At 35.9% G+C, this 57,671-nt stretch carries 53 protein-coding genes (2 of these 53 cut by a window edge); 33 read left to right on the top strand and 20 right to left on the bottom strand.

Annotated features, from left to right (window positions below):
* The 7 genes from IC610_RS15280 to IC610_RS15250 all read right to left on the bottom strand — a co-directional run.
* Positions 1–45 carry the start of a hypothetical protein gene (locus IC610_RS15280; RefSeq protein WP_056074950.1) on the bottom strand. The gene continues 156 nt to the left of window position 1, outside the view, so only the first 45 of its 201 coding nucleotides appear in the window; it begins with the start codon at positions 43–45; its stop codon lies off the left edge, out of view.
* Positions 46–150: 105 nt separating this feature from the next.
* Complete coding sequence (locus tag IC610_RS15275; protein WP_191737629.1) at positions 151–987, bottom strand: energy transducer TonB; 837 nt, start codon at positions 985–987, stop codon at positions 151–153.
* A 26-nt stretch (positions 988–1,013) separates the two neighbouring features.
* Positions 1,014–1,562 carry a biopolymer transporter ExbD gene (locus IC610_RS15270; RefSeq protein ID WP_191737628.1) on the bottom strand — a complete coding sequence of 183 codons (549 nt, stop codon included), beginning with the start codon at positions 1,560–1,562 and terminating at the stop codon, positions 1,014–1,016.
* A 20-nt stretch (positions 1,563–1,582) separates the two neighbouring features.
* A complete protein-coding gene (locus tag IC610_RS15265; protein ID WP_056074958.1) occupies positions 1,583–2,173 on the bottom strand; it encodes an ExbD/TolR family protein in 591 nt (196 codons plus the stop codon).
* Positions 2,174–2,235: 62 nt separating this feature from the next.
* The gene (locus IC610_RS15260; RefSeq protein ID WP_191737627.1) at positions 2,236–3,108 is read right to left on the bottom strand and encodes a MotA/TolQ/ExbB proton channel family protein; all 873 of its coding nucleotides are present in this window, start codon (positions 3,106–3,108) and stop codon (positions 2,236–2,238) included.
* 240 nt (positions 3,109–3,348) lie between these two features.
* Positions 3,349–6,162, bottom strand: a complete 2,814-nt coding sequence (leuS, locus tag IC610_RS15255; RefSeq protein ID WP_191737626.1) for a leucine--tRNA ligase — start codon at positions 6,160–6,162, stop codon at positions 3,349–3,351.
* 172 nt (positions 6,163–6,334) lie between these two features.
* The gene (locus IC610_RS15250) at positions 6,335–6,811 is read right to left on the bottom strand and encodes a lipocalin family protein (RefSeq protein WP_191737625.1); all 477 of its coding nucleotides are present in this window, start codon (positions 6,809–6,811) and stop codon (positions 6,335–6,337) included.
* A gap of 146 nt (positions 6,812–6,957) precedes the next feature.
* On the opposite strand from IC610_RS15250, the gene IC610_RS15245 reads away from it, so the two are divergent.
* Both IC610_RS15245 and IC610_RS15240 read left to right on the top strand, forming a co-directional pair.
* Complete coding sequence (locus IC610_RS15245; protein ID WP_191737624.1) at positions 6,958–7,710, top strand: glycosyltransferase family 2 protein; 753 nt, start codon at positions 6,958–6,960, stop codon at positions 7,708–7,710.
* Positions 7,710–8,336 carry a deoxyuridine 5'-triphosphate nucleotidohydrolase gene (locus IC610_RS15240; RefSeq protein WP_191737623.1) on the top strand — a complete coding sequence of 209 codons (627 nt, stop codon included), beginning with the start codon at positions 7,710–7,712 and terminating at the stop codon, positions 8,334–8,336. The genes IC610_RS15245 and IC610_RS15240 overlap by 1 nt, the downstream gene beginning before the upstream one ends.
* Here IC610_RS15240 and IC610_RS15235 read toward each other — a convergent pair.
* The 5 genes from IC610_RS15235 to IC610_RS15215 all read right to left on the bottom strand — a co-directional run bounded on the left by IC610_RS15235 (position 8,328) and on the right by IC610_RS15215 (position 12,604).
* Positions 8,328–9,590: a 3-deoxy-D-manno-octulosonic acid transferase gene (locus IC610_RS15235; protein WP_191737622.1), complete on the bottom strand. Its 1,263-nt coding sequence runs from the start codon at positions 9,588–9,590 to the stop codon at positions 8,328–8,330. The genes IC610_RS15240 and IC610_RS15235 overlap by 9 nt on opposite strands.
* Positions 9,587–10,063 carry a DUF1648 domain-containing protein gene (locus IC610_RS15230; protein WP_191737621.1) on the bottom strand — a complete coding sequence of 159 codons (477 nt, stop codon included), beginning with the start codon at positions 10,061–10,063 and terminating at the stop codon, positions 9,587–9,589. The genes IC610_RS15235 and IC610_RS15230 overlap by 4 nt, the downstream gene beginning before the upstream one ends.
* A 5-nt stretch (positions 10,064–10,068) precedes the next feature.
* Positions 10,069–10,785, bottom strand: a complete 717-nt coding sequence (locus IC610_RS15225) for a C40 family peptidase (protein ID WP_191737703.1) — start codon at positions 10,783–10,785, stop codon at positions 10,069–10,071.
* A gap of 43 nt (positions 10,786–10,828) precedes the next feature.
* The gene (locus IC610_RS15220) at positions 10,829–11,476 is read right to left on the bottom strand and encodes an O-methyltransferase (RefSeq protein WP_191737620.1); all 648 of its coding nucleotides are present in this window, start codon (positions 11,474–11,476) and stop codon (positions 10,829–10,831) included.
* A gap of 294 nt (positions 11,477–11,770) precedes the next feature.
* The gene (locus tag IC610_RS15215; RefSeq protein ID WP_056074986.1) at positions 11,771–12,604 is read right to left on the bottom strand and encodes an OmpA family protein; all 834 of its coding nucleotides are present in this window, start codon (positions 12,602–12,604) and stop codon (positions 11,771–11,773) included.
* Positions 12,605–12,699: 95 nt separating this feature from the next.
* Between IC610_RS15215 and tilS the strand changes: the two genes are divergently transcribed.
* The 7 genes from tilS to IC610_RS15180 all read left to right on the top strand — a co-directional run bounded on the left by tilS (position 12,700) and on the right by IC610_RS15180 (position 21,272).
* Positions 12,700–14,016, top strand: coding sequence for a tRNA lysidine(34) synthetase TilS (gene tilS / locus IC610_RS15210; protein WP_191737619.1), 1,317 nt, complete (start codon positions 12,700–12,702; stop codon positions 14,014–14,016).
* Between the two features lie 173 nt (positions 14,017–14,189).
* Positions 14,190–16,259, top strand: coding sequence for a protein-disulfide reductase DsbD family protein (locus tag IC610_RS15205; RefSeq protein ID WP_191737618.1), 2,070 nt, complete (start codon positions 14,190–14,192; stop codon positions 16,257–16,259).
* 131 nt (positions 16,260–16,390) lie between these two features.
* Entirely contained in the window at positions 16,391–17,938 is a 1,548-nt protein-coding gene (locus tag IC610_RS15200) for a T9SS type A sorting domain-containing protein (protein ID WP_191737617.1), read from the top strand.
* A 188-nt stretch (positions 17,939–18,126) separates the two neighbouring features.
* Positions 18,127–18,645, top strand: coding sequence for an ExbD/TolR family protein (locus IC610_RS15195; protein ID WP_191737616.1), 519 nt, complete (start codon positions 18,127–18,129; stop codon positions 18,643–18,645).
* Between the two features lie 180 nt (positions 18,646–18,825).
* Positions 18,826–19,608 carry an alpha/beta fold hydrolase gene (locus IC610_RS15190; RefSeq protein ID WP_191737615.1) on the top strand — a complete coding sequence of 261 codons (783 nt, stop codon included), beginning with the start codon at positions 18,826–18,828 and terminating at the stop codon, positions 19,606–19,608.
* Positions 19,605–20,447, top strand: coding sequence for a hypothetical protein (locus IC610_RS15185; RefSeq protein WP_191737614.1), 843 nt, complete (start codon positions 19,605–19,607; stop codon positions 20,445–20,447). The genes IC610_RS15190 and IC610_RS15185 overlap by 4 nt, the downstream gene beginning before the upstream one ends.
* A 33-nt stretch (positions 20,448–20,480) precedes the next feature.
* A complete protein-coding gene (locus IC610_RS15180; RefSeq protein WP_191737613.1) occupies positions 20,481–21,272 on the top strand; it encodes a patatin-like phospholipase family protein in 792 nt (263 codons plus the stop codon).
* A 169-nt stretch (positions 21,273–21,441) separates the two neighbouring features.
* Here IC610_RS15180 and IC610_RS15175 read toward each other — a convergent pair whose 3' ends face one another.
* Together IC610_RS15175 and IC610_RS15170 are read right to left on the bottom strand one after the other, a co-directional pair.
* Positions 21,442–22,443, bottom strand: a complete 1,002-nt coding sequence (locus IC610_RS15175) for a DHH family phosphoesterase (protein ID WP_191737612.1) — start codon at positions 22,441–22,443, stop codon at positions 21,442–21,444.
* Positions 22,444–22,485: 42 nt separating this feature from the next.
* Positions 22,486–23,337 carry an HAEPLYID family protein gene (locus IC610_RS15170; RefSeq protein ID WP_228462943.1) on the bottom strand — a complete coding sequence of 284 codons (852 nt, stop codon included), beginning with the start codon at positions 23,335–23,337 and terminating at the stop codon, positions 22,486–22,488.
* Positions 23,338–23,535: 198 nt separating this feature from the next.
* Here IC610_RS15170 and rpmH point away from each other — a divergent pair, with 198 nt between their 5' ends.
* Entirely contained in the window at positions 23,536–23,694 is a 159-nt protein-coding gene (rpmH, locus tag IC610_RS15165; protein ID WP_040997588.1) for a 50S ribosomal protein L34, read from the top strand.
* Positions 23,695–23,821: 127 nt separating this feature from the next.
* A complete protein-coding gene (locus tag IC610_RS15160) occupies positions 23,822–24,532 on the top strand; it encodes a cell division ATP-binding protein FtsE (protein WP_056075017.1) in 711 nt (236 codons plus the stop codon).
* Between the two features lie 4 nt (positions 24,533–24,536).
* Here the strand turns inward: IC610_RS15160 and IC610_RS15155 are convergent, their stop codons facing one another.
* The 3 genes from IC610_RS15155 to IC610_RS15145 are packed head-to-tail and all read right to left on the bottom strand — an operon-like array spanning position 24,537 to position 27,272.
* Complete coding sequence (locus tag IC610_RS15155; RefSeq protein WP_191737611.1) at positions 24,537–25,235, bottom strand: tRNA1(Val) (adenine(37)-N6)-methyltransferase; 699 nt, start codon at positions 25,233–25,235, stop codon at positions 24,537–24,539.
* Positions 25,235–26,689, bottom strand: coding sequence for a sensor histidine kinase (locus IC610_RS15150; RefSeq protein ID WP_191737610.1), 1,455 nt, complete (start codon positions 26,687–26,689; stop codon positions 25,235–25,237). The genes IC610_RS15155 and IC610_RS15150 overlap by 1 nt, the downstream gene beginning before the upstream one ends.
* The gene (locus IC610_RS15145; protein ID WP_191737609.1) at positions 26,676–27,272 is read right to left on the bottom strand and encodes a riboflavin synthase; all 597 of its coding nucleotides are present in this window, start codon (positions 27,270–27,272) and stop codon (positions 26,676–26,678) included. The genes IC610_RS15150 and IC610_RS15145 overlap by 14 nt, the downstream gene beginning before the upstream one ends.
* 49 nt (positions 27,273–27,321) lie before the next feature.
* Between IC610_RS15145 and pdxA the strand changes: the two genes are divergently transcribed.
* The 11 genes from pdxA to IC610_RS15090 all read left to right on the top strand — a co-directional run bounded on the left by pdxA (position 27,322) and on the right by IC610_RS15090 (position 36,203).
* Complete coding sequence (gene pdxA, locus IC610_RS15140) at positions 27,322–28,413, top strand: 4-hydroxythreonine-4-phosphate dehydrogenase PdxA (protein WP_191737608.1); 1,092 nt, start codon at positions 27,322–27,324, stop codon at positions 28,411–28,413.
* A gap of 83 nt (positions 28,414–28,496) precedes the next feature.
* Positions 28,497–29,021 (top strand): YceD family protein, encoded by a 525-nt coding sequence (locus IC610_RS15135; protein WP_191737607.1) that lies wholly within the window; start codon positions 28,497–28,499, stop codon positions 29,019–29,021.
* Positions 29,022–29,080: 59 nt separating this feature from the next.
* A complete protein-coding gene (gene rpmF, locus IC610_RS15130; protein WP_191737606.1) occupies positions 29,081–29,284 on the top strand; it encodes a 50S ribosomal protein L32 in 204 nt (67 codons plus the stop codon).
* 126 nt (positions 29,285–29,410) lie between these two features.
* Positions 29,411–29,893: an acetyl-CoA carboxylase biotin carboxyl carrier protein gene (gene accB, locus IC610_RS15125; RefSeq protein WP_056075033.1), complete on the top strand. Its 483-nt coding sequence runs from the start codon at positions 29,411–29,413 to the stop codon at positions 29,891–29,893.
* A 108-nt stretch (positions 29,894–30,001) separates the two neighbouring features.
* The gene (gene accC / locus IC610_RS15120) at positions 30,002–31,357 is read left to right on the top strand and encodes an acetyl-CoA carboxylase biotin carboxylase subunit (RefSeq protein WP_056075035.1); all 1,356 of its coding nucleotides are present in this window, start codon (positions 30,002–30,004) and stop codon (positions 31,355–31,357) included.
* 147 nt (positions 31,358–31,504) lie between these two features.
* The gene (locus IC610_RS15115) at positions 31,505–31,981 is read left to right on the top strand and encodes a hypothetical protein (protein WP_191737605.1); all 477 of its coding nucleotides are present in this window, start codon (positions 31,505–31,507) and stop codon (positions 31,979–31,981) included.
* Between the two features lie 225 nt (positions 31,982–32,206).
* On the top strand, positions 32,207–32,422 hold the full coding sequence (locus IC610_RS15110) for a hypothetical protein (RefSeq protein ID WP_191737604.1): 216 nt from the start codon (positions 32,207–32,209) through the stop codon (positions 32,420–32,422).
* A 214-nt stretch (positions 32,423–32,636) separates the two neighbouring features.
* Positions 32,637–32,918 carry a hypothetical protein gene (locus tag IC610_RS15105; RefSeq protein WP_191737603.1) on the top strand — a complete coding sequence of 94 codons (282 nt, stop codon included), beginning with the start codon at positions 32,637–32,639 and terminating at the stop codon, positions 32,916–32,918.
* A 406-nt stretch (positions 32,919–33,324) separates the two neighbouring features.
* Positions 33,325–34,569, top strand: coding sequence for an ornithine--oxo-acid transaminase (rocD, locus tag IC610_RS15100; protein ID WP_191737602.1), 1,245 nt, complete (start codon positions 33,325–33,327; stop codon positions 34,567–34,569).
* 132 nt (positions 34,570–34,701) lie between these two features.
* Entirely contained in the window at positions 34,702–35,460 is a 759-nt protein-coding gene (locus IC610_RS15095; protein WP_191737601.1) for a glycosyltransferase family 2 protein, read from the top strand.
* Complete coding sequence (locus IC610_RS15090; RefSeq protein WP_191737600.1) at positions 35,460–36,203, top strand: polysaccharide deacetylase family protein; 744 nt, start codon at positions 35,460–35,462, stop codon at positions 36,201–36,203. The genes IC610_RS15095 and IC610_RS15090 overlap by 1 nt, the downstream gene beginning before the upstream one ends.
* Here IC610_RS15090 and IC610_RS15085 read toward each other — a convergent pair.
* On the bottom strand, positions 36,200–37,276 hold the full coding sequence (locus IC610_RS15085; protein ID WP_191737599.1) for a glycosyltransferase family 4 protein: 1,077 nt from the start codon (positions 37,274–37,276) through the stop codon (positions 36,200–36,202). The genes IC610_RS15090 and IC610_RS15085 overlap by 4 nt on opposite strands.
* 145 nt (positions 37,277–37,421) lie before the next feature.
* On the opposite strand from IC610_RS15085, the gene IC610_RS15080 reads away from it, so the two are divergent.
* From IC610_RS15080 to IC610_RS15055, 6 genes are read left to right on the top strand one after another with little or no spacing between them, the layout of a single operon-like run.
* Positions 37,422–38,396, top strand: coding sequence for a glycosyltransferase family protein (locus tag IC610_RS15080; protein ID WP_191737598.1), 975 nt, complete (start codon positions 37,422–37,424; stop codon positions 38,394–38,396).
* Entirely contained in the window at positions 38,397–39,368 is a 972-nt protein-coding gene (locus tag IC610_RS15075; protein ID WP_191737597.1) for a glycosyltransferase family 2 protein, read from the top strand.
* On the top strand, positions 39,365–40,402 hold the full coding sequence (locus tag IC610_RS15070) for a hypothetical protein (RefSeq protein WP_191737596.1): 1,038 nt from the start codon (positions 39,365–39,367) through the stop codon (positions 40,400–40,402). Before IC610_RS15075 ends, IC610_RS15070 begins: the two co-directional genes overlap by 4 nt.
* 4 nt (positions 40,403–40,406) lie before the next feature.
* Positions 40,407–41,372 (top strand): glycosyltransferase family 2 protein, encoded by a 966-nt coding sequence (locus IC610_RS15065; protein ID WP_191737595.1) that lies wholly within the window; start codon positions 40,407–40,409, stop codon positions 41,370–41,372.
* Positions 41,373–41,389: 17 nt separating this feature from the next.
* Positions 41,390–43,435: a glycosyltransferase gene (locus IC610_RS15060; protein WP_191737594.1), complete on the top strand. Its 2,046-nt coding sequence runs from the start codon at positions 41,390–41,392 to the stop codon at positions 43,433–43,435.
* Between the two features lie 39 nt (positions 43,436–43,474).
* A complete protein-coding gene (locus IC610_RS15055) occupies positions 43,475–44,359 on the top strand; it encodes a hypothetical protein (protein ID WP_191737593.1) in 885 nt (294 codons plus the stop codon).
* Positions 44,360–44,421: 62 nt separating this feature from the next.
* On the opposite strand, the gene IC610_RS15050 is transcribed toward IC610_RS15055, so the two are convergent.
* Entirely contained in the window at positions 44,422–45,177 is a 756-nt protein-coding gene (locus tag IC610_RS15050; RefSeq protein ID WP_191737592.1) for a class I SAM-dependent methyltransferase, read from the bottom strand.
* 332 nt (positions 45,178–45,509) lie between these two features.
* Here IC610_RS15050 and gltX point away from each other — a divergent pair, with 332 nt between their 5' ends.
* Together gltX and IC610_RS15040 are read left to right on the top strand one after the other, a co-directional pair.
* On the top strand, positions 45,510–47,237 hold the full coding sequence (gene gltX / locus IC610_RS15045; RefSeq protein WP_191737591.1) for a glutamate--tRNA ligase: 1,728 nt from the start codon (positions 45,510–45,512) through the stop codon (positions 47,235–47,237).
* A 47-nt stretch (positions 47,238–47,284) separates the two neighbouring features.
* Positions 47,285–48,241, top strand: a complete 957-nt coding sequence (locus IC610_RS15040) for an acetyl-CoA carboxylase carboxyltransferase subunit alpha (RefSeq protein WP_191737590.1) — start codon at positions 47,285–47,287, stop codon at positions 48,239–48,241.
* 74 nt (positions 48,242–48,315) lie between these two features.
* Here the strand turns inward: IC610_RS15040 and IC610_RS15035 are convergent, their stop codons facing one another.
* Positions 48,316–48,999 carry a DUF6759 domain-containing protein gene (locus tag IC610_RS15035; RefSeq protein WP_191737589.1) on the bottom strand — a complete coding sequence of 228 codons (684 nt, stop codon included), beginning with the start codon at positions 48,997–48,999 and terminating at the stop codon, positions 48,316–48,318.
* Positions 49,000–49,142: 143 nt separating this feature from the next.
* Here IC610_RS15035 and tsf point away from each other — a divergent pair, with 143 nt between their 5' ends.
* The 3 genes from tsf to IC610_RS15020 all read left to right on the top strand — a co-directional run.
* Positions 49,143–49,967 carry a translation elongation factor Ts gene (gene tsf / locus IC610_RS15030; RefSeq protein ID WP_191737588.1) on the top strand — a complete coding sequence of 275 codons (825 nt, stop codon included), beginning with the start codon at positions 49,143–49,145 and terminating at the stop codon, positions 49,965–49,967.
* Between the two features lie 192 nt (positions 49,968–50,159).
* A complete protein-coding gene (locus tag IC610_RS15025; protein WP_191737587.1) occupies positions 50,160–54,056 on the top strand; it encodes a T9SS type B sorting domain-containing protein in 3,897 nt (1,298 codons plus the stop codon).
* A 166-nt stretch (positions 54,057–54,222) separates the two neighbouring features.
* Positions 54,223–57,671, top strand: partial view of a T9SS type B sorting domain-containing protein gene (locus IC610_RS15020; protein ID WP_191737586.1) — the 5' portion only. The gene runs 694 nt beyond the window's last position; 3,449 of the gene's 4,143 nt are visible here — the first part of the coding sequence; its start codon is at positions 54,223–54,225; its stop codon lies off the right edge, out of view.

Genomic DNA, 57,671 nt, shown 5'->3' with positions numbered 1-57,671 from the left:
AATGTAGCATAAGCCTACCAGGATTGATAAATATCTAAAGACCATATAGCAAAAATACTAAAATAATATCAGTCTCAAAGTTAAAAAAAGTTAATAAAAAAGAGCAACAAAATAAATTGCTGCTCTTTTGGTATTTAATTAAAAATCAGATTATTCAAATGCCATTTTTAATGGAAGTCTGAATCTTGATCTTACTGATTCTCCCTGCATTTTACCTGGAGACCATTTTCCTCTGATTCCTCTGATCGTTCTTTCTGCTTCTTTGTTGAATGCTGAATTCGGACCTGTAGCTTTTACGTCTGAAATGGTACCATCTCTTTCAACTACGAAACTGATGCTTGTACTTACTGTTTCACCAAGACCTTCAAAATCAGACTGATCGAAGTTTTCACCTACTAATCTTCTGAATTTCTCAATACCTCCGATGAAATCAGCCTGCTGCTCAAGACCTCCTTCAACGATCTTGTTAGGATCTACTTTAGGAGTTTCCATCGTTTTACCCTGACCTGTTTCTTTCGGCATTTCAGGAGCTTTCCATACAACCTTTTTTTCACCTTCCTGATCTTTAGTACCGATGTTTGTATCTTTGGTTTCCTCCATTTTTTTAGGTGGTTCCTCGATTTTCGGGTTTGGTTTTGGCTCAGGAATCATATCCTTCACAATTTCCACTTTAGGCGGTTCAACTGGCGGTGGTGGCGGTGGTGGAGGCGGTGCTTTTTCTTCAATAGGAGGCGGAGGTAAATCTTTGATTTCATCTAAATTTACTTCCACAATTTTCTCTTCTTTTGCCTCTTCCTGGGTCATTTTTAAATATAAAAACGGACCTACAACTATAAGAACGAAAATAAGAGTTCCTAAAAGAAATGCCTTTGTTAACAATGGTCTGTATGCCTGTCTCAGATCATACGCACCATATTCTTTATTTCTGCGTTCAAATACCACCTCATCAAGAGTAGGACTTGTAGCATTATAATTATCTGTTGACATACTTTTTTAATTTATTTATTAATCAACTATTTATTCCCAACTTTTTGGTCATAAACAGCTTTTTCCCAAGGCTTTACTTCACCAATACCGTAGTGGTCTGTTTTCGTAATTGCCATTTCATCCAGAATATCTACAAAATTCTCATAATTTGAGTCATCAGTAGGTTTAATGATTACTGTAAAGATATCCGGTCTTTTTGCTCTCGCTTTCGCAGTAGCAATCACTTTAGCAATATCTTCTGAATCAAGTGTAGATTCTGTAAGTTTACCTGGATCTGTAAGACCATTCTGATCTAACTGATGGTAATACATTTTATCATCCTTACCTAAAAGAAATGTTACTGCATTTGATAGGTCAATTTCTGGTATATCCGTAATTGGCTGATCCTTTGGAGGTTTAGCCGGCAACTTCATATCCATAATATTGGGTTTACTGAAAGTTGTGGTAAACATAAAGAATGTGATCAAAAGGAAACCTAAATCCACCATCGGAGTCATGTCTACTCTGGCGTTATGTTTTTTCGAGCGGACCTTTCCGCCTTTCCCGCCTTTTTCCTGTACTTGTACTTCTGCCATTGTTCTCTTTTTTAATCCGATTACTCAGACGATGTAATCAGTACAAATTTATAAAACTCAATCTCTTTCAATCCATCAAACAATGCCTTGAACTGCGGATACTGTGCTTTAGCATCACCCTTAATAGCCAATCTGGCTTCAGGATTTGCCTGCAGAGAATATTTTACCCAGCTGGTCAATTCTTTATTCACAGAATCCATAGGAATTGAAACTCCTTTGATCTGTTGTCTCACATCTTCCGGCTTATCAAGATAAGATGGAAGCTGCTTCATTGGAACTCCGATGGCACTTGCATTTCTGAATGCTTTTTTCTGAGCCTCTGTAAACCCGATTCTGTACTCACCAGCCATATTATCAAGAATTTCATCTCTCTCGGTTGGTGTAACAGTAGGTGTAAAGAAGAATCTTCCGTCCGGAGTTACACTTATCGTCATCAAGTTGGTATCATCCAACTTTTGTGTTGAAACTGAAGATGGCGTAGTAATCTGCTCTGCATCCGGCTTTTTAAACTGCGTTGTAAGGATGAAGAACGTAAGGAGCAGGAAAGCAACGTCGCACATTGCCGTCATATCCGTAACTACCCCGTGTCTTTTTGGTTTGACTCTCGCCATATTAAATATTTATAAAATTTAACAAAATAAGATTATGTCTGTTTGCAGACCCTATTCAACTCTTAGTTGAATTCTGCAAAAGATTGCTGAATGCTTAATCCGATTTCGTCTATTTTATAAGTTAATCCATCAATCTTAGATGTAAAATAGTTGTAAAGGATAATTGCAATCGCAGAAGTACCAATACCTAATGCCGTGTTGATCAAGGCTTCAGAGATACCAGTTGATAGAGCAGCAGCATCCGGAGATCCTCCACCTGCACCTAAAGCAGCAAATGCTTTAATCATACCAAGTACTGTCCCTAAAAGCGCGATCAATGTTGCTACAGTACCTAAAGTAGAAAGAATCATCATGTTTTTCTCAAGCATTGGCATTTCTAAAGTAGTAGCTTCTTCTAAAGACTTACTTAGTGCAACCAATTTCTGCTCTTTGTTTAAAGTAGCATCTTTCTCAAGAATTTTGTAAGTAGTAAGACCTTCTTTTACAACGTTCCCTACAGAACCTTGCTGTCTGTCACACTCTTCCAAAGCTTCGTTGATTTGGTTTTTGTTCAGATGCGTTCTGATTGTAGTAACGAAGTTATCCAAATTGTTCTTTCCGCTTGCTCTACCTAATACCAAAGCTCTCTCGATTGAGAACACCAATACCGTGATCATAAATGTAAGCAAGATTGGAACTACAGGACCTCCTTTGTAAACGATACCCATCATTGATCCTTCAGCTGGTTCAATTTTTTTACCTTCAACATCAGATAAAGCAACAGAGGCAGCACCTTTGAACTGATCTGGATGTTGGAAGTTTGAAGGGTTACCCAATACAAACATATAAATAGCAACTCCAATTACGAATAAAATAGGAATTACAATTGCAGGGTTAAGACCACCCTTTTTTTTAGCAACTACTTGCTCATCATTTTTTGAAACATTCATTTCCATATTTAACTAAATTATATTGTTTAAAATTTTTGAGATTGTAAAATAAAGATAAAATAATTTAACTTGCAAGAGACATAAATAAACATTTTGTATTTTTAGGATAACAAATAATTAATCTGTTTTTATTTTGCTAAAAATACGATATTATTTTATCAATCTTTTATTAAAGAACTAAAAAACATTGAATATTCAAAAAAATTGAAGTCTAAATTTTCTAAATCTTCCAATGTTAAGTTTTTTTTAAATTACAATGTTGACAATTCTTTTGGGAACAACAATGATTTTTTTCGGAGTTTTACCCTCCAAAATCTGTTCCATTTTGTCATTTTGAAGCACTAAATCTTCCACTTCTTTTGCAGAAAGCTGTGCCGATAGTGAAATTTTAAATTTTGTCCTCCCATTTACACTGATCGGATACTCAATTTCGTCTTCTTCAAGGTACTTTTCTTCAAGTAACGGGAAGTTTACATATTCAATTGAATCCTGATTTCCCATCAAGCTCCAAAGTTCTTCACAGATGTGAGGCGCATAAGGAGAAATGACAACTGCAAGAGGTTCTAAAATATTTCGCTTATTACATTTTAATTTCTGTAATTCATTGACAGCAATCATAAATGAAGATACTGAAGTATTGAATGAAAAATTTTCGATGTCATAAACCACCTTCTTTATTAAGGTATGCAATACTTTATATTCCGCTTTTGTTGGTTCTTCATCTGATACTTCCAAAACTTCTCCGTTGAAATACAGATTCCAGAATTTCTTCAAGAAACCATAAACTCCACTCAAACCTTGTGTATTCCATGGCTTGGATTGTTCCAATGGACCTAAAAACATTTCATAAAGTCTCAAACCGTCTGCTCCATATTCTTCGCAGATATCATCGGGATTTACAACATTGTATTTTGACTTGGACATTTTTTCGACTTCACGACCTGTGATGTATTTTCCATCTTCCAAAATAAATTCTGCGTCTGCATAATCTGGTCTCCAGGATTTGAAAGCTTCGGTGTCTAATTCATCGGTAGTTCCTTTTAATAAAGATACATCGACATGAATTGCCTGAGTCTGATAATCTTTTGCCAAATTTTTAGAAACATATTGATTCGTTCCTTCAACTCTGTAAACAAATGCACTCATCCCCAAAATCATCCCCTGATTAATCAGCTTTTGGAAAGGCTCATCATTATTAATAAATCCTCTGTCCTTTAAGAACATATTCCAGAAACGGGAATACAGTAAGTGACCGGTGGCATGCTCGCTTCCACCAATGTATAAATCTACCTGTCCCCAATAGTCTGACAAATCTTTTTCAGCAAAAACCTCATCGTTCTTAGGATCCATGTATCTCAGGAAATACCATGAGCTGCCTGCCCAGCCAGGCATTGTAGATAATTCCAGAGGAAATACGGTTTTATCATCAATTAAATCTGTTGCGACTACTTTCTCAGTTGCTTCATCCCAGGCAAATGTTTTTGAATTTCCTAAAGGCGGATCTCCATCTTCAGTCGGCAAATATTTTTCAACTTCAGGAAGTTCCAGAGGCAAAGCAGATTTTGGCAAAGTATAAGGCATTCCATCTTTATAATATACAGGAACGGGCTCTCCCCAGTATCTCTGTCTTGAAAAAATAGCATCACGCTGCCTGTAATTTGTAGTGCCGTGACCAATTCCTCTGTTTTCTATTTCTGCAATTATTTTTGATTTCGCATCTTTATAATTTAAACCGTTTAAGAAATCAGAATTTACACAGACAGAATCTTTGGAATCAAAAGATTTTTCCTGAATATCCTCTTCAGTTTCTACAACTTTTATAATTTCTAAATTAAATTTCTTTGCAAAACGGTGATCACGCTCGTCATGTGCAGGAACAGCCATTACCGCTCCGGTTCCGTAACCCATCAGTACATAATCTGAAATATAAACCGGCATCTTTTTTCCGCTGAACGGATTGACGGCATAACTTCCCGTGAAGGCACCACTCACGTTTTTCACGTCTGCCATTCTATCACGTTCGGTTTTCTTGGAAGTTTCTTCTATATAAGAATCAACCTCAGCTTTCTGTTCCGGCGTCGTGATATTTTCCACCAAAGGATTTTCGGGAGCCAAAACCATGAAGGTTGCCCCGAAAATGGTGTCGGGTCTTGTTGTGAAAACCTCAATAATCTCGTCGTGATTTTCTATCTCAAATTTAACCTGCGCTCCCTGCGATTTCCCTATCCAGTATTCCTGGGAATCTTTCAAAGGTTGTGGCCAGTCTAAAGTTTTTAAACCCTGCAACAATCTTTCTGAGTAAGCTGAAATTCTCATGCTCCACTGCATCATTTTCTTTTGGAAAACAGGGTAACCGCCTCTTTCGGATTTACCGTCTTTAATCTCGTCGTTGGCCAAAACTGTTCCTAAAGCAGGACACCAGTTTACTGTAGTTTCAGCTCTGTAGGCCAAACGGTAATTTAATAAAATATCTTCTTTATCAATTTCAGAAGCAATTTTCCATTCTTCTGCAGTGAAATTTAATTCTTCGTTTTGATTGGCATTTAAATCTTCTGTTCCCTTTTCTTCAAAATGTTGAATCAAAGTTTCAATAGATTCTGCCTTGTCTGTATTTTTATTGTACCACGAATGAAACAGTTCGATGAAAATCCACTGCGTCCATTTATAATAAGAGGCGTCGGAAGTTCTCACTTCCCTGCTCCAGTCAAATGAGAAACCTATTTTTCTTAACTGCTCTTCGTATCTCGTGATGTTCTGTTCGGTGGTAACAGCAGGATGCTGACCAGTCTGAATAGCATACTGCTCAGCCGGAAGTCCGAAAGAATCGTAACCAACAGGATGCAGCACATTGAAACCCTGATGTCTTTTATATCTCGCATAGATATCTGACGCAATGTATCCCAGCGGATGACCTACATGCAGCCCCGCTCCCGATGGATACGGAAACATATCGAGTACATAAAATTTCGGTTTATCTGTTTTATCGGAAGTCTTGTAAGTCTGATTGTCTTCCCAGTATTTCTGCCACTTTTTTTCTATCTGCTGATGATCGTAAAACACGTTTCGTAATTGTTATATGTTAAAAGATGGATGTAAAATAAATGTAATTTTCAATCCTGATTCACAAAAATAATGATTTTAAAAGAAATATTAATTAAAATAAGTTAAGCTAAAAACAAAAAATCTCATCCGAAGATGAGATTTAATATGCTAATTCAATATATTCAAAAAATTATTGCGGAATTCTTTTGAAAGAATAAGTCACAGTTTTAAAAACTGTAGGATCTGTTTTGTCTTCAATCATCAGATTCATTGCATCTGCATCCAGTCTTGTAATTTTTCCTTTATCTGAAACAACTGTTCCCTGATATTTAAGCTCTATAGTTTTAGCACCTTTATCATAAGCGTATGAGAAAGTACGGTTTGATGTCTGAGCACAAACTACAGGTGACACCCCTGATTCCTCAAAAGTAGTACGGGTTCCTGAACTGTTTTCTTTGAAAACCCATCTGGCCTGACGTTGACAAGTACTGTATGTAACAAGATCGCTCACACCGTCACCGTTTGTATCAACCTCAGTTCTTACTTCGGTTAACGGTTGCCAGGTTCCTACCAAAGGTACTTCAGGAGCTGTCTCTTCGTCGTCGTTACAAGCTGTCGTCGTAGCAAACAAAGCCAATCCCGCAAATAATAATGCTAATTTCTTCATAGATCATTTTTTCAAGGCCTAAAATTATGATTTTTTTTAAATACTTTGCTATTTTTTTTCATATTTAGAATCATATTTTACATTTTCTTATCATTTTGCTTTATTTAAACACATTTTAAAAAGTTTATATTTGCAAAAAGTCGCAAATGCCCGAAATTTCCATCATCACTCCGTGCTATAATTCTTCAAAATTTTTGAGAGAAACGATAGACTCGGTACTCAACCAGACGTTTACAGATTGGGAATGGCTGATTACGGATGACTGTTCCAAAGACGGTTCGGTGGAAATTATAAGAAACAATCCTGACCCGAGAATTAAACTCACTGTCGCTGAAAAAAACGGTGGCGCCGGGCATGCGAGAAATATTTCCCTTCAAAAGGCTTCTGGGAGATTCATCACTTTTCTTGATGCTGATGACTTTTGGAATCCTGAATTTTTAGAAGAAATGGTTAACTTTATGAAAAAGGAAAATGCCGAGCTCGCCTACTCCAACTATGCAAGATGTGACGAAAGCCTGAACCCGCAAATTGAAGATTTCAAAGCTGATAAAACTGTTACTTTTCAAAATTTGCTTAAAACATGCAGACTGTCGCTCCTTTCTTCTATGTACGATTCTAAAAGGGTTGGAAAAGAATTTTTTCCTGAAGGAAGCAAAAGAGAAGACCATGTGATGTGGCTTAATTTGTTAAAGAAAATCCCCGAGGGAAAAGCTTTGCCGAAAACGATGGCAAAATACAGGATGCACGCTACGAGCATCTCGAGAAAAAAACAGAATATCATAAAGGATCAATATCTGGTGTACAAAGATTTTATGAAATTTTCAACTGTAAAATCAATGTACTATACTCTAAACTGGGCTTTCAATGGTTTTAAAAAATATTCAAAACTCTTTAACTGATGGAATATTCTAAAGAATTTAAAGCAGCGCTGAGCGAACTGAAACCTATAGAAAAGGACCGCCTTATTTTCAGATTACTGAAAAAGGATAAAATTTTATCCAAAAAACTGTATTTTGAACTGATTGACACTGAAACTGCCGATCAGAAGCGAGATGCGATGGAAGAACACATCAAAGAAAAGGTAGAATTTGCTTCAAGATACATCAGCAATCAAAAATATTTTGTCGTTCTCATTAGAAAAATCAGTGCTGAAATTACTGAGCATGTGAAGGTGACTTCGGATAAATTTGGTGATGTTTCTCTGAATCTTTTTCTAATTAATCAGATTTTAGAATCCAATGATAAACTGAGCCGACAAAGGTTTAATGATATTTATAAACTGTACCTTTATCTTATTAATAAAGTAGTAAAATCTCTCTTACTCATCAAAAAACTGGACGAAGATTACTGGATGGAACTGGACGATCTTCTTTCGGAACTGCATGATAAAATAACTTCAAATGTTTATCTCGAAAAACTTTTCATCAACAACGGAATAGATTTTAACTGGCTGACGATTGAAAAAATTCCTGATCATTTTGATCTGATTATCAAAGATATTAAGAATCACGGATTTTTAAAGTGATAAGATCTTCTGAATAATCAATTCTGACGAATTCGGTTTTTCGCTCACAAATTGTGATGCATTATGAGACATTTCTATCAGTGAATTTTCGTTTTTAATTAACTTTAAAATAAAATCTGCAGCTTCTTTTTCAGTTTCAAAAGATTTTCCGCCATTGGCTTTTATTAAATCATCTGCTTCAGGATTTTTCCGGTATTGATTTCCGAACATTACGGGCACGCCAAAAGTTGCAGCTTCCAAAATATTGTGAAGTCCGGCATCGTGAAAACCACCACCAACAACGGCGACGTCGGCATACGAATATATTTTTGAGAGTAATCCTATACTGTCAATAATTAAAATTTGAAGGTTGGAGGGTTCGAGAGTTGGAGAATTGTTAGGTGTAGGAGTGTTATGGTTTTTCAGACTGCTGTATAGGATTGCAGTTGGGAAAATCTCTTTTAAATTTTCAACTCTTTTTAAATCGTGGGGAGCGATAATCAGTTTTAAATTCTGACTTTTTTCAGAGATTATTCGGGCAATTTTCTCTTCTGCCTGCCATGAACTTCCAAAGACGACTGTTTTATTTCCCGAAATAAATTCACTTATAAAACGGACGTGATTATCCCTGTTTTTTATCTGTTTCACCCGGTCAAATCTTGTATCTCCGGTTACCGACGATTTTTCCAGACCAATACTTTTTGCCAGAGCATAGGAATGTCTGGTCTGATGAAAAAACCAGCCAACATTGTCTCTGAGCTGTTTTACAAACCATTTTCCGTAAGACTTGAAGAAACTCTGTCTTTCGTAAAACAATGCCGAAACTACAAATATTTTCGCATCCTTTTCTTTTAACTGTCTCAATAAATTATACCAGAAATCATATTTTACCGTAAAAAAAAGTTTAGGTTTAAAAGCCTTTAAAAATTCTTTTATATCTGAATTTCTGTCAAACGGAAGATAGCAGACTGCATCAGCGACTGTTTTCTTTTTAATCACATTTTCGTAACCTGAAGGCGAAAAGAAAGTGACCAAAATTTTATATTCAGGAAACTTTTCTCTGAGCTTTTCAAGTACCGGAAGTCCCTGTTCGTACTCACCCAAACTTGCGGCATGCATCCACAAAACCTCATCAGTAGGCGAAAATTTAGATTTTATCAGTTCGAGAGATTGCTTTCTTCCGTCAACGCCTTTTTTAGTTTTAGCATTAAACAAAGCGAAGACCTTCATTCCGAAAATCATCAGACTGACAAAAATATTATACAGAGATTTCAATTATTCAGATTTAAAGTTTCTCTCCTTCCTTCCCTGATCATTCTGTAAATGTGAATTCCAATTGTAAAAAGTAACAATGGCAAAAGAAAGAATACGGCATTTGACATTTCATTTAATTTTCCCTGGGCAATAAGAATGCTTTCTACCACAGTGTCGGCAAGCAGAATAAGCATCACACACAGAATACTGTAAGAAAAAACCTTCAGCTTTTCTTTGTTTCTGAAACTTTTTGGAACATTCAGCATCGGAGAATCCGGATTTCTGGGAATTCCTGTTAGCAGCAGGAAAATAAATGATGCAATTGCCGGCAGAAACCAGATTGTTTTTTTGTGATCTTCACCATTTACCGTTCCGTTTACCGCAAAATGAGTTGGAACAATTTCCGGAAGATCTGAATAGGAATATATGGTAAAACCCCAGATAAAACCTAACAGAAGGATATTTGCAACAAAAAAAACAGTGGACAGTTTCATTTTTTTTAAATCAGTTTTTTAATCACACGGAGTTTATGCGTATGCTGATTCAGTTCTTTATTAAAAATCCCTGAGGAATCGAGCGTATCAATCCTCACTTTCCCTGAGGCATGAATGATTTTCTGATTATCGAGCATGATTCCAACGTGAATAATTTTGCCATCCGCATTTTCGAAAAAAGCAAGATCTCCCATTTCACTTTCTTCCACGAAAGTAAGCGACTCGCCCACTTCCACCTGCTGTGACGCATCACGGGGAAGTTTAATGTCGTGAATTTTATAAACCAGCTGCGTAAAGCCTGAACAGTCGACCGCAAAGAAGCTTTTGCCACCCCACAGATACGGAACATTGATGAATTCTTTTGCCGTCAGTGCAATGCTTTCCCTCAAATTATGGCTGCGCCTGGACGCCACAGCGGGAAATTCAACTTCAGATCCCATTGAAAGCAGAGTTTTGCCGTCTTTCATCAGCACAGAAGAAAAATCTTCGGTCACCACAGTCACTTTTCTGTTCGCTAAATATTCATCAGACACAGTTTTGATCTGTTTGGTATCCATCCAGCCTTCATAGCCATCGTAGTGCATTTTTATTTTGGTCCAGTTTTTATTCACCTCCAAAATATCGGCACTTTCACCGAATAAGATTTCGGTAACGATTTCTGCTTTATCCGAATTTTCTGCCCGCACAGGAGCTACAGTAACTGTACAAATTCCTTTATTCATCATTCAAAGGTTAAAATTTAAGGTCTGGATTTCTTTTTTTCTGTTATTTTCTTCTCAGAAAATTCACTCCGTCACGCAAAGGTAAAATAAGATTATCAAAATCTTCGTCCTGAGCCACCAAATCATTCAGTTCTTTGATGATTTGGGTAGATTTCTGCTTCGGATTTTCGTCTAAAACTTTCCCGTACCACAACACATTATCAAATAGGACCACAGAGCCGGATTTCGTTTTAGGTTTAATCAATCTGAAATATTCTGCATAATTTTCTTTATCGGCATCAATAAAAACAAGATCAAAAATTTCGTCAGTATTTTTCAGAAATTCTTTTGCATCCTGAATTTTAAAATCAATTTGAGAAGAAAATTTACTTTCGGCAAAATATTTTTTCGGTAAATAGGCCAGATCTTCATTGACGTCTAAAGTTGTGATTTTTCCATCATCTGAAAGTCCGTCTGCAAGGCACAAGGTGGCATAACCTGTAAAAGTTCCTATTTCCAAAATATTTTTTGGGCTGAGCATTTTTGAGATGATGCTTAAAAGTCTTCCCTGCTGATAACCTGAAATCATGTGAGGCTGCGTGGTTTTCTGAAAAGTTTCCCTCCTCAGTTTTTTCAGGATTTCAGGCTCCAGTGAAGCGTGATTTTCCAGATACCTGTCCATTTCAGGATGTTTTTCTTCGAAATAACTCATTTTTTTGTTTAATAATCTGATTTAAAAATTTCCTTTACGAAAAAATATTCTTTTAAAATACCGTAAAAATACGGATTGTATATATAAAATAAGGCTTGTAATTTTGACACATCAATGATATAGGTAAAAATACTGTATTAAAGGTGATGAAAAAAAATAGACAAGGGTTCACAAACCTGCAAAATTTCCTCGATTACATTTTCAGCTTGATTGAAAGAGAAAATGTGGTTTAACTAAATTAAAAAAAGATCCCGACAAAATCGAGATCTTTTATTTTTTTATAGCTGAAAGTTACTATTTTTTTGGAGTAATATCCATCAGTTTCATAAATTCATCCAGTTTAGGCATGATGATAATTTCCGTTCTTCTGTTTTCAGCTCTTCCGGAAACGCTCATATTGGTTGCTTTAGGATTGTATTCAGAACGTCCACCAGCTGTGATTCTTGCCGGGTCAACTCCAAACTGAGTCTGAAGAACTTTAGCGATTGATGTACCTCTCAAAGCAGAAAGATCCCAGTTGTCTCTCGGTAAGCTTGAAGAATTCAGAGCAACATTATCTGTGTTACCTTCAATCAATACAGAATATTTATCGTAGTCATTGATCACTTTAGCCACTTTACCCAAAACTTCCTGAGCTGCAGGCAATACATTGTAATCTCCTGTTTTGTACAGCATTTTATCTGATAATGAAATCATTACCACACCTTTTAATACTTTCACCTGAACATCCTGATCGGTTACGTTATCCAAAGATCTTTTCAGTTTGTTTGATAAAGCTAAATTTAAACTGTCATTTTTAGCGTTTGAAGCGATAAGTTGCTTGATGTAAGCGTTTGAGGAATTGATTTCTCCCACCAATTTATCAATATTTGCTGAGCTTTTCCCTGAATTTGAAAGACATGCATCCAAAGAAGATTTCAAAGCATCATGCTGACTCTTCAATAAGTTATTTTCACTGGTAAGACTTGCATTCTGAGATTTCAGATCCTGAATTTCTCTCTGTCTTTCCCCGATGTTTTCGATACACTGTTTGTAGTTTGAGCTTAAAGCCTCATACTGTTTTTTGCTGACACATGAGGTCATGCCCAAAACGATGGCAGAAGCTGCTAAGATTTTAAAAATTTTCATAAACAATCTTTTTTTTATTTTTAAGACAGCTCCAAAGGTAGAAAAATTCAATTAAATGGTAAACGCTATCTTTGTAAAGTCAAAATTTTCTGCAAATGCTGAGCCTAAAATCGGTAGAATCTAAAATTTCAAACCTCGTTTCGGATTTTAAAATCAAAAAGTATCTCTTAGCAGTGAGCGGAGGTGCAGATTCTATGGTCTTAGCGCATATTTTCAGAGATTTACAGCTTTCTTTTGAGATTGCACACGTCAATTATAAGCTTCGGGAAAATGATTCAGATCTGGATCAGAAGACGGTTGAAGATTTCTGCAGAAATTTTAATATTAAATTTCATTTACATCAGGTTTCAGACAAAGATCAGAAGCCAGAAAACTCTGTACAGCTTTGGGCGAGAGATTTACGGTATACGTTCTTCAGAAAAATTCAGAACGAACAGAATATTGATTTTTTGGTGACAGCACATCATCTGAATGACCAGCTTGAAACATTTATTATCAATCTTTCAAAAGCTTCAGGTTTAAAAGGTTTGAGTGGAATTCCATCAAATGAAAATCAGATTTTGAGACCACTTCTCGAATTTAGCAAACAGGAGATTTATGACTTTGCTGGTGAAAACAAAATTGAATTCCGTGAAGATCTTTCCAATCAGAAAAATGATTATTTACGGAATAGAATCCGGAATGAAATTGCGCCTAAATTGCTTGAAACAAATGATCATTTTCTTCAGAACTTCAGCAGAAGTTTAGATTATTTGAATCAATCCAAAAATTTTGTGGAGGAAAAAATTGCTGAAATTGAAAATAAAATCACGGTTCCAAACTCTTCCCATCTAATTTTATCTAAAGATCTGCTGGAAGAAGAATCTGATTTTGTAAAATTTGAAATTCTGAAAAAATACGGATTTACCAAACCTGAAGAAATTGCTAAAATATTTTCTGCTGAAAGTGGCGGCTCCTTTTTTTCAGATAAATTTCGAATCAACATCCATCGGAGCCAACTCATCATTATTGAGAATATTGAAAATCAAAATATTACAGAAGAAGAAATTGTAATATGTGAAAAATCTGATTTTTCTGAAAACCATTCCAGCATTAATCTCGAAGATATGATTGAGGACTTTCAGAATTCCGGAGAAAAACTAAATTGGAATTTTGATACTGAAAAATTAAAGTTTCCTTTGAAACTACGAAAGCAAAAAGACGGCGACGAATTTTTCCCTGTGGGATTTTCGGGCAAAAAGAAAGTTTCTAAGTTTCTCAGGGACGAAAAATTGTCTAATTTAGCGAGGCAAAAAATCTGGCTGCTCTGCGATGCCGAAAACTCGGTTTTGGGAGTGATTCCACTGCGACAGGACAGACGGTTTGCCACAAATGAGAATGCGGAAAATATTCTCACAATCAATAATAAGTAAAAGAAAGGAAGATTTGGAATCATGAGCAGCTTTAGTTCATAATTTTTTAAATTGATAAAATCTGAAGAATTTTCAGAAAAATATAATTCAATTTTAAAACAGTGAAATTTGCGGTGGACTGATGGTTTTTAGATAATTTATGAGCATTTCTTCCTGTAAAATCAAAAGTAAAAATGAAATTCAGAAGTTGGTTTTTATTAACGCTGTTATTCCTTTCAACGGCGGTCAACGCACAGATTAAAGATCCTGTAAAATTTAAATTCTCCATCAACGAACTCGGTAACAATGAGTACGAAGCGGTACTGAACGGAACTATCGAGAAAGGATGGCACATTTACTCAAAAGATATCCCTGAAGACACCGGAGGAATTCCGACGGAATATAAAGTTTCGGGAAAAAACATCGAGCTGATTGGCAAATTTACGGAAACGGGAAAAAAACATTCAGAATTTTCCGAAGCTTTTGGTGGAACCATTGTTTATTATTCTGATGCTGCCGGATTCAAACAAAAATTTAAACTTAAAGACGGCACAAAACCTGCTGACATTGTTGCTGAAATCATGTATCAGACCTGCGATGACAGAGTCTGTCTTGCCCCGAATACATTAGAATTTACCAAAAAACTTACACCAAAAGGCGTAACGGAGATTGTTACTGACGAAAAAACTGTTGCAAAAGATTCTTTAAGCCCGATTGTAGACACTTTAGAAGAAAACGCAACTGCAACAAAAACTACTGTTGCAACAGCTTCAAAACTTGATCCTAAACAGCTGAAAATTTCATCAATCGATATTTCAAAGCCTTTAACAGACTGCGGAACCAGCACCAAACTGGAAACAAACTACTGGAAAATTTTAATCTTAGGCTTCATCGGAGGATTGATTGCTTTGTTGACTCCATGCGTATTCCCAATGATTCCATTGACGGTTTCTTTCTTTACAAAAGGAAATAAAAATCCTGCAAAAGGAAAAAGAGATGCTTTTGTCTATGGCTTTTTTATCTTACTGATATTTGTTTTATTAAGCGTTCCATTTCATTTGATTGATGGTATTGCAGGAAATATTTTCAATGAAATTTCTACAAACGTCTGGCTGAATATTCTGTTTTTTGTGGTATTCATCTTCTTCGCAGGTAGCTTTTTCGGATATTACGACATCACTCTGCCAAGCTCAATCGCCAACAAATCTTCAAAAGCTGAGGAAGTAGGCGGAATGATTGGTATTTTCTTCATGGCACTTACCTTAGTGATCGTCTCTTTCTCCTGTACAGGTCCTATTTTGGGAAGTATTCTGGGAAGTATTTTAAGTGATAACTCTGTAGACATTCCTACGGTTCTTACATTTGCTTTAGCAGGTTTCGGTTTGGCTTGGGCGATTGTTTTTGGTCTTCTTGCATTGTTTCCACAGGCGTTACAAAGCCTTCCGAAATCCGGCGGATGGATGAATACCGTGAAAGTTGTTTTAGGATTTATTGAACTTGCATTAGCCTTAAAATTCCTTTCCAAAGCAGATTTGGTTTCAAAAACATTCTTTATTAAAAGAGAATTATTCATTGGCATCTGGATTATCATTGCAATCGGATTGGTGATCTATTTATTTGGCTTAATAAGATTCCCTCACGATGATAAGAAGCCTAAAATTTCTGTAGGAAGAAAGATTTTAGGAATTTTAGGAATCGGTTTCGTAGTTTATTTAATTCAGGGATTAATTCCTGCTGAGCGGCCGAAACTTCAGCTTTTGAGCGGAATTTTGCCTCCTCTGAATGTAAGTTATTTACATGACGAAAAAGACGGAATCCTGGGAATGCATCCAGAACACGACTTTTTCTCAGCCATTGAATTAGCGAAAAAAGAAAACAAACCCATCCTTATAGATTTTACAGGATACGGCTGCGAAAACTGCCGTAAAATGGAAGAATTTGTATGGAGTGAACCTGATATCCTGCCGATTCTGCAGAATGATGTTTTGATCGCATCTCTTTATGTAGACGACAAAGAAGAACTTCCCGAAGATCAGAAAACCAAAATTGAAATGGGAGACGGACAGGTGAAAAAAGTAAAAACCATTGGCGACAGATGGAGTTTATTTCAAAGCGTTAATTTTAACAACAATTCACAGCCTCACTATGTTCTTCTGACTCCAGACGGAAAAGTAATCAACTCCCCAGTTTCAGGATTTATGGATAAAGAAGATTTTAAAAAATTCCTTGAATGTGGAGTGAATTTTTATAAGAATAATAAATAATTTTTTCTAAATATTTTATTAAAACTCATATCGAAAGATGTGAGTTTTTTTTTTAGAATTCTAAAAGACTTAAAGCAAATATCATATTTAAAAAAATTATTAAATTTGGTAATCAACACAAATTCAAGGGCATGAAATACAAAATCTCTATCTTTTTATTCCTGTTATTTTGTTTCGCTGCAAAAAGTCAGGCTCCAAATATTCAATGGAAAAAGGCTTTCGGAGGCTCTCTTAACGATGTCGCCTACTCTGTAGCCCAGACTTCCGATGGAGGCTACATTATAGCAGGGACTACAAATTCTACTCAGGGAAATATAACTGTAAGCCATGGAAATAATGATTTGTGGATAGTAAAAACTGATGGGTCGGGAAATTTACAGTGGCAAAAATCATTCGGCGGCACAGGTAGCGAACAGGCAAGATCAGTGATAACAACTGCAGACGGTGGATACATTGTTGCCGGGTTTACCAGCTCAAACAATGGGCACGTTACATACAACCAGGGATCAAATGATTACTGGGTAATAAAACTGGATTCCACAGGAAATTTACAATGGCAGAAAACCTACGGCGGAGGTGGTAATGACATGGCAAACTCTATCTGCCAAACCAGCGATGGAGGATATATTATTGCGGGGTTTTCTAATTCATCCTCAGGAGATATTACCAACCCTAAAGGTAATAATGATTATTGGATTGTAAAAACAGACGCATTGGGAAATCTTGTATGGCAGAAATCTTTAGGTGGAGATAATAATGATAAAGCAACAGAAATAAAACAAACAAAAGACGGTGGCTATATTGTTGCAGGAGACAGCACTTCATCAATTGGAGACCCTTCTACACCTCCTTATGGCTTTGCTGACTTTTGGATTGTAAAAATTTCCACAACAGGAAATATTATTTGGGAAAAAAGATATGGAGGCTCTCAAAATGATTTTACATATTCTGTAAAATCTACTACAGACGATGGTTTTATTGTGGCAGGATATACGTTTTCTGTAAACGGGCATATATCAGGAAGTATTGGCCCCAGTGACGCCTGGCTTCTTAAGTTGGATCAGTCAGGAAATTTGCAGTGGGAAAAATCATTGGGAGGACAGACTTATGATGCAGCAAGATCAGTTATTCAAACTTCTGACGGAGGTTATCTCATCGCAGGAGACTCTGCATCGACCAACGGAATTCCATCGGGTAATAATGGCACAATAGATTTTTATGTTGTAAAACTAAGCAATACCGGAAATATTTTGTGGCATAAATGTCTTGGTGGTGATAATACAGATTATGGAATGCAAATTATTCAGACCAGCGATGGCGGAGCCGTAATTGTGGGAGAAACAAACACTTTCAACAATGGTCAGGTGACAGGAAGTTTTGGTGGTAAGGACTTTTGGGTAGTAAAGCTGGAATCTGTCTTAAGCACAGAGGAAACACCTGCAAAAAATAAAATTTCAGTTTATCCAAACCCTGCTAAAGACTTCATTTACATTGAAAATCTTCCGAATAATTCAACAGTTACGATGACTGATATCTCCGGCCGAAAAATATTTTCTGAAAATTATTCAGATGCCAAAATTTCTGTCGAAGTTTCGCAATACCAAAAGGGAATCTATATTTTGCAGGCAGAGCACGAAGGAAAGGAAATACTTACTCATAAAATTATCGTTTCAAAATAGTTTACTCCTGTTGAAATTATTTTAAGAAAAATAATATTTCTGATCACATTTCCGGCTTTCACATTACGGAACAGATACCGAATACAGAATAAACACTAACAATTCAGTAACAAATAACATTTAAGGTATTAAATTTGCATTCATTTTCAAAATAATCCATTTTTATAATAATCTTAAAACTGAAAATTATGGCTGAAGTAATACAACAGGAAAAACACGGAAAACGCAGATCCAGACAAGCTTCTATCAGAGTCGATATGACACCGATGGTAGATTTAGGTTTTCTTTTAATCACATTTTTTATGTTTACCACCAATTTCTCAAAACCCAATACAATGGATGTGAAATTGCCCGCTAAAAACATTACAGGTACAAAGACAGAAATCAACGAAAAGAATCAGATTACGTTCATTTTAGGCAAAGAAAACCGGATATTTTATCACCAGAGCAGCGCAGGCAAACTCAATTCTGAGAATTTGAAAGAAACAGAATTTACAGATGCCGGAATAACAAAAATTATAACGGAAGCATATAAAAATGCACCGCTGCAAGAGAATTTCACAGTAATCATTGAACCCACTCAGGATGCCAACTACAAAAACTTTGTAGATATCTTTGATAATGTTTCAGCTTCACAAAAACTGCGTTATGGAATTTCAGAGCTGAAGCCGTGGGAAAAGACAGTTTATCAGAACATTTCCCAATAATTTTTGACCTTAAAAATTAGGTTAATCTTAAATAACTGATCTTAAAACATTCCACCGCAAAGCATTTTCACTTTGCGGTTTTTTTATTTAAATTTGAGAAAATCATTAAGATTAAAAATGAAATTTAAACGGTAAACGGTTTAAATTTTGATGCTTCATACGCGACAAAAACCAACACTTATGCTTCACTTCGAAAAAACAGGAAACGGGAAAGAGACTTTGGTTCTTCTGCATGGTTTCATGGAAAACACGACGATATGGAAGGAAATGGAAACTTCCCTTTCTGATCAGTTTTCTCTTTTAAAAATTGATCTTCCGGGCCACGGAAAATCAGACATCATGGGAGATATTCAGACAATGGAAATGATGGCAGACGAAGTCAACAAAGTTTTGGAAAATCAGAATCTTGAGAATATCCATTTGCTTGGACATTCGATGGGAGGCTATGTTTCACTCGCATTTGCTGAGAAATATGCTGAAAAACTGAAAACTCTAACCTTATTTTTCTCCACATTTCTGGAAGACGACGCAGAGAAAAAAGAACAGCGCATCAAAAGCTACAGAATCATCAAAGACGCTTTCCCACATTACGCAAGAGCAGGAATTCCAAACCTGTTCAACCCGAATGAAAGAGACGTTCTGGAAGGTAAAATTGAAACTGCTCTGGAAATTGCACTTTCTACTAATAATCTTGGTGCTTTAGCTTCTGTAAAGGGAATGGTGGAGCGTACAGACAAAAAACATATTCTGGAAAATTTAAATATTAAAATACTGATTCTTGCAGGCAAACACGACAACGCAGTTAAAACAGAATCTTTACTCAAAAATCTTCCGGACAGAACCAATATCAAATCATACGTTCTCGATTGCGGACATAACGGGCATTGGGAGAAGCCCTCAATCTGTGCAGAAATCATTAATACAGAATTACTGCATCATCTACCTAAAAAATTAGTTTTATGAGAAAAACTATCTGGGTAATTGCATCTGCATTACTTCTTAGCAATTGTAAAAAAGAGGTTTCGCCAACTCATAATGCTGTCGTAAACAGGACTACACAACAGCAGGATTCAGCTGAGACAGTTTCCAAAGCAATTGATTCAACCAGTCGCAAAGAAGCTAAAATCGAAACTTTTGATTTTATAACGGAACTGTGTACCAACAAAGGATATTTTGATTCCAATACATACTCACGCCGCGAAATTGAGGATACTTATAAGCTTTGGTTTAATCACGGGGGCATCTCATTAAGCACTCCTTCTGTTTTCAAACCTCAGGACTTGTATAAAGTACGTCGTGAAAAAGATGCAATTTTAGCACAGCTCGACGCCGATTTTCTGAAAAGCAAAAAAAATCTTGAAAATCTTGTCGTTGTTAAAACTCCATACTGGCAAAACATCAAAAGTGCTTATCTGAAGATGCTGAAGCAGGATTACCAAAAGAACAAAATTCAAATTGAAAGTTTCTCCAATCCTTCGGTTTTGCTGAATAATTCTTTTACTAAAAACTGCCAGAATTACGCAAAAGCACTGAACAGTTCTGATGCTGAAATTATGGAAGAATGGAGAAAGCTCCGGGGAGAAATGAGCAAAAGAAACGGTAACCCAGCAAAAGTAATGCGTGATTTCGAAAGCAACGCCCAATCTGCAGACTGGAAAGATTTTGCAACGGCAGACTTAATCACCTTCGGTTGGGGAAACTGCGCCAATCAGGATGTGGAAAGACCTTTACATGACGAAAAAATGAATAAGCAATTTGAATCTTTGTTTACAAAAACTGATTCAGAATGTGACGAACCGTAAAAAACAGTATCTTAGTTACTCTTAAATTTATTCATGGGATTATTTTCATTTCAAAAAAAGAAGCCGATTATCGGGCTTACTTTATCCGGCGGAGGAATGCGCGGAATCGCCCACATCGCCGTCCTCAAAGCCCTTGAAGAATACAGTCTGAAGCCGGACATCATCTCGGGAACCAGCGCAGGATCAATCATTGCAGCCTTTTACTCTTTCGGAAAAACACCTGATGAAATGATGGACATTGTGCGAAAAACCACTTTTTTCTCAAGATCATTTTTACGACTTTCCAAGAACGGAATTTTCAGCTCCAATTTCATCCTGAAACTTTTCACCGACTATTTTCCGGAGGATGATTTTAAAATCTTAAAAATCCCTGTTTACGTCGCCACAACAGAACTTACACATGGTATTGTGGATTTCTTTTCAGAAGGTGAACTTTTCGGGCCTCTTCTCGCTTCTTCCAGCGTTCCATTTGTATTACCTCCCGTGAAAATGAATGACAGAATCTACGTCGACGGTGGTGTTTTAGATAACTTACCCATCGAACCGATTGTTGACAAATGTGATTTTTTAATAGCCTCTCACGTCAATTCCATCAGCTACGACAGTCTGGAAAAGATGAGTTTAATGAAAGAATTCGACAGAATTTTACACCTTGCCATCGCCAAATCGGTCTATGCTAAAGTCAATTCATGCGATATCTTTTTGGATCCTCCGAAAATGACGAAATTCAGTTTATTCAATAAAAAATCTCTTGATATTATGTTTGAAGAGGTTTATGAATATACCTGTAAAGAGCTTGAAGAAAAGGGATACAGGAAGGTTTAGGTTAAAGTTAAGGTATAGATAGAACTAAGATTAAATTACAGGAAATATCTGAACTCAGTAGTTGATAAAATAACCCTACCAGCGTTTTAAGCGCTGGCAGGGTTATTTTTGTACGATAAATTAGACTGATAATCACATCGCAAATATTTTTATTTAAATTTAAATCACTTTAAAATCCTTCCTCAACAACTCTTTCTTTGAAAGTTTCAATCGTTTCCTGAAGATTTTCTTGCGATTTCCCACCCGCGGCGTTGATGTGCCCGCCACCGTTGAAATATTTTCTTGAAAACTGATTTACATCGATCGCATCTTTACTTCTGAAAGAAATTTTAATAAAATCTTCATACAGATCTTCCATAAAAAATGCTGCCATCTTCACGCCGAGAATGCTGAGTCCATAATTTACAAATCCTTCTGTATCACCTTTCTGGAAGCCATATTCCTTAAGTTCATTTCGTGTAAGATAAAGAACTGCAACAGTATCATTTACCACTTCAATTCTTCCTAAAATTAAAGCCAGCAGCTGAAGACGCGTAATCGTGTTGGTATCCCAGGTATTAGAAGTAATCAGTGCAGGATCAGCACCTTTTTCGATTAAATTGGCAACAATTCTGTGGGTGGTTGCACTTGTAGAACGGAATCTGAAACCTCCGGTATCGGTCATTATTCCTGTATAAAGGCAATCTGCAACTTCTTTATTTACCAGACTTTCATCTCCCATCGCTTCGATAAAATGATAAATCATCTGGCAGGTTGCAGGAATGATGGTATCTGAATAAACAAAATCAAAATTCTCAGGTTGCTGATGGTGATCAATCAAAATCTTTTTTGCATTTGCTTTCGTAAGCCAATCGCCCAGAATTCCGATTCTTGAAGGAGAATTAAAATCAAGACAGAAAATAACATCAGCTTCAAAAACCAGATCTGCAGCGACCTTTCTTTTGTATTCAGCAATGATATTTTTCTTTGCTTCCGGCATCCACTTTAGAAATTTAGGAAAATCGTTGGGCACTACTACTTCAGCAGAAATACCTTTTGCTGCAAGATAATGCTTCAGTCCCAAACTGGAACCAATCGCATCACCATCCGGATTGTAATGGGTCAGGATAACGATTTTGTTTTCAGGAGTTAAAAGGTTTTTGATTTCTGAAAGCTCTGCAGGTGTAAACATTTTTCTAAATTTGAGTTTCCAAAGATATGTTTAATTTGTCAATTAACTTCCGGTGGATTTGTGTTTAGGTTCATAAATCAACCTCAGAAAAGAGCTGAATCTCTGATCTTCGCGGTTAAGCGGAATACCTGTGACAATTCCCACCATCGTATTATCGGTGATACCTACACGCATCTGCGGCCTGATAGTCATATCAAAATCACCGCTGTGTATGGATTTATTGAATTCCACACCAATGAAATTGCGGGTTCCTGCAATCATATAATGGAAATTTGAATTGATTTCCCACGAAGTATGTGATGAAGAACTGCCAAAACTCTGATGTACTACCGGGCCGGTGTAAAGAAGCGTATGAAAATTATTGCCCCACCGTTTTGCAGCAACGAAAAAAGGATTGAAAACATTTCCGGTGAAAAATTTTCCTTTTCCATAATTTTTAAATTCAGTCATTTCAAATTCATGAATATAACCTAAGGCCATACTTGTACTGGATGCTTCAGAAACGAGAAAAGTATACTGTGCAGCCAGTTTCAGACCATTAAGTTTCGTGCCGGGACTATCTGCTGATGAATAAATACTGAACGGCAGTTCCACTTCAAGCCCCAAACGGTTGATGGGTGCCCACTCATATTCCACCAAAGCTTCGTACTTATCAAATTTATTGTTATCGATAAGACCCATTCCCAAATTCCATTCGCGTTCTCCTTTTCTTGCTCCCAAATCACGGATAAGATCGATGTAGAGCGGCTCGGCATGTAAAACTTTAAACGGTTCATGGCTGTCTTCCACCTCAGTAATATAAATACTGTCTTTGTACTCATTTTCATTCTCGACCTGTGCTGAAAACGAGATAAAATGAAAAATTAAAATCAAAAAAGAAATTCTTCCAGTCATTGTGCAGAAATATTTAAAAAATTAATAATCTGCCGCAAATATAATAAAATGGTAATTTTTGGTGAGGGAGAATTAAAAACGGACAAAAATTCAGATTAAATATTTCAAAAAAAAAGTACATAAGTTTGTTAGATATAAAAATTTATATATCTTTGCAACCTGAAAAATAATAGATAATTACGCTTTAAACATATAGTAATGAGTAAAAGAACATTCCAGCCATCAGAAAGAAAGAAAAGAAACAAACACGGTTTCAGAGAAAGAATGTCTACGCCAAACGGTAGAAGAGTTTTGGCTGCTAGAAGAGCTAAAGGCAGAAAGAGTTTAACTGTAAGTGCTTCACGCGCTAAGAGATAATTCTTTATTATCATATACAAAACATGCTTGAAAATTATCTTTTCAGGCATTTTTTGTTGTTAAAATTTACTAAAATTCTGTAAAGTAAAATTTCTTTTTATTATTTTTAAAATCTTAAAACTGAAACATGCCACATAGCAATATCACGGGTGAAAACATCATCAATCTGGAACACGCAAAAATTGCCCAGAAAAACTTTACCGTTTTATCTGATGTAAATTTAAATATCAAAAAAGGAAGATTCTGCTACCTGATCGGAAAGACCGGTTCCGGTAAAAGTTCTTTACTTAAAACACTCTACGGACATATTCCTTTGGTTGGCGGACACGGTTCTGTTGTAGGATTTGATCTTGCAAAACTGAGAGCTTCAGAGATTCCCAATCTGAGAAGAAAATTAGGAATTGTATTTCAGGATTTCCAGCTGCTGTCTGACAGAACAGTTGAAAAAAATCTGAAATTCGTACTTGAAGCAACCGGCTGGAGTGATAAAACAAAAATGGATGAACGCATCAACGAAGTGTTGAACAGCGTAAATATGAAGAGCAAAAAACACAAGATGCCTCACGAGCTTTCTGGTGGAGAACAGCAGCGTATCGCTATCGCCAGAGCCCTTCTGAACCATCCTGATTTGATTTTGGCAGATGAGCCCACAGGAAATTTAGATCCTGAAACATCCAATGAAATTATGACGCTTCTAAAAAAAGTTGCTGAAGACAGCCACACTGCAGTGGTAATGGCAACACATGATTACCATATGATTCAGAACTTCCCTGGAGAAGCAATCAGATGCGAGGACGGAAAGGTTTCTGTGCTGGATACAGCGGAACTGTTTGAATAGAAATTTAATTCGCTTTAAAAACATGAAACTCCTTTGTGAGTTCAAGATATTGGTCCGAGTATTGTCTCGGACTTTTTTCTATAATAAATTCAGATTCTTCGAAATTGTTCTCCTGCAATGAAAATTCCAGAATAAATCTTTTTAAAGCAGAATTTTCAATTCCTCTGATATTGATTTTCCGGCTTAAGAACAGTTGATTTTCCCTGGCAGTTTCAATAAAATAGATCCCAACTTCAGCAGGAATAATGACGGAAAATATTCCTTTATCTGATAGAAGCTTTGCGGATTTTGAAATCAGCTGATTAAAATTCAATTCAACTGTCTGCCGTGCTATTTTATCTTTTTCTGAGGAGGATTCTTCAAAATAAGGAGGATTGGAAACAATTAGATCAAATTTTTCTTCGGTTTCAAAAATTTTTAAATCCTGCAGAATATTTTTTAATCTTAAATGGAATGGAGAATTTTTAAAATTAATCCCAGTTAGATCTGCAGCGTCCGGGTTGATATCAATTCCTAAAAAATCAGCCTGACTGTTTCTCTGAGCCAGCATTAAAGAAATCAAACCCGTACCTGTGCCTACTTCCAAAACTTTGAGAGCACCATTTACATTTGCTAAAGCTCCCAGCAAAACTCCATCTGTTCCAACCCGGAAGACGTTTTTTTGCTGCTGAATATTAAACTTTTTAAAACTGAAAGGTTTCACTAAAGATTGGTAGGTAAAGTAATGATGAAAGTTGCTCCTTTTCCGACTTCAGATTTCACAGTGATCTCACCTTTATAATCTTCAATCATCTTTCTTACCATGGCAAGACCAAGACCCATTCCGCTGTTTTTTGAGGTGAAGTTGGGCTCAAATATTTTCTCAAACATTGCAGGATTAATTCCCACTCCATTGTCCTGAACTGAAATAACAACGCGGCGCTGATACTGCTCAATATCAATATTAATCATCATTTCACGCTCATCACTGCGTGCCTGAGTAGCGTTCGTAACAAGATTGGTTATGATTCTGGAAAGGTAAACCTTGTCCATATTAATCATGATATTATTTTTATTGGCGTGCAGATAAATGAGATCGTCATTAAAGACGCCAAGTATATCGTTGATTTCAGTATTGAGGTTGATGACTTCATTATTTTTCTCCGGAAGTTTGGCAAATTCAGAAAAGGCTGAAGCTACAGTGGCAATCACGTCGATCTGATCAACCATGGTTTTGCTGAGTTGTTTTACTTTTTCAGCAACATTCGGATCCTGAGGATCAAATTTTCTCTCAAAGTTCTGAATTGTCAGTTTCATGGGAGTTAAAGGATTTTTAACTTCATGGGCAACCTGCTTTGCCATTTCCCGCCATGCCTCTTCGGATGCTTTAAACCGCAAACGTTCTTTCTGATTCTGAATCTGAAGAATCATCCTGTTGTATGCCTTTGCCAACGCATTAAGTTCATCGTTTTTATAATATCTGATGGGACGCATCTCATTCTCAAACAGAGTGATCCGTGTAATCATATCTGAGAACTTGGTAATATTTTTCGCGAGATTGTTAGACATCACCCAGCTGAACCAAATACTGAAAATAATCAGAATTAAATCTACAATAGCCATGTAAATCAAAAACTGATGCAGAACATCAAGATAAGCAGATTCATTGTGATAAAGAGGAATGTACATGATCCCAACCGGCTGCAGATTATTGTTATTCAACAGTAAATAAGAAGATGTAAAAACAGCGTCTTTTCCTGCATCATAACCCCGCACATCGTAGCGTGCTTTATCGGCAAGTATTTTATTAACAATAGGGAGAGGAATTTTTTTCTGCTCCACGAGACTTGAATCTCGGCTGGAAAGAAGATAATTTCCTTTTAAATCATAAATGATGACATCATGCTTATTAATATCTGCAATTTCAAAAGTTCTGTTACCTAAAACTCTTTTGAGATCACTTGTATCTACATTTTCCAAACTTAATGCATAATCAAAGTAAGCCATTACAGTATTGGTCTTATTCTGCATGTCAGTACGGCTTTGCTTCAGAGCATTATTCCGCAGTACAAAGTAGGGCACCAGAGAGGATGCTGCAACACTGAGGAGACAGACGAGAAGAAATCCGAAGAAAAACCGGTTTCTCAAACTGTATCCTTTATATTTATTTAATGGCATTCCTTTGTAGAAGTTTAGCTATATATTTACCTATAATATCAAATTCCAGGTTGACTCTGTCACCTGTTTTTAAAGAATTCATATTGGTAAATTCCCATGTATATGGGATAATAGCCACCGAAAATTCGGAATCATCACTTTTTGCAACCGTTAAACTAATTCCATTCAAAGTGATCGATCCCTGAGGGACAGTAACAAAGTTACCTTCTGAATTATATTTTACTGTAACAAAATAACTGCCATCTTTATTTTCAATTCCCGTAATTTCTCCTGTTTTATCCACATGCCCCTGCACGATATGCCCATCAAGCCGCCCGTTCATTACAGTGCATCGTTCCAGATTCACCACAGAGCCCACTTCCCAGTTTCCTAAATTTGTTTTTTCTAAAGTTTCATTAATAGCAGTAACCACGTATTTTTCTCCTTCAGTTTTCACTACAGTGAGACAACATCCGTTATGGGCAAGGCTCTGATCGATTTTTAATTCCTGAGTAAACGGGCACGATAATGTGAAATCTATATTGCTGCCGTTCCTTTCTATTTTCTCTACAACGCCTACCGCTTCAATAATTCCTGTGAACATATTATTTTTTGCTAAATTTGTAAAATTATAATCTTCAAAGATAATCAAAATGACCCCACAAAACCATAAAGTGCGAGTAGGAATTTCAATCGGTGATTTTAACGGTATCGGGCCGGAAATCATTATGAAATCTCTGAAAGACAAAGCCATCACAGACTTTTTTACACCAATTATTTTTGGTTCGGGGAAGCTTTTTACTTATCAGAAAAATATTTTCAAATTAAATTTAAATTTTAACTATATCACAGAAGCATCACAGGCACAGGCTGGAAAACTGAATATGGTGAATCTTGTGAAGGAAAATTCTAACGTAGAACTGGGAAAACCCACTGAAGAATCTACAAAAATGGCCATCGATTCTCTGGAAGCTGCTACAGAAGCTTTGATGAAAGGTGAAATTGACGTTTTGGTAACTGCTCCCATCAATAAAGATGAAATGGTGAAGATGGGATTTAAGCACGCTGGTCACACAGGTTATTTTGAAGAAAAATTTAATAAAAAAGGATTAATGTTCCTAGTAACGGAAGGTTTAAAGGTTGCAGTTTCCACGCACCACATTCCTATTTCTCAGGTGGCGGAAAATATTTCCAAGGAAAAAATAAAAAAACAAATCCGCGCTCTAAACCAAACTTTAATTGAAGATTTTGCGGTGACAAGACCAAAAATTGCAGTTTTAGGTTTAAATCCACACTCCGGTGACGGTGGCGTGATTGGAAATGAGGAAATAGAGATTATTTCCCCAGCCATAAAAGAACTTTCAGATAACGGCATCTTAGCATTTGGTCCCTACCCTGCCGACAGCTTTTTTCAACCGGAGAAATACAGAAACTTTGATGCTGTTTTAGCAATGTACCACGACCAGGGGCTGGCTCCGTTCAAAACAATTGCATACGAAGAAGGTGTAAATTGTACTGCGGGATTACCATTCATCAGAACATCTCCGGATCACGGAACAGCGTATGATATTGCCGGAAAAAATATCGCTGATGAACAGAGTTTCAGTGAAGCGATTTTCACTGCAATTAAGATTTTCAGTCACCGTGCAGATTATAAAGATTTGATGGAAAACCGTCTTAAACCTAAAAGAATGCCGTCTGACAACGGAATCGACGAAGATTTACCGGTTGGAAACGAAATGTAAAACCGTTAAAGGAATAAAAATTAATTTGTTATGTATTTTATTTGTAATATTAAAAAAATTGCATATTTTTGCACACTCATTTTATGGACAAGTTAAGAAACTATGATGTAAGCTTTTCCGGACTTAAAACCGGCAAGCATGAGTTCAAATTTGAGATAGATAAGGAGTTCTTTCAATTATTTGACACTGAACAGGAGTTTACAAATCCTAAGATTGAAGTGGATGTTTTACTGGATAAACACACTACTTTTTTAGAATTTGAAATTAAAACTGAAGGTACAGTAAATCTGGTTTGTGATATCACCAATGATATTTTTACATATCCGATCGAAAACCAAATCGGTATTCTGGTAAAGTTTGGGGAAGAATATGATGACAGCGAAGAAGATGTAATCACCATTCCTGCAAACGATCACGCTTTCAATATCTCACAGCTGATTTATGAAAATGTGGCGCTCTCGATACCGATGAAAAAAGTATCACCCAATGTGAGCGACGCAGATCTGGAGATACTGGAAAGATTCAGTCCGAAAGAAAGTGAAGAAGAGAAAGAACACGAAAGTGACCCGAGATGGGACGCACTGAAAAATTTAAAGAATAAAAATTAAATAATTTAATGATGAGATGATGAATCTCATCGCTCATCACTAAAAAAAGTTATTACAAAATGGCACATCCAAAGAGAAGACAGTCGTCTACAAGAAGAGATAAGAGAAGAACTCATTACAAAGCTGTAGTTCCTCAATTGGCTAAAGATGCAACATCAGGTGAAATGCACCTTTACCACAGAGCTCACTGGCATGAAGGAAAATTATACTACAGAGGAAAAGTAGTAATGGAAAAAGAAGTAGCAGCTACTGAAGAAAACTAAGAGTCGTTTTCACCCGAAAACACTCATTTTAATACAAAAACCGCCCAATTTTGATAAAATTTGGCGGTTTTTTGTTGTTTTTTATGTTTTTTTGGTATCTTTGACCCAAATCAAATATCAATTTTTATGGACATTAAAGACATACAGAATCTTATCAAGTTTGTATCTAAAGCTGAGGTTTCAGAAGTAAAATATAAGACTAAAGATTTCGAAATCACCATTAAAACACCACTTGGAGGCAATGAGGTAAGCTATGTTGCTCAACCGCAGATGTATCAGCAGGCTCCACAGCAGCAAGCTCCGGGACACGCTCCTGCTGCAGTTTCTGCAACTCCTGAAAAAACTGAAGCTGCTTCTGATGACAGCAAATTCATCACAATCAAATCTCCGATGATCGGAACTTTCTACAGAAAACCATCTCCGGATAAAGATGTTTTTGCCAACGTTGGAGACGAAGTTTCTGTTGGAAAAGTGGTTTGTGTAATTGAAGCAATGAAATTATTCAACCAAATTGAATCTGAAGTAAGCGGTAAAATCGTTAAAATCTTAGTTGACGACGCTACTCCTGTAGAATACGACCAACCATTATTCTTAGTAGATCCATCTTAATTATAATTGATTAATGATGATTGATAATTGAAGAAAAAATCAATTTCAAATTTCAAATTAATGTCAGTCTGAGCCTAGCCGAAGACTCAAATTTCAAATTAAATTAAGATGTTCAAAAAAATATTAATTGCCAATCGTGGCGAAATTGCAATGCGTATTTTGCGTACTTGTAAAGAAATGGGAATCAAAACTGTCGCGGTATACTCTACTGCCGACAAAGACAGTCTTCACGTGAGATTTGCTGACGAGGCTGTTTGTATCGGTCCTGCGATGAGTAAAGATTCTTACCTGAAAATCCCAAACATAATTGCTGCTGCAGAGATTACCAATGCAGACGCCATTCACCCGGGATATGGTTTCTTATCTGAAAACGCTAATTTCTCAAGAATCTGTCAGAAAAACGGTATCAAATTTATCGGTGCAAGTCCTGAGCAGATTGAAAGAATGGGAGACAAAGCGAATGCTAAAGCAACCATGAAAGCGGCAAACGTACCTTGTGTACCGGGTTCTGAAGGTTTAATTGAATCTTACGAGCATGCTGTAAAAACTGCTGAAGAAACAGGATATCCTGTTATGATCAAAGCTACTGCAGGTGGTGGTGGTAAAGGAATGAGAGCTGTTTGGAAAGCGGAAGACCTTAAAGAACACTGGGAATCTGCCATTCAGGAAGCTGTAGCAGCCTTCGGAAACGGAGGAATGTACATGGAAAAACTGATTGAAGAGCCAAGACATATTGAAATTCAGGTTGCTGGTGACCAATTTGGTAAAGCATGCCACCTTTCTGAAAGAGACTGCTCTGTACAGAGAAGAAATCAGAAATTAACTGAAGAAACACCTTCACCATTCATGACGGACGAACTACGTGAGAAAATGGGTGAAGCAGCCGTGAAAGCAGCAGAGTTTATCGGTTATGAAGGCGTTGGAACAATTGAATTCCTTGTAGACAAGCACAGAAATTTCTATTTCATGGAAATGAATACGAGAATTCAGGTGGAGCATCCGATCACTGAACAGGTTATTGATTATGACTTAATCAGAGAACAGATTCTTTTGGCAGCGGGAACTCCTATTTCAGGAATTAACCATTATCCGAAATTGCATTCAATTGAGTGCAGAATCAATGCTGAAGATCCATACGCTGATTTCAGACCTTCACCGGGAAAAATCACAGGATTAAACATTCCTGGAGGACACGGAATCAGAGTAGATACACACGTTTATTCAGGATACACGATTCCTTCAAACTACGATTCAATGATTGCAAAGCTGATCACAACGGCACAAACCCGTGAAGAAGCGATTGCAAAAATGAAGCGTGCTCTGGAAGAATTCTATGTAGAAGGTGTAAAGACCACAATTCCTTTCCACAGACAGTTGATGGAAGATGAAGCTTATCTTTCCGGAAACTACACAACAAAATTCATGGAGAGTTTTGTAATGGACAGAAAATATGATAATCACTAAGATTATTTTAAAATAATTGTAAACCGCCTCATTCCTGAGGCGGTTTTTTTTATAGAAAAACTGAGGAAAAATGACCCTTTTGTGTGATTGTGAAAATTTTACGAATGACTTAAATTTGATTCAAATAATAACTAAAAACTTTTACTCATGAAAAATTTACAATTACTTCTGCTGTGTTTATTTGCAAACCTACTTTTCGCACAAACCAAATTTGACAATGAAAAGCTGACCCTCGTTCAGGATATTTACCATAATTCTACAAGAAAGAATCTTAATTCTTTTATGGAGGCTAAAGGCTATACAGTTGGCGATGTTGAAAAAGGCGGCGAAGATGGTGATGCACACAGTTTCAAATCAGAATACACTCGTGTACAGGTTTTATACAATCCAAAAGGCGAAATGGATGGCGTTGTATTGCTTTATGCCGGCGCAATGAACAATGTCTTTATCGAAATGAAAATAAAAGATGCCGGTTATACTGCGACGGAACACTCAAATGTTGTTGACGGCATTGATTTCACCAGAAAACAGTGGAGTAAAAAAGGAAAAGATACATCTTTTGTAACCTACGGAGATGAAGTTGAAAAAATAGGATTTCTCGGATATGGTGTATTTCAGGAATAAAGATTTATCATACCAGAAATATAATGTAAACTCAGCTGCCTCACGAATCACTTCGTGTGGCTTTTTCTTTTTAACAACATTTTCTAGAATTGCAATTTTATTTATCTTTATAAAAAACATAAAGATGAGCAGAGAAATTGTAAAAGCAATCAAAGAAAATCCTAAAGAAAGCAGAAAAGAATTTCTATAGACCTTTTTCTGAAAGAAGGCTCACAAAGTTCTAATGTGAACCAATATCAATTCTTGAGACATGATAACAAACCTATTGAACTTTGGAGCAATCATGTCATTAATCAAAAAATAAATTATGTACATCAAAATCCTGTAGAAGCAGGTTTGGTTTTTCGGGCGGAAGATTACAGATACAGCAGTACAATAGATTATTCTGATGAAAAAGGTCTTTTGAATGATGTTGTAGTTTTTAGAATGTTTGATTTTTAAGAATGACCACACGAAAGGATTCATGCGGCAGCCGGGGAAATAGGGATAATGTATGTGTATCGAAAAGGATTTAAAAGAGGTCATGTTTTCAATGTTATTAAAAAAAATAAAAGATTAATGCTTCTTAATGGTCAAAAAGGAATATTGCAAACTCTTACAGAATATGAATTTATAGAATATTTAAAAGCAAAATAATATGTTAAATGATAATGATATGCTAGAAATAGCCAATAAGTATATAAAGCAAATACAACAGAAAATAAATGTTGAACTTGAAATCCCTAATGAATTTATTAGAAAAAGCTACGGAAATATTTACGATTATATTGCGAAAGATTATAAACATCGTTTAGCAGGTAATGGTCCTTTTCTTGTAAAAAATGATGTAGGTATAGTAATTCAATTTGGAACATCTGATGATATAGAATACTACATAAAAGGCTATGAGGATGGTACATGGAAGCCAAGCTCTAATGGTGTTTGGGATCCTAATTAATAATAGTTCCCCCCCCCGCTGCGTAAAGTCTCCTGATGTTGAGAAATGTAGCTAAACAAATTTTCTTAAATTTAATCCTCAGCTGAAACCAAACCTTAGCTGCCGCACGAATCATTTCGTGTGGCTTTTTCTTTTAAAACCAAAATTCTAAAATTGTATTATTTTTCATCTTTATAAAACATAAAGATGAGTAGAAATTACAAATTCATAATCCTGAAGGATTATATTTCAAAAGTATATTATCTGAAAAAAGATATAACATCCAAAACTCAATTATACTTCACCAAATATCTTCCAAATTATTTATCAATTCTTTACAACAGTTCTGAATCTTCATTTTAAACAGAAATTAATTATTGATGCAAGTTATTTAGAATCCTTAAATTTGTGCAAAAGCAAAAAGAATATGTCAACAGCAGAACAAACAAAAGATTCACAATACTTCATCGAGCTCGAAGAAAAACATGGCGCACACAATTACCATCCGCTTCCGGTGGTTTTAGATAAAGGTGAAGGCGTTTTTGTCTGGGATGTTGAAGGCAAAAAATATTACGATTTCCTTTCAGCTTACTCTGCAGTAAACCAAGGTCATTCGCATCCGAAAATTGTAGAAGCTTTGGTGAATCAGGCTAAAAAACTGGCTTTAACTTCAAGAGCATTTTACAATTCAGGTTTGGGAGAATACGAGAAAAAGATCACTACCCTTTTTGGTTTTGATAAAGTTTTACCGATGAATTCCGGAGCCGAAGCAGTAGAAACTGCAGTAAAATTAGCCAGAAAATGGAGTTATGAAGTAAAAGGAATTTCAGAAAACGCGGCTAAAATTGTGGTTTGTGAAAATAACTTCCACGGAAGGACGACTACAATTGTTTCATTCTCCAATGATCCTGACGCCAATAAAAATTACGGTCCTTTCACTCCTGGATTTGTAAAAATTCCTTACAATGATTTAAATGCTTTAGAGGAAGTTCTGAAAAATGACGCTCAGAATATTGCTGCATTTTTAGTGGAGCCGATTCAGGGAGAAGCGGGAGTTTATGTACCGGATGAAAATTTTCTTAAAAATGCTTCAGAACTATGTAAAAAACACAATGTTCTTTTCATCGCTGATGAAGTTCAGACAGGGATTGCAAGAACAGGTAAACTGATCGCATGTCATCACGAAAATGTACAGCCTGATATTTTAATTTTAGGAAAAGCCCTTTCAGGAGGAATGTATCCCGTATCAGCCGTTTTGGCCAATGACGAAATCATGAATGTGATTAAGCCTGGACAGCATGGTTCTACTTTTGGTGGAAACCCGATTGCCTGCGCTGTTGCCATTGCTGCATTAGACGTTGTTGCCGAAGAAAACTTATCAGAAAGAGCTGAAGAATTGGGTAAATTATTCAGATCCGAAATTGAAAAAGTGATTGAAAAATCTGATCTGATTACCAAAGTGAGAGGAAAAGGTTTATTAAACGCCATTTTAATCAACGACACACCGGAAAGCTCTACCGCCTGGAATCTATGTTTAAAATTAAAGGAAAACGGATTGCTCGCAAAACCAACACACGGAAACATCATCAGACTGGCACCACCATTGGTGATCACCGAAGAGCAGTTGCTGGATTGTGTGAAGATTATTGAGAAAGCTGTGTTGGAATATTAAACTATTTCAAATTTTGATCAGGAAAACTTTTCAGTATAAATGATATAAATAACACTCTTTCGGGTGTTATTTTTTTGTAAATGATTTAGTTTTAAAATAAACTGTATTTTTGCTGAAATTAGTTGGTTAAAAATGAAGCTTTCGGTTGCTATTATTACTTTTAACGAAGACAGAATCATCGAAAAAACGCTCAGGTCGGTTCATGATATTGCAGATGAAATTGTCGTTATCGACAGTTTTTCGACTGACAGAACGGTAGAAATCTGTCAGAAATTTTCTAAAGTAAAACTGATTCAGCAGAAATTTCCCGGTTTTGGAAAGCAGAAAAATTTTGCCATCAGCCAATGCTCCGGAGAATGGATTTTGTTTTTGGATGCTGATGAAATTCCGGATGAAACTGCCCTCAAATCAATTCAGACTACTGCAAATCAGAACCAGTCAGATTATTCAGTTTATAATATTTCATTTAATAATATTTTTCTCGGCAAATCGCTTCAATACGGCGGTTGGGGAAATCTTAAAAGAGAAAGATTATTCAGAAAAAACGCAGGAAAGTATTCTGAAGACATCGTACACGAAATGTTTTTAACTGAAGAAAAAATTGGACTTTTAGAAGGGAAATTAAATCATTACACCTACAAAGATATTCATCATCACATCGAAAAATCAAATAAATATACGACGATGATGGCCGAAAAAATGTACAGCCGCGGTAAGAAATCAAGTGTTTTGAAAATAATTTTCAGTCCGATCTACCAGTTTATCAAATCCTATTTTATACGTCTTGGTTTTCTTGACGGATTGGTGGGCTACTACGCTGCAAAAACTGCCGGATTTTACACTTTTCTGAAGTATCAGAAACTCTACGAACTACACAAAGTAAAAAATTAATGCTGCTCAATTTCATCAAAGGTATTTTTGGAGTAAGGTTTTCCACTGACTTAAGAATTTTAATGTATCATCAGATCATGCCTGAAAAAGACAGGATCGATAACGACATTGTTATTTCGGTGGAGAAGTTGGATGAGCAACTGAAATATATCGGGCAAAATTTCAAAACTGTATTTTTCAGCGAGCTTGAAGAGAAAAAAGATGTTAAGAACAAACTTGTCATCACGTTTGACGATGGTTATTACAATAATCTGGTTTATCTCATTCCGCTTCTCATTAAATACAACCTGAAAGCTACGATCTGCATACCGACTGAACTTATTGAGAAAGATCTTGAAAACATTCCAGGTACTTTTATGAGTTTTGATGAAATTAAATCATTGTCAAATGAGCATATAGAGATCGCTTTGCATAGCCACAGTCATAAAAACTATGCTGAAATGAGCATTGAAGAAACTGAAAAAGACATCAGAGAAAACATCAGAACGCTGGAAAAACACCAGATTCAGTTTTCGAATGTTTTGGTTTACCCGTATGGAAAATTTCCAAAAAAGGGAATTCAGAAAAGGATATTTTTTGAGCTTCTTGAAAAACTCAATATTTCTGCAGGATTGCGCATTGGGAATGATCTCAGTTCTTTTCCGTGGAGGAAAAAGTTTGAGATTAAAAGAATCAATATGAAAGGTAGCGACAGCTTTGCTACATTTAAAAGAAAACTGCGTTTCGGGAAAATAAAACTTTAGGAAAGCAGTTTTTTATACAGATTTTGATAAGATTCTGCCATCGATTTGTAGCTGAATTTAAGGGCGTGCTGACGGAGTTTTTGTGGCAATTCAGAATCTTTTTTATATCTTTCTATTCCTCTGAGATACACTTCATTCATTTTTTCAGCATCGAAATTATCGAAATAAAAAGCGAGATTTCCACCAATTTCAGGGAGACTTGTAAAACGGCTGAGAAAAACAGGCTTTCCAAAATACATCGCTTCCACAGGCGGAATCCCGAACCCTTCAGCTAACGATGGATGACAGTATGCTTCACAGTTTTTCAGGAAAAAATATTTCTCTTCATTGGTTACATTCTCCAGAATATGAACTCTTTTTTCCAGTTTTAAATCTTTTATTTTAGCTAAAAAACTTTCTTTGTAATCTGACTTCGCAGCAGAGGTAATTAAAACCAAATCTCTGTCGTTATGAGCCATCATATCCAGCAAAACGTTTTGATTTTTTTTTGGATAAAGAACACCTATCGTAAGAATATACTTTTTTTCAGCCAATTCATAATTCTTAACTGAACTAAAAACTTCGTTTTCGGGAAAAACCAAACCGTTATAAATCACATCGATTTCGACATCATCTTGAAGCTGAAACAATTGTTTATTTTTAATAAAATCATCTTTCACAAATTCTGAAATACACATAATTGCATCTGCATTCCCCACATTTTTCTGGACTAAATTTGTAAACTTTTTAACTTTTTGATCCGAACTTTTATCATGAAGAAAGTTAAGATCGTGTAGCGTAACTACTTTTTTCTTTCCTGATTTTTTAGCGTGAAAATATTCTGAAAGCTGATGCGTCGTATGGATCAAATCAAATTCCGAAGTGTTGACAGGAAGTTTCTTTTGCCAGAATTTCCAGCTGATGATTTGAAAACGTGATTTTGTTGCAGGAATATTTTTTGCCGGTCCGTAAAATGTATAATTCAAATCAGATTTCAACCCGTCTAAGCCCTTGATCAGGGACAAACAGACGTTTGCAATTCCCGACTTCGGATATTTCAGGCGTTCAACGTCAATCAGGATTTTATTTTTCATAGCGAAATACGACTTTGAGCCAAAAATATAAATTTAAAGTTTAAAATCTTTACTTTTGTTACATGAAATCGCTACACTGTATAAAGATGAAAACAAACAAATCTTCCGCGATTGCATGTCACCATAAAAAAATAAACAGCTGTACATGAAAATTTGTTTGATCAGTTTTGATTTCTGGCATTATGACGAGCATATCGTAAATAAACTGAAGGAAAAAGGCGTTGATGCACACCATATCAATATTGGCGCATTCACGCATAAAAATTTGTCTGCGAGATTAAAAAACACCTTCAGTAAAGTTTTTTTAGGTAAAAATTTGAAGAACGTGCAAAGACAAAATTTCATTATTGATTCATTACAGAAGATAGGAAAACAAAACCAAATTCTTGTGATCAATCCCGAAGCTATTGAAGAGCGTGTACACCAAGTTATCAGAAGCAGCACAGACCGGAATATCGCTTACCTCTATGACAGCATGGAGAGAAATCCTGCTGAGCATATTCTGCACTATTTTGATCAGGTTTTTTCGTTCGATGACAATGACGTGAAAAAATTCGGTTTTGAGAAAATCAACAATTACAACTATTTAAAGTACACTCCCGCCGAACAGCAAAATCCTGAACTGGATCTTTTTTATATCACTTCTTTCGACAAAACCAGAATTGAAAGACTTGTCAACCTCAGCGAAAAGCTTAGAATTTTAAATATTAAATTTAAAGCCATCATCGCCGGAAAAAAAAGCTGGAAAAAACGTTTGCAGCAAATTATTGACAAAAAACTGGATAAAAATTTTCAGTTCAGAAGAGGAAATATCCCGCAGACTGAAGTTTTGAAACAGTACAGCAAATCCAAAGCGATTCTAGATTTCCAGAGAAACAATCAGGCAGGGCTGAGTTTCAGGGTTTTTGAAGCGATGGCTTTAGAAAAGAAATTTGTAACTGACAATCAGGATATTAAAAACTACGATTTTTATAATCCTGAAAATATTTTAATCCTGAACAAAGATTTCAGCAATATTGAAAAGTCTTTTTTTGAAACTGGATATCAAAAGCTTCCGGAAGATATTCACTATAAATATACTTTGGATCATTGGGTAAATAAGGTTTTTAATTTAAACTAAATGATGACAACTTCCGTAGCAATGTGCACCTACAATGGTGAAAGTTTTTTGAGAAAACAAATCGACAGCATTTTAAATCAGACCATTCCGGTAAATGAAATTATTATTTGTGACGACAGGTCTACCGATGAAACGCATAATATTCTTTCAGATTATCAGAAAAATAATCCTGATATTTTTAAAATCCACATTAACGAGAAAAACTTAAAAAGTGTAAAAAACTTTGAAAAAGCAATTTCACTTTGCTCAGGTGATATCATATTTTTAAGTGATCAGGATGATATCTGGGAAGAAAATAAAGTAGAGGTTTTCACAAATTACTTTCAGAATATGCCCAAAATAAACGCCATTTGCAGTGACGGCATCGCCATTGACAACAGCGGGAAAGTAATTGATCAGAGAACAATATGGAGCGTTCCAAAATTACTGAAAGCCAATGATATCGATGTTGATTATTTTAACATTATCGCGTTCATAGAAAATATTGCGACGGGAGCGGGAATGGCGTTTAGAAAATCAATTGTCGAAAAAATTTTACCCATCCCGACAAAAGATGGTTTTCATCATGATGAGTGGATTGCACTGCTCACTTCGTATGAAAAGAGCTTTATACTGATTGATGAAAAACTTTTCCGGTACAGAATTCACGATAATCAGCAAGTGGGCGGTGTTCTTTATAAAAATGATGATGCAACAGCAAAAAGACTGGTTAATCACTTTAATTTATTCTCTGATGAAAAAACTTTTCTTCAATATAAAAAATTCTTAAAAAGACTGAGTCAGAGTTATAATAAGCATAAAACTTTATCAGTGGAAAATGATGGCAAGAATATTTACATTTCAAAGGAAATTATGGCGAGATGTCTTCAGCTTTTTAAGCATCATCAAAAAATAATGCGAAGTAAGTATCCTTTAAAATTCTTTATCTTGGGCATTGCAGATCTGTTTAATAATAAAAGAAAAATAAAATGATCCAGAATTTGCTGAAAGGAAAAAGTATTATTATCGCCATCCCTAACGATTTTGGGCTTCCCGGGATGTTTAAGGAAAATCTTGAGTTCTTAGGAATGAAAGTTTATGCATTAGATCATTCTCAAAATCATCAGTCAATCAGTTTGTCTGATAAAATTAAACATATTCAAAGAAAAATATTTAATAGCGACCGTACATACAAGTCCATTGCCAGAGAAAACAACAGGCTCAAAACTGAAAAAGGACTTCATCTGAATTTTCTGAATTCACTGGAAGAAAAAACAGACTATGCTCTCATTCTACGACCAGATTTACTAAACGATGAAGTGATTCAGAAGATAAAACATTCAACAAAAAAACTGGTCGGTTACCAGTGGGATGGCTTAAAACGATATCCTGGTATTTATAAAAAATTAGATTTTTTTGAAAGTTTTTTTGTTTTTGATCCGGAAGATTTAGCTTTTAATGCGAATTTCAAACTCATGACCAACTTTTATTTTGATTACGATTTAAAAGTCAACGAAAATCCGGGAAAAGATGTTTTTTTTATAGGAAGTCATATAGAAGGCAGAATGCCACTTCTCATGGAAATCTGTTCTTTTCTGAAGAAAGCAGGTTTTAAGATTGATATTAATGTAATGGGAAGCTCAAAAAAATATGCGGCAGCTCATTCTGAAACCGGAATAACGTTCATAAAAGAGATTTTTGATTTTAAAAAGAACTACAGAAGAATAGAAAATTCTGCTTCGATTCTCGATCTTCTTAACGATGTTCATATTGGTTTGTCGCTCAGAACGTTTGAAGCAATTGGTTTTCGGAAAAAACTTATTACCAATAATATTCAGGTAACAAATTATGATTTTTATAATAAGAATAATATTTTTGTATTGGGAGAAAGACCTTTAGAGGAGTTAAAAAGCTTCCTTTCAACACCATACGAAAATTTAGACCGGGATATCAACACCAAATACAGCTTCACCAACTGGCTTGCAAATATTCTGAATCTTCCCGGTCACAACCCGATAATCAAGTAATAACATGAAAATTTCTGTAGCAATTTGCACGTATAATGGTGAAAAATATATCGAAGAGCAACTGGATTCTATTTTAAACCAGAAAGTTTCCGTGGATGAAATTGTAGTTTGTGACGATTTATCTACAGATAAAACCTGGGAAATTCTAAAGAACTATAAACTGAAATATCCTGAAATTTTTAAGATTTTTAAAAATGAAAAGACTTTAAAAAGTGTAAAAAACTTTGAAAAAGCCATAAAACTCTGCACTTACGAAATTATTTTTCTAAGCGACCAGGACGATTATTGGTATCCTCAAAAAACTGAAATTTTTGTTTCAAAATTTAAAGAAAATCCTGAAATGTTGGGTTACTGTTCTAACGGATATCTTATGGATGAGAATTCTGATATCATGACTGAATATTTTACCAAATGGGATGTTTATGAAAAATATTTAGAAGATAATCCTAAGAATGACAATTTTAATTTTCTGACGCAGAAAGGTAACTTTTCTACAGGGGCAACGATGGCGGTAAGGGCAGATTTTGCAAAATCTATATTACCAGTACCAATTTTGGAGAATTTCCACCACGATGAATGGTTGACTTTGCTAGCAACAATTCCCGGAAAAATGGGTTTTATCAGTCAGAAACTCATCAATTACAGGGTGCATTCATCTCAACAAGTCGGAGGTATTGCCTTTTTAAAAAATTCTGATTATTTTTCTGAAATATATCAGTACTTTATTTTCAATACCATCAATGATGATTTCAAAAGTATTAAAAGCAGAATTCGAGCACAGATAGACTGGCATAACAAATTTTTAATTTATTATAAAAACAATTCTCTTCAACAGGAACAGCTGAAAAAAAAGTTTTTTGAAGAGCTGAAAAAAAATATGGATCTGCTCAAAAAAAAGTTTCCTTTCAAAAGCTTTTTTATTTATAATCTAGATAAGCTGCTCAATAAAAGACAGCTTAAAAAAAATTAAACATTACAAAAATTACTATGGGTATAAAACGTCTCATAAAAAACTATATCAAAGCATATCGACTGAAGAAAGCGGTAAAAAAAGCTGATTACGAACTGCTTTCCTTCGAGGAAATTGTAGAAAAATTGCATACTCTGCCCCAAAGTCAAAACCCGAAAGTCAGCATTATCATTCCTGTCTATAATCAGATCAATTATACTCTTAACTGCCTCTACTCTATCGGGAATGCAAAAGAGAACACATCTTTTGAAATCATTATTGTAAATGACTGCAGTACAGATAATTCTGAAGAAGTATTAAAAAACATCAAAGGAATAAGGCTTGTAAAAAATTCTGAAAATTCAGGTTTTCTAAAAAGTGTAAACCATGGTATCAACAATGCTTTGGGAGAATACATTTATCTGTTGAATAACGATACCATCGTACAACCCGGATTTTTAGATACTCTAGTTGATGTGATGGAAACGAAGCCAGACGCAGGAGCAGTAGGATCAAAATTAATTTACCCTAATCATATCCTGCAGGAAGCAGGTTGTTTGATTTACAAAGACCGTCACATTGTTAATTTAGGACGCAATCAGTCACCTGACAATCCTGAATATAATTTTCTGAAGAAAGTAGATTACTGTTCGGGTTGCAGCCTTTTGTTCAGAAAAATAAATTCCCAGGGAGAAATCAATCTTTTAGATGAAATCTATGCACCTGCTTACTATGAAGAAACAGATTTCTGTATGAGATTAAAATACGAGCAAAATCTTCAGGTATATTATCAGCCTTTATCTGTTATAGTTCATTTTGAGAATGTTTCCCATCAAAACGAAGCACCGTCATCAGATAAAACCCGTTTAATGGAAAAGAATTCCGCAGTATTTTATGAAAGATGGGGAAAGCATTTCACCGAGCCAATGATACTAAATCAATTGTTGAATATTGATAAAAATAGTAAAAAACCTTCGATTCTCTTCGTAGAAACCTATTTTCCAAAATTTGATAATGATTCCGGAGCAAACCGCATTGTAGAAATCATGAAATATCTTACTCTGCATGATCATAAAGTATTTCTGATTACGATGAATGAAGAATCTAAGGATGAATCTTATATAAAACTATATGAGTCTTATGGAATTCACATTCTGAGAGGTTTTGTTAATGAAAAAGCAGAAATTATAACCCAAAAAATACAACTTAAAAATTTAAATACATTTATTGATCAGATATGGATATCCAGAATTGAAACGTATCATTATTTTGTTCAGCATTATATGTCTTTAATCTCAAAAAAAACAATGATTTATGATATGGTCGATTTCCAATATCTTCGTATAAAAAGAGAGATAGAATTGGGTTTAAATACAATGACTGACGCCGAATTAAAGATGGCAAAAGAAAGAGAAATGTCTGCAATTAATAACAGCAATAAAGTCATTGCAATCAGCGAAACTGAAAAAGATTTTCTTACTGAAACGGGAATTGATAAAAATAAAGTACATGTAATCAGCAACATTCACGAGCTGAAAGAAATTGATAACAAACCACATTTTAATAAGCGTTCCGGAGTACTTTTTATCGGTGGTGGCAAACATAATCCCAATATCGATGCAATTATTTTTTTGCATGAAATCATGAAAATTGTATGGCAAAAAAGACCTGATATCTCTGTTGATATTATTGGTGGAGATATGCCCGACGAAATAATAAAGCTTGACTCAGACCATTTTAAAATAAGAGGCTTTGTGAAAGTTGTTTCAACATATTTTACCAATGCTATACTTACAGTTGCACCACTGAGATATGGTGCTGGTGTAAAAGGAAAAATCGGGCAGGCTCTGGAATTTTCTCTGCCGGTTGTTACCACAACGATTGGTGCAGAAGGTATGCATCTTGAAAACGAGGATACGGCAATGATTGCAGAAATTTCTGATAAAGAAAAATTGGCAGCTGATATTATTCGCCTTCATGAAGACGAAAACTTATGGACAAAATTATCCGATAATTCTTCAAAAGCAATCTATCCGTTTACGATCAACGGTCAGAAAAAGGAAATTTTCAATTTATTCAGTTAGTATTAATCAACAGGATTTTAATTCTTTATCAAAACAGTTATGATAAACAAAAAGAACATCATTAAGGTCGGATATCTTTTATCTTATGACTATGCATATATTTTTACTTCTTTACAGGAAATTTATAATGAAGTCGACAGTATCGTAATAAGCTACGATGCAAAAAATAAGACCTGGGCGGGTAATGATGTTTTTATTCCCCAAAGTTTTTTTTCTGATATAAAAAAACTTGATGTTGACAATAAAATAATCTTTTACGAAGATCATTTTTACATTGCAGGAATGCAGCCAATGGAGCTTGAAACCAGACAGCGAAACATGATGGCTGAAAAATTGGGATTAGATGGATGGCATATTCAGATTGATGGGGACGAATATGCTTATGACTTTTCAAAATTATCTGACTTCCTGAGACAAAACAAATTTCTGTTAAAAAATCCTGAAAACAAGCCTTTCAATTTCCAGGTTAATTTTGTGACTTTGTTTAAAAGAGATGAGAAAGGCTTTTACGTCATCACGCCATTTGAAGAAAAATGCATGCTCATTACCAATTACCCAAAATATGATTATGCAAGACTAACGAATAAAGGCCGCACACTGCCTCTAGACTTTTATCTCATTCACCAGTCATGGGCCAGAGACGAGAATGAAATAGTAGAAAAAATCAATAATTGGGGGCACAAAAATGATTTTGACACGACCTCTTTTCTTGAATTATGGAAAGGCCTGAATGCAGAAAATTACAAAGACTTTAAAAACTTTCATCCTCTGGATGCACCTCAATGGAAAGAGATTTCTTTTTTTCCTGCAAAAAACATTTCTGAATTCATCACCCTCTTTTCTAAAGAATATCCTCAGAAAAAACTTCAACTTGATCTCTCATTTACAAAAAAGTTTAAGCTTAAACTTAAAAATTTATTTTGATAATAAAATTTGAAATAAAAAAGGGTAATGTTGATTCAACATTACCCCTTTTATTTTTTAAATTATTTTTTCACCAGCACTGCAGTCATCGAGTCTGCTTCCGCAAAAATATCAGTTCCACACTTACATTTCAGCACATGATAATCATAATCTGAAGAACCACAACTGTAACATTTTTTTGGTAAAGTTGATCTTCGATATATTTTAATGCTTTTAATATTCTCAATTAAATTTTTGATTTCCTCAAAACTAAACAAAGAATTAACAGTCAGCTCTTTTATCTTACTTTCCTCAATCTTTGCATTATTACTCATGTAATGCTCAATAAATAACAGCACGTGTAACGGCGAAATATAATTTTCACTTTTACCCTGCTGAATGTAGTAATCATGATTCGGGTGAGAGGTATGTATATCTTCAAGAATGTAAATACCATTAGATTTCAGATAATCCATTCCGATAACAAGGCAGTTTTTTTGGTGTTGCGGAAAATGACTTCCATCTTCAATAATCAAATCAATTTCATTACCCGTTGTTCCAAAAAAAGCTTTGATATCTGAAACTTTATCCTGATCTAACTGATAATAAACAATATCTTTATTTTGAGTCCATTCCGCTTGTATTGGAAGAATATCGGCAGCAAAAATTTTCGCTTCAGGATATTGTCTGTTCAGCCATCTTACAGAATCACCTTTGAAAACTCCAAATTCAATGACTTTCTTTACATTTTCTAATCTCAAAAGTTCATCACTGTAAATTGCGTCATATCTGTGCCAGAAAAATTTATCTGTATTCTCAATATTTACTGTACCTGTCATATATTTGTTTAATTAATTTCTATCATACTCATCATCGAGTTTCACGATATCATTTTCCTCAAAATAAGCCTCTGCATGAACTTCAATGAAAACAAAAAAATTATTTGACAGATTCATCATTCTCTGTGTTTTGTTTCTTATGAAATATTTTTTCCGTCTTTACCTTATCTGCATAGAAGTTACTTAGGTTATTTCGCAGGTTTCAAGCGTAATTCGTGAGTTCTAAATTTTTACAAATGTATATAATAAGATTAAAAAATCCCAACTTCAAAAATATTAAACAGGCGCAAAATATTTTATTTAAGTAAATTTGCAAAAATTTTATTTAAGAAATGAGCAAAGTAAGAGTACGTTTTGCACCAAGTCCTACGGGGCCATTGCATTTGGGAGGCGTAAGAACAGCATTATATGATTATCTTTTTGCTAAAAATCAAGGTGGCGAGTTTGTATTGAGAATTGAAGATACAGACACGGCAAGATATGTGGAAGGGGCAGAAGATTACATCGAAGAAGCTTTGGAATGGTGCGGAATTATCCCCGATGAAAGCCCGAAAAAAGGCGGAAAATTTGCTCCCTACAGACAGTCTGAAAGAAGAGATATTTACGACAGATATACTGAGCAGATTCTTAAAACAGATTATGCTTACATCGCTTTTGATACCGCTGAAGAACTGGATGAGATCCGTGCTGAATACGAAGCAAACGGTGAAGTTTTTTCGTATGATAACAAATCCAGAAACCGTTTAAGAAACAGCATTGCTCTTTCTGAAGAGGAAGTTCAGAAGTTACTCGACGGGAAAACACCTTACGTGGTAAGATTTAAAATGCCGGTTGACCGCACTTTGGGCCTTGTAGATATCATCAGAGGAAATTCTGCTGTAAATACAGATACTTTAGACGATAAAGTTCTTGTAAAAAACGACGGAATGCCGACGTACCATTTTGCCAACATCATCGACGACCACGAGATGGAAATCACCCACGTAATCCGTGGTGAAGAATGGCTGCCCTCTTTAGGTTTGCACACTTTATTATATGAAGCAATGGGTTGGGAAGCTCCTGAATTCGCCCATCTTTCATTAATTCTAAAACCAGACGTTTCTACATTAATTAACAGAGAAAATATTGACAGCATAACAAAATCTTTTACAGAAGAATTTGTGACAAAAAACAGTCAGTTTTCTTTTGAGGAATCAGCTGCGTTAATAAAATCATTATTTTCAGAGGTGAAGAGTCCGCGATTTAAATCTATGTTGACAGAAAATGAAAAAGACAACGAAATAACAGCTTCTGTAAAACAGTTTTTAAAGAAAGGACTTTCAGGAAAACTGAGTAAAAGAGATGGCGATAAATTTGGATTCCCTGTCTTTCCTTTAAACTTTACAGATCCTGCGACAGGAAATGTGTCTAAAGGTTACAGAGAAAGCGGATATTTGCCTGAAGCATTCATCAATATGGTGGCACTTTTGGGATGGACTCCGGCAGATGATAAAGAAATTTTATCTCTGGAAGAAATGGCAAAAGAATTTGATCTGAATAAAGTTCATAAAGCTGGAGCAAGATTCAGTAAAGAAAAATCTGAATGGTTCAATCATCAGTATATTCAAACGAAATCTGATGAAGAACTGCTTGAGATTCTAAAGAATTCAGATTTAAATTTAAACACTGAAGATGAAAAATTATTAAAAATCATTCATCTGATGAAAGAGAGAGCAACGTTCCCTAAAGATATTTATGAAAACGGAAAGTTCTTCTTTGAAGCTCCGACGTCTTACGATGAGAAAGCTTCAAAAAAAGCGTGGAATGATGAGGCTTCTACTCTTTTAACTGAATTTTCTTCTGTTTTAAACGACACTGAAGCATTTACTTCAGAAAATATCAAACAAAAATTACATGATTTTGCCGAAAGCAAAGGCGTGGGAATGGGGAAAGTGATGATGCCGCTCCGTTTGGCCTTAGTAGGAGAATTGAAAGGCCCTGATGTTCCCGATATCGTGGAACTTGTTGGAAAAGAAGAAAGTATCGCCAGAATAAGCAATGCTGTAAATAATTTTAAATAGATTTTCATAATTTTTCATACATTTGAAAGATTTAATTTACTTCAAGAATGGAATATTTAAGTTTCGAACTTCCTATAAAAGAGCTGATGGATCAGTATCAAACCTGTTCATTGGTAGGAGAAGAAAGTGGTGTTGATGTAAAATTAGCATGCAGCCAGATCGAGGATAAGATTATAGATACCAAAAAAGAAATCTATGGCAACCTTACACCTTGGCAGAGAGTACAGTTATCCCGTCATCCGAACCGTCCGTATACTTTAGATTACATCAATGGTATGGTAGACAAAGGAAGCTTCCTTGAGCTTCATGGTGACAGGAATTTTGCTGATGACCCTGCATTGATTGGTGGTTTGGCAACATTGGATGGCCAGAGAATTATGATTCTCGGAACCCAGAAAGGAAGAACGACCAAAGAAAGACAGCACAGAAGATTCGGGATGCCGAATCCTGAAGGATACAGAAAAGCTTTAAGATTAATGAAGCTTGCAGAAAAATTCAAAATTCCTGTAATCACTTTGGTTGATACACCGGGAGCCTATCCTGGTCTTGAAGCTGAAGAAAGAGGACAGGGTGAAGCGATTGCAAGAAACATTTTCGAAATGACAATGCTTAAAACTCCAATTTTCACATACATTATTGGTGAAGGAGCGAGTGGCGGCGCACTGGGAATTGGTGTTGGAAACAAAGTGTACATGCTTGAAAATACGTGGTACACGGTAATTGCACCGGAAAGCTGTTCTTCAATCTTATGGAGAAACTGGGATCATAAAGAAGATGCAGCCAATGCATTAAATCTTACACCAAAAGATGCTTTAAGAGAAAAATTCATAGACGGAATTATTGAAGAACCACTTGGTGGAGCACATTACGATCCGGAAGTAACTTATTTAAATTTAAAAGCTTCAATTTTACAGAATATTAAGGCTTTCTCTAAATTCACAGGCAAAGAACTTGAAACGCACAGACAGGACAAGTTTATTGCAATGGGACAGTTTAAAGGATAAATTTAGATTAAACATAAAAAAAACGCAGCGAAAATAATTTTCAGCTGCGTTTTTTTATATTAAGTTTTAAAATATTAATCATTCACACTTAACTCCAGTTCGATATCTTTTGCAATTCTTTTCAGGGAAGAATATTTCGCATCGCAAACCATTGTAGTCAAAACATATTCGCCTTTGTCCACCTGCACATAGTTTTGTCCGTTGGCAGGAACATTGAGATTGTAGTATTTTTTTCCGGTAATTTTTACGATGAGATTACATTTTGATCTGTTTTTAATATTAATGTAAGCTGTAGGATCAGAATCATCCTGATTAAAAATATGAGACAGATAATCCGCAGTTCTCTTGTGTTCTTCGCTCGTCCCCGCTTTTTTACTTCCGACACTGGCATAATTTACAGTGCGTTTCGGAGCTGAATTGGATGCGACGGATTTACTTGCCAGGTCCTGATTTTTGGTGATTTTCTCCACTTTGTCCTTACTCATCGGTGTGATGGTAGGCTTGGCTTCCGGTGAATTGTCTGCCATGATTATTCCAATCAGCTTTCTTTTGAAATATTCCGTTTTTTCATGTCCCGGATTCTGTTTCAGAAAACCTGCAATAATTCTGGCTTCGTTTGAAATTTCGGCATCCTGCTCTGTGTATATGATCAATGTTTCCTTTTCTGCAACTGCCTTAGCTTTGGTTTTAGATTTTTTCTTCTGAGCAAAACCTAAGCTGAAAAGACAGACAAAAAGGATAAGAAAAATTTTCTTCATTAAAGTTATTATTAAAATTTTATCAAATAAATACTATAACGCAAAAAGTCATTTTTTAGTTTATCATTAAAACATTATCTTTGCGCCACAAAATTTAAACGAATATAAACAATTATAAATTTAAATAAAAAATTATAAATATTATGTCTTATTCACCAGCTGCTGCAGACGTAGCAAAATTAAGAAATCAAACAGGTGCAGGAATGATGGACTGCAAGAAAGCTTTAGTTGAAGCAGAAGGAGACTTCGAAAAAGCAGTTGACATCCTTAGAAAAAAAGGACAGAAAGTTGCAGCTAACAGAGCAGACAGAGATTCTTCTGAAGGTGCTGTAATCGCAAGAGTAAATGAAGACAATACTTTAGGTGTTGTAATCTCTCTAAACTGCGAGACTGACTTCGTTGCTAAAAACGAAGCGTTCATCGAGTTGGCTTATGAATTGGCTGAAATGGCTATCTTCGCTGCTACTAAAGAAGAATTATTGGCTACAGATTTCCACGGATTGACTGTTGCTGACAAATTGATCGAGCAAACTGGAGTTATCGGTGAAAAAATCGAGATTGGTGCATTCGAAAGAATCACAGGTCCTTTCCTTGGAGCTTACATCCACGCTGGAAACAAAATCGCTGCAATCACTGCACTTTCTGCTAAAGTAGACGGAGCTGACGAAGCTGCAAAATCTGTTTCTATGCAGGCTGCTGCTATGAACCCAATCGCTCTTGACGAAACTAAAGTTTCTCAGGAAACAATCGACAAAGAATTGGAAATCGAAAGACACAAACTTACTGAAGAAGGTAAGCCTGCAAACATTATCGATAACATCTTGAAAGGTAAAATGCAGAGATTCTACAAAGACAACACTTTGGTGCACCAGGATTTCATCAAAGACAGCTCTATTTCTGTAGCTGACTACGTGAAATCTGTAAACGGAGACCTAAAAGTAACTGGATTTATCAGAGTTAGCTTGTAAGAACTTTTTTAAGTTTAAAATATCAGTCCCGGTGAACTTGTTCATCGGGATTTTTTCATTTTATTTTAAAAAATAACTCCACAGCATCGAGGGTGAAATATATTATAATTCAACAAAAAATAACTCAATATATTAAGAAATATGTAATTTATTGACTTTTAATAATTAAATTTGTTTTCTAACAGACTAAGCATGAAAAAATTTCTACTGAGTATCTTCACATTTATTTGCCTTGTCGTAAATGCTCAATTGGACACGGATCATTGGTTTGCACCTATGGCTCTCAGACAGAATCCGAACCAATTACAAAGCTTTCTTTATCTGTCAACAAATGAAAGTTCACCATTTTCAGTGCAGATTTTTAACAATAATACGCTCTTTACAACAGTACAAATAAGCAAAGGAAATCCTGCACAGGTAAGCATCCCCACCGATTTTATGTCTACCAACAATCCAACTAAAATTCTTACACCTAATAACATGGGAATCTATGTAAAAGGAACCAAGAAATTTTTTGCGAATTACAGATTTTCTCTGCCTAGTCATGCAGAAATCATAACTTCAAAGGGACTAGCTGGTTTGGGGAAAAAATTCTATGTTGCTATGGCTCCTATTACCACTCCGCAAACATTTGTAAACTCTACAATTGGAGTCATTGCGACGGAAGACAGTACCAATGTTGTTCTATCAGGATACAATCCGAACGTTGTCTTTTCTGATGGTTCCTCCAGCCCAACAAAAACATTTACTTTAAACAAGGGTGAATCTTACATTATAGAAGCGCTAAGTACGACCTCACCATTTAACAGCAATGGTTTAGTGGGAGCGAAGCTAGAAGCAACGAAACCCGTATCACTAACCAATGGAAATTTTAATGGAATTTATACATTTGGGTTTGTCGGTAACAGTGACATTCTGATGGATCAGTCTGTTCCCACAGACAGATTGGGCAAAGATTTTGTGGTAGTAAAAGGAAATGGAGATGCCTATTCAGACATGGAAAGCGTATTATTACTAGCAACTGAAGACAACACTACATACACTATTAACGGGATTTCATTAGGCCTCACTCTTAACGCCGGAGAATACCAACTGCTAAGTAATTTCTACACTCATCAGGGAAATGGCCATTATAACTTGAGCGTTTCGTCATCCAAAAACATCTACTTGTATCAGTTTTTAGCAGGCGCATATGGACCCGCTGAAAATGCAACGGGTGGTATGAATTTTATACCACCACTAAGCTGCTTTATGCCGAACAAAGTAGATGAAATAGGATTTATTAACCAAATTGGATCTAATACATACAATGCCAAACTCAACATCATTACTCAGGCTGGAGCCACAGTAACCGTTAATAACGCATCGATTCCTACCACTAATGGACCATACCTGATAACTGGAAACCCAGATTGGGTTACGTATTCTATACCAAATATTTCAGGAAACATCACAGTAAATTCTACAAAGTCTGTTACAGCCGGAATAGCAGCTGGAAGTGGCGCAGTAGGCTATGGGGGCTACTTTGCAGGGTTTTCATCAGTGCCCGTAATAGCCAAAACGGGAGATTGCTATGTCGGAAACCTTCTACAGGTTGACAATTCGTATGATTCTTACCAATGGTTTTTAAATGGTGTTCTTATACCTGGCGCAAATACTTATTCAATAAACCCCGAATTATATGGCTCAGGTAATTACACTTGCTCAGTCACTAAAAACAATTGCGAGACTAAACTAACTCCAGTTTACACTTACACGGTTTGCCCACCGATTACCAATTTAACTTACAACATTGGAAGTTGTAATTCTAAATTAATAATTCCCGCCTTTACAACATCAAATCAATCGGTCTCTCCCACTTTAACAACAATTGTATCTAGCCCTTCTTTAGGTACGGCAACAGTAAATCCTCTAAATGGCCAAATAACATACACTCCAAATTCAGGTTTGACGTCGGATGCCATTGATGTTTTTGCATATTATATTGAAGGCACGGGAACTCCTGCTGATTTTGAATATTTCAAAATCACCGTAAATATTGATGTTCTTCAGATCAATAATGCGGCATTATCTATATGCAGTAACGCAAGCGATGCGACTTTCGACCTTACTGCAGCAGTAGTTACTTCAGACGCCGGAACTACTTCCAGTTATTTTTCAGATGCTGCCTTAACATCACCAATTGCAATTCCCACCACTTATACTTCGGCCAGTGGAATAGTTTATGTTAAAGTAACTTCATCATTCGGATGTTCAAAAACTGCCCAAATCAATTTAAATGTAAATCCTTCTCCTAACATCAATACAAGTAATTTCAATGCTGATATCTGTGACGATGACAGTGACGGAACAATCAATATCAATTTTGCAACAGTTACTCCTCAAATTGTAACAAATTCAGGAAGTTTTATTACAAAATATTACTTAAGTCAAACGGATGCCAGCGCCGGAAACAACAATACCTTGCCAGTCAACTGGAGCTACACAGCAAACACAACAGTTTTTGTAAGAGTTGAAAGCAGCAATGGATGTTCTCCCGCTTTCGGAAAAATTGATTTTAAAATTATAGCTAAAATTCATCTCTTGACCCCAACTTATGTTTTACAAATTTGCGACACAGACAATAATGGCTCTGAAACGGTAGATTTAAATAATTATAAAAATATATTCACCTTGGATCCTACAACTGCAGTTACATTTCACAGTACACTGGCAGATGCACAAACTGGAATGAATACTATTCCTGCGGTACAGATTATCAATGGTGGAACAACGGGAATTTTTTATTTAAGATTTACAAACAGTACTCAGTGTTACCAAACAGGAAATCTGGCTATAGAAGTCAAGATGCTTCCAAATATTAATGTAGCTAATTTCAACGCCAACATTTGTGATGATAATCTTGATGGAATTCTGAATGTGAATTTTAACACAGTAACTTCTCAGATTGTCGCAAATTCAGCCAACTTTACCGTCCGATACTATTTAAGTCAAACCGATGCCAACGCAGGAAACAATAATACTTTACCTACGAACTGGACTTACACAGTAAATACTATTGTCTATGTAAGAGTAGATGGAAGCAGTACTTGCCCAACTGCTTTTGGACAAATCAATTTCACGATTGGAAACAAAATAACCTTAATCACAAATAATTTAAACACACAGGTATGCGACAATGATATCAACGGTTCTGAGACGGTAAATCTCAACGATTACAAAAATCAGTTTACAACAGATCCTGCCGTCACCCTTACATTTCATTCCACTTTGACTAATGCACAGGCAGGAACAAATGCCATTGCAGCACAACAGGTTGTAACAAATTCGGGAATTTACTTCATAAGATTTATCAGTAACAACGCGTGCCCGAATACAGCAACGTTAAGAATCAACTTAAAATCTGGCAGAAAATCTGATACATTGAGAGATCAGGTTGTGTGCTCCGGTGAAAAGGCAACTCTGAACGCAGGAGTCGGATTCACCTCATATCTATGGAGTAACGGGGCAACTACTCAATCCATTACGGTAGGTGAAGGAATTTATTTTGTTGATTTGGGCTTTAATGGCTGTATTTACAGACAACAGGTAAAAATTACTACAGCACCAACTCCCGTCATTACAAGTATTCAAGTCACTGCCTCAAATGCTACCATCAATGTTATCGGCGGAACGCCACCTTACCAATTTTCACTGAATGGAATTGATTATCAGTCTTCGAATACGTTCAGTGGACTTACGAGAGGTCCGCATACGGTATATGTTTTGAGCGCAGATGGTTGTCAACCCGTAATAAGTGAATTTCTGATTCTCAATCTTGTAAATGCAATTACACCCGATGGAGACGGTCATAATGACATTTTAAACTACTCAGATTTACGGTTAAAGCAAAATGTAACAATAGAGGTCATAGATCGCTACGGAGCACCTGTCTACAAATCATTAGACAAAAATTATATATGGGATGGAAAATCTGGTGGAAGAACCCTCTCAACAGGTACATATTGGTACATCTTAAAATGGACAGAACCCGACACAAAACTGCCGGTTTCACATTCGGGATGGATTCTTATTAAAAATCGAAATTAAGATCAAATTTTTCATTATGCTTTTTTCATCATTTTTTTATTGAATCTGTTACAATATGACAGATTTATTAAAATTAAATTAAACATTTTCAACACGATCGAAAAAGAATAAAAAGATGTGAAAAATTGATTATTAATATGTAAATTTGCCTCCCTATAATTTCTGTATGAAAAGATTTTTACTAAGCATTTTTGCATTTTTGTGCTTATCCCTTAATGCTCAGCTTGATACCGATCATTGGTTTGCTCCTATGGCAGCCAAAGTAGCTACCACTAATTTACAGAGTTATTTGTATCTGTCTACTAATGAAACAACGCCATTTAGCGTTCAGATTTTTAATAACAACACTGTTTATACTACGGTGCAAGTAAGCAAAAACAATCCGGTAGAGGTAAGTATTCCTGCAGGATTTATGTTTGCAACAAACCCATCAGATCTTTTCGTTCCCAACACCATGGGTATTTCTGCAAAAGGAAGCAAAAGATTCTTTGCAAATTTCAGATTTTCAGTAACAAGCCATGCAGAGATTATAACCTCAAAAGGTCTTGCAAGTCTGGGTACAAAATTTTATGCAGCCATGGCACCACTTACAGGAAGTGAGTTTTACATCAGTTCCATGATCGGAATTTTAGCTACAGAAGATAATACCGACGTTGTAATTTCAGGGTATAATCCTAATGTAGTTTTTAGCGACGGAGTTACAGCCGCCACCAGAACAGTTACTCTTAATAAAGGACAATCATACATACTAGATGCCGTAAGTATTAATGCCGTCGAAAATATGAACGGATTGGTAGGAGCAAAAATAGAATCAACAAAACCTATTTCTGTTACCAATGGTAATTTTAATGGTATTTACACCAACAATAATTTCACCAACAACGATATTTTGATGGATCAGGCTGTGCCGGTGGATAAACTTGGAAAAGATTTCGCTTTAGTAAAAGGGAACGGCTCAGTAAACACAGGAATGGAGACAGCTCTTATCGTTGCTACAGAGAATAATACCACGTTCACCATTAATGGCACTGTTTCGGGTGTAACTTTAAATGCCGGACAGTATTTCTTACTTCCTGTCAACTACTATATTAATCAGGGAAATGGGGTATACAATCTAGGAATTACTGCAACAAAAAATGTATACGTTTATCAATTGCTTGCAGGTACAAATGTGGGAAACGAATATGCAACCGGAGGATTCAATTTTATTCCGCCGTTAAGTTGTTTTATGCCCAATCAGATTGATGAAATTGCTCAAATCAACAGAATTGGCAACACCACTTACGCTACCAAACTTAATATTCTTACCCAAACAGGAGCAACGGTTACTATAAACGGTGCCAATGTACCTGCAACGACCGGACCATATCCCGTACCTGGAAACGCGAACTGGGTAACGTATTCTGTTCCCAATGTTACAGGCAATATCACCGTAAACTCTACGAAATCTGTCACTGCCGGAATTGCGGCAGGAAGCGGTGCAGTTGGCTATGGTGGCTATTTTGCAGGGTTTTCCTCAGTTCCGGCCATTACAAAAACAGGTGACTGCTATTTGGGCGTATTACTTCAGGTAGACAGCAGTTATGACTCTTACCAATGGTTTCTAAACGGCCAGCCCATTTCCGGAGCAACATCGTATTCAATAAATCCTGAAACTTATGGTGCCGGAAATTACACCTGTCAGATTACAAAAAACAACTGCGAAACTAAGCTTACAGCAATTTACACTTACGTAACCTGTCCGCCAATTCCTACAGCTACATACACGATTGGAAGCTGCCAAACCAAACAAATTAATCCCGCACTTGTGATTTCCACTCAAACTATGGTTCCTTCAAGTGTAACTGTGGTTCAGACTCCTACTTCAGGGACTACATCTGTAAATTCTTCTACAGGACAAATTACTTATACGCCAAACACTACATTGACAGCAGATGTAGCAGATAGTTTCATCTATTCCGTTCAGGGAAATGGAAATCCTGCTGACATCGAATATTTTAAAGTAATAATTAATATTGATGTTTTACAGGTTACAAATGCAACGCTGACTGTATGTGCAAACGCCAACGGGACGGGAACTTTTGACCTGACATCCGCTGTAGTAACCTCAGATACGGGAACTACAATAGCCTATTACGCTGACGCTGCTCTTACCGTTCTAATCGGAAGTGCAAATAATTACAGCACCACTGCAACAACGGTTTATGCAAAAGTAACTTCACAGTATGGTTGTTCAAAAACTGCTCAGATTACATTGAATTTAAATCCGTCACCGAATATCAACACAGCAAATTATAATGCTAATCTTTGCGATGATAATTTAGATGGAATTATCAATATTAATTTCTCAACTGTTACTCCGCTGATCGTAACCAATTCAGCAAATTTCATAGTAAAATATTATTTAAATCAAGCTGATGCAAATCTTGGAAATGCTAATACATTACCAGTAAACTGGACCTATACCGGCAATACTACAGTCTATGTAAGAGTCGAATCCACAAATGGTTGCCCACCCGCTTTCGGGCAGATCAACTTCACCATTGCAAATAAAATCACTTTATTAACTCAGGATTTCAGCACATTAGTTTGCGATACCAATTGGGATGCAACTGAATCTGTAGATTTAAATACTTACAAAAACAATTTCACAACTGATCCTGCGGTTTCACTGACATTTTATAACACCTTGGCTGCTGCGCAAAATGCTACAGGTCCTGTTAGTGCAAACCAAACCATTGCACCAACTCAGGTTTTCTATGTAAGGTTTCAAAGTACAAACGGCTGTGCGAATGTTGCTAAACTAACTTTAACTCTTGATCAGCTTACCGCGACCAATGCATCTCTGACTGCATGCGCAGGAACAAACGGACAGGCAACATTCAATCTGACAGGTCCGGTCGTAACAACAACTCCTGGAGCTGTTGTCACTAACTTTTCTGATGCTGCTTTAACGAACCCTATTCCACTGCCTACAGCATATCCTTCAACAGGAGGAACAGTTTACGCCAAAGTAACTTCAACTTTCGGGTGTACCAGAGTGGCACAGATTACTTTATTCGTTAATCCTTTGCCGAATATAAATACCGCCAGTTTTAACGGAGCCATCTGTGATGATAATCTTGATGGAACTGTAAATGTGACTTTCTCTTCGATCACGCCTCAGATTGTAAGCAATTCAGGAAGTTTTACCGTTAAATATTACCTTACAGCAGCAGCGGCTACAGCCGGAGGAACCAATAACCTTCCCAACAACTGGTCTTACACCGCAAATACTACAATTTATGTGAGAGTAGAATCTGTAAATGGTTGTCCACCTGCATTCGGCCAGATTAATTTTACAATTGGAGCAAAAATCCCTTTAATTACAACCAACGTCATCACACAGGTTTGTGATCTAGATTTGAGCGGCTCAGAATCTGTTAATTTAAATGATTATAAAAATCTGTTTACAGCTGACCCAGCAGTTTCATTAACGTTTTATTCTACGTTAGCAAATGCTCAAAACGGCACTGCTCCGGTGAATGCTGTTCAGAATATTACCGGTGCACAGGTATTTTTCGTGAGATTTACCAGCGCAAATGCATGCCCTGTAGTTGCACAAATCAGCATTAC

Origin of the sequence: Chryseobacterium caseinilyticum (assembly GCF_014837145.1) — a bacterium.
GTDB classification, from domain to species: domain Bacteria; phylum Bacteroidota; class Bacteroidia; order Flavobacteriales; family Weeksellaceae; genus Chryseobacterium; species Chryseobacterium caseinilyticum.
Note: the sequence above shows the minus strand (reverse complement) of the source record. Positions and strands in the feature narration are given on the sequence as shown.

Bases quoted from the DNA above. Each gene is read 5' to 3' on its own strand.
- IC610_RS15275 (WP_191737629.1), bottom strand. From the start codon at position 987: ATGTCAACAGATAATTATAATGCTACAAGTCCTACTCTTGATGAGGTG.
- IC610_RS15270 (WP_191737628.1), bottom strand. From the start codon at position 1,562: ATGGCAGAAGTACAAGTACAGGAAAAAGGCGGGAAAGGCGGAAAGGTC.
- IC610_RS15265 (WP_056074958.1), bottom strand. From the start codon at position 2,173: ATGGCGAGAGTCAAACCAAAAAGACACGGGGTAGTTACGGATATGACG.
- IC610_RS15260 (WP_191737627.1), bottom strand. From the start codon at position 3,108: ATGGAAATGAATGTTTCAAAAAATGATGAGCAAGTAGTTGCTAAAAAA.
- IC610_RS15250 (WP_191737625.1), bottom strand. From the start codon at position 6,811: ATGAAGAAATTAGCATTATTATTTGCGGGATTGGCTTTGTTTGCTACG.
- IC610_RS15245 (WP_191737624.1), top strand. From the start codon at position 6,958: ATGCCCGAAATTTCCATCATCACTCCGTGCTATAATTCTTCAAAATTT.
- IC610_RS15240 (WP_191737623.1), top strand. From the start codon at position 7,710: ATGGAATATTCTAAAGAATTTAAAGCAGCGCTGAGCGAACTGAAACCT.
- IC610_RS15230 (WP_191737621.1), bottom strand. From the start codon at position 10,063: ATGAAACTGTCCACTGTTTTTTTTGTTGCAAATATCCTTCTGTTAGGT.
- IC610_RS15225 (WP_191737703.1), bottom strand. From the start codon at position 10,785: ATGAATAAAGGAATTTGTACAGTTACTGTAGCTCCTGTGCGGGCAGAA.
- IC610_RS15220 (WP_191737620.1), bottom strand. From the start codon at position 11,476: ATGAGTTATTTCGAAGAAAAACATCCTGAAATGGACAGGTATCTGGAA.
- IC610_RS15215 (WP_056074986.1), bottom strand. From the start codon at position 12,604: ATGAAAATTTTTAAAATCTTAGCAGCTTCTGCCATCGTTTTGGGCATG.
- tilS (WP_191737619.1), top strand. From the start codon at position 12,700: ATGCTGAGCCTAAAATCGGTAGAATCTAAAATTTCAAACCTCGTTTCG.
- IC610_RS15205 (WP_191737618.1), top strand. From the start codon at position 14,190: ATGAAATTCAGAAGTTGGTTTTTATTAACGCTGTTATTCCTTTCAACG.
- IC610_RS15200 (WP_191737617.1), top strand. From the start codon at position 16,391: ATGAAATACAAAATCTCTATCTTTTTATTCCTGTTATTTTGTTTCGCT.
- IC610_RS15195 (WP_191737616.1), top strand. From the start codon at position 18,127: ATGGCTGAAGTAATACAACAGGAAAAACACGGAAAACGCAGATCCAGA.
- IC610_RS15190 (WP_191737615.1), top strand. From the start codon at position 18,826: ATGCTTCACTTCGAAAAAACAGGAAACGGGAAAGAGACTTTGGTTCTT.
- IC610_RS15185 (WP_191737614.1), top strand. From the start codon at position 19,605: ATGAGAAAAACTATCTGGGTAATTGCATCTGCATTACTTCTTAGCAAT.
- IC610_RS15180 (WP_191737613.1), top strand. From the start codon at position 20,481: ATGGGATTATTTTCATTTCAAAAAAAGAAGCCGATTATCGGGCTTACT.
- IC610_RS15175 (WP_191737612.1), bottom strand. From the start codon at position 22,443: ATGTTTACACCTGCAGAGCTTTCAGAAATCAAAAACCTTTTAACTCCT.
- IC610_RS15170 (WP_228462943.1), bottom strand. From the start codon at position 23,337: ATGACTGGAAGAATTTCTTTTTTGATTTTAATTTTTCATTTTATCTCG.
- rpmH (WP_040997588.1), top strand. From the start codon at position 23,536: ATGAGTAAAAGAACATTCCAGCCATCAGAAAGAAAGAAAAGAAACAAA.
- IC610_RS15160 (WP_056075017.1), top strand. From the start codon at position 23,822: ATGCCACATAGCAATATCACGGGTGAAAACATCATCAATCTGGAACAC.
- IC610_RS15150 (WP_191737610.1), bottom strand. From the start codon at position 26,689: ATGCCATTAAATAAATATAAAGGATACAGTTTGAGAAACCGGTTTTTC.
- IC610_RS15145 (WP_191737609.1), bottom strand. From the start codon at position 27,272: ATGTTCACAGGAATTATTGAAGCGGTAGGCGTTGTAGAGAAAATAGAA.
- pdxA (WP_191737608.1), top strand. From the start codon at position 27,322: ATGACCCCACAAAACCATAAAGTGCGAGTAGGAATTTCAATCGGTGAT.
- IC610_RS15135 (WP_191737607.1), top strand. From the start codon at position 28,497: ATGGACAAGTTAAGAAACTATGATGTAAGCTTTTCCGGACTTAAAACC.
- rpmF (WP_191737606.1), top strand. From the start codon at position 29,081: ATGGCACATCCAAAGAGAAGACAGTCGTCTACAAGAAGAGATAAGAGA.
- accB (WP_056075033.1), top strand. From the start codon at position 29,411: ATGGACATTAAAGACATACAGAATCTTATCAAGTTTGTATCTAAAGCT.
- accC (WP_056075035.1), top strand. From the start codon at position 30,002: ATGTTCAAAAAAATATTAATTGCCAATCGTGGCGAAATTGCAATGCGT.
- IC610_RS15115 (WP_191737605.1), top strand. From the start codon at position 31,505: ATGAAAAATTTACAATTACTTCTGCTGTGTTTATTTGCAAACCTACTT.
- IC610_RS15105 (WP_191737603.1), top strand. From the start codon at position 32,637: ATGCTAGAAATAGCCAATAAGTATATAAAGCAAATACAACAGAAAATA.
- rocD (WP_191737602.1), top strand. From the start codon at position 33,325: ATGTCAACAGCAGAACAAACAAAAGATTCACAATACTTCATCGAGCTC.
- IC610_RS15095 (WP_191737601.1), top strand. From the start codon at position 34,702: ATGAAGCTTTCGGTTGCTATTATTACTTTTAACGAAGACAGAATCATC.
- IC610_RS15090 (WP_191737600.1), top strand. From the start codon at position 35,460: ATGCTGCTCAATTTCATCAAAGGTATTTTTGGAGTAAGGTTTTCCACT.
- IC610_RS15085 (WP_191737599.1), bottom strand. From the start codon at position 37,276: ATGAAAAATAAAATCCTGATTGACGTTGAACGCCTGAAATATCCGAAG.
- IC610_RS15080 (WP_191737598.1), top strand. From the start codon at position 37,422: ATGAAAATTTGTTTGATCAGTTTTGATTTCTGGCATTATGACGAGCAT.
- IC610_RS15075 (WP_191737597.1), top strand. From the start codon at position 38,397: ATGATGACAACTTCCGTAGCAATGTGCACCTACAATGGTGAAAGTTTT.
- IC610_RS15070 (WP_191737596.1), top strand. From the start codon at position 39,365: ATGATCCAGAATTTGCTGAAAGGAAAAAGTATTATTATCGCCATCCCT.
- IC610_RS15065 (WP_191737595.1), top strand. From the start codon at position 40,407: ATGAAAATTTCTGTAGCAATTTGCACGTATAATGGTGAAAAATATATC.
- IC610_RS15060 (WP_191737594.1), top strand. From the start codon at position 41,390: ATGGGTATAAAACGTCTCATAAAAAACTATATCAAAGCATATCGACTG.
- IC610_RS15055 (WP_191737593.1), top strand. From the start codon at position 43,475: ATGATAAACAAAAAGAACATCATTAAGGTCGGATATCTTTTATCTTAT.
- IC610_RS15050 (WP_191737592.1), bottom strand. From the start codon at position 45,177: ATGACAGGTACAGTAAATATTGAGAATACAGATAAATTTTTCTGGCAC.
- gltX (WP_191737591.1), top strand. From the start codon at position 45,510: ATGAGCAAAGTAAGAGTACGTTTTGCACCAAGTCCTACGGGGCCATTG.
- IC610_RS15040 (WP_191737590.1), top strand. From the start codon at position 47,285: ATGGAATATTTAAGTTTCGAACTTCCTATAAAAGAGCTGATGGATCAG.
- IC610_RS15035 (WP_191737589.1), bottom strand. From the start codon at position 48,999: ATGAAGAAAATTTTTCTTATCCTTTTTGTCTGTCTTTTCAGCTTAGGT.
- tsf (WP_191737588.1), top strand. From the start codon at position 49,143: ATGTCTTATTCACCAGCTGCTGCAGACGTAGCAAAATTAAGAAATCAA.
- IC610_RS15025 (WP_191737587.1), top strand. From the start codon at position 50,160: ATGAAAAAATTTCTACTGAGTATCTTCACATTTATTTGCCTTGTCGTA.